The sequence below is a fragment of the Gluconobacter cadivus genome (genome assembly GCF_015244745.1).
GTDB lineage: Bacteria > Pseudomonadota > Alphaproteobacteria > Acetobacterales > Acetobacteraceae > Gluconobacter > Gluconobacter cadivus.
This window is the reverse complement of sequence record NZ_JABCQI010000003.1, coordinates 1-57,671: the sequence shown is the minus strand read 5'-3', so window position 1 is coordinate 57,671 and position 57,671 is coordinate 1. Positions and strand designations below refer to the sequence as shown.

The window sequence follows — 57,671 nt, the reverse complement described above, 5'->3', positions numbered from 1 at the left end:
ACGGGCGTTCCGTCTTGCTTCAGAGCTTCTGCTCGAAGAATTCAAAAAGAGTGGCGCACCACCGCTTCCGGAAAAATAATACTTCCCCCGGAATGACTTTTACCGAAGCGGAGATAATGATGAAATCTCATAGCCTGTGATCCCGCCCGTCATGCCTTTTGGAAGATGGCCGGCAAAACAGCCGATAAAATCGGACTCTGCTTCAAACCACCAATGGTCCGTTCAGGACCGCGGCACCACACCGGCGCGCTTTATGACAAGGCTGAGCGCTGTACCCTTGTGAAAAGCGATATGGCCGGTTTTAAGACTCTCTATTTCATATTGAGGTTGCTCTGACGTTGCATGATGCTCATAGCCATTGACCAAAAAATGCGCCGAATGGACGGCTCTGATCCGTCCACTGACATATCCCGCTTCTGAGTTCCAGGAGACGATATCTCCAATTTCAAACACCTGCGATTGCATAGAAACTCCTCATCCTGTGTGAATTACGAAAGAAGAGCGAGATCCTCCACCCGCCCTTACCAGCTGTAAGTGATCTTTCCGCTGCCACCGCTCGTGGTCATACGGCCGCCATACTGCCCGACATAATCCACCGAGATATCAAGACGATCCGCCAGTTTCGCGGTCAGACCCGTCTGAACCACGGCAGTGTCAATCGAAAGCGGCACCCCGGTCACGTCCATTCCATAGCCCTGAGCCTGCGGAGCAAGACGAAAGCTTTCCTTCGCCGTCATATCCGTCATGCCAAAAGCCCGACGATAGGCCGCGCTCAGATGCGGCGCCACCGTCACACCTGCGACATTCAGACGCGTTGCCACCTTCATGCCAAAGGCCGAATAGCCAATGCTCTGATCCATCCCTTTGACCCGCAGCGCCGCCACACCACCATGCTCTCGCACGTCTTCAGACTGGTAATTGACATAAGCCATCCGTACGAAAGGCTCGAACTCTACCGGCGTGCCCGCCGCCTGAACGGCAAAACGATATCCCGTCTCTCCATAAAGCTGTCCGGTCCCGCCCAGAGAATTGCTGCTGACATGCGAAACATATCCCGGAATGCGGATATCACGACGGGTATTCAGCACATTCCAGGTATAGTCGGCTCCCAGCTTCAGCGTGATCAGCGCATCCTGCGTCAGGCCACCCACACGCCATGCAGTCCCCCCATAGGCGCCCAGTGTGACATTATTGGAATGGCCGCCCGAACTGCGATCGCCCCCATTGGAGAACATGCTCCGACCGTAAGCCAGCAATCCACCCACACGCCATTCCCCGACCCTGGTATCGGCCCCCATGATCCAGCCAACAGAATTGTCATTCAATCCGACAGTTCCCGCGGATGATGCATTATGTCCCATGGCCCCATAAACGGTGCCCCAGGTGCTTAAACCCCGTGCAGGTACGGTGTCACAGATGTTGGTATGTGCGCTCTTCGTGCCGGAAATCTGCTGCTGCAGATCATCATCCGCACAATCCAGCCGGTTCAGCGCAGCATTGCGGATATAAAAACTGTCATTGACCATCGCGGTCCGGACGCTGGCATGAATTTCACCCGACAGGGCATCAAGCGCGCGATAACGCTGCTGGTTCTCAAGCCCCGCGACCAGATTGGTCAGAGCACCTGCCTGGGCAATATTGGCGATTCCGTCCAGCCCGTATCCGGCCATCGTCTGGTTACGGGTCGATGCACCGTAACCGAAACTCAGGACCGTATTCCGCTGCAAGGCAATCTGCACTGAATTCGAAGCAGAATAGGTCGGCTCGACAAGTTGGATCAGAGAATGGGTCTGGACGAGACCGCTCTGGTCATAATGGGCAAATGTTCCACTCACGCCCCCGGACGCCTGAACAAGCGTATAGGACTGGCCGGTTCTGAGGTCTGCCCCCGGCAGTGCCGTCACCACCAGTGTCGCATCCGGTTTGATCGTCAGCACGCCGGAAAGACTGACCTGACTGGAATTCTGGTCAGCCCCCACATTCGCCGCGAAGGTCGAGCCGTCTTCCATGGTAACGTTTCCATTGACGTGCAACGTCCCGAACGAACTGGAAGCCGTCTGCCCTGGCCGGAATAGCCCGAAAATATCCGCGCTCCCGATTACACCCGTTCCTGTCACGGACGTTCCGCTGGCAACCGTAACGGCAGAATTCTCAAGATTGCCCATCACCGACAGGCTTCCCTGTTCAACATTCGTCGAACCCGTCAGTGCTGAACCGTCACCGGTGTAAACCAGCGCCCCCGCCCCCTGTTTGACGACTGCGCCCGCACCAGACATCGCATTGCCCAACGTGCCGTCAGTCGCCTGATCCACGACCAACGTCGTGCCCTGCGCCGTGCTGATCGCCCCCGTCCCGAAGCTGGACACGCTCCCGACCAGCGTTCCGCCCTGAATATCGGTGCCACCGGCATAGGTGTTCACACCGGACAGGGTAAGAGTATTCCCGCCCATTTTCGTAACCGATCCGGATCCGCTAATATTCTGAGAGACGGTCACATCATCATCCTGATATACGGTCAGATTTGAGGACGCATTAACTAGCTGGATCTGAGAGCTGTTATTGATCGAGCCGCTGGTGCCACCATAATAGCCAAGTTCAAGTGTTCCTTCGTTGACAATTGTCGCGCCAGTGTAAGTATTCGTCGCTGTCAGGGCGACTGTTTTATCGCCATCTTTGATCAGATCGCCTGTACCCGTGATGATATTGCTGACCATCTCAGGCCAGGCCGTCTTCTGGCCTGTATAATTGTCCTGACTGATACGCAGCGTCGCATCATTCTGGATCACCCCAACACCCCGCAGGCTCAGCGGAGAAGCGGCAAGGGTTCCCTGCTGGATGATCGTGTTGACGACCGGCCCTGCGCCATGTGCGTACTGATTATCTCCCGTCAGCGTCAGGGTTCCGCTACCCGTCTTGACGAGATTGCCCGCCCCTGTGATGGCGCCAGTCAGACGGGTGTTGAAACGCCCCGTATCAATCGTTGACGCGCTATTACTGCCGAGGCTGATGTTGACCGAACTGCTCAGATCAGCATTGACATCCCGCAACGTGCCGCCAGACAACGTGAACGTGTAGTCCTTCGACGTGCCCGTCGCCTGAATTCCGTTTGTACCCCCGACTTCCAGAACACTCCCGGCCCCCAACCAGACGGTGTTCGCTCCGAGGCCGTTAACAGCATCCGGCTGGCCGATGGTAAGTTTGCCATCAACATGTACAAGAGCGATCCCACCGGACTGCCCCGTTGCATTCAGTGCCGCATTACCACCCCCTGAACCGAGCGTCAGATCATTCGTAACGAGACGGCTTCTATCTGACGCGCCATAGGACGTCAGGTTGATGGTCCCCAAGGTGCCATCTCCCAGACCAGCACTGACAGAAGCAGCAGAAACCTGAGCATCTGAGGAAATATTGAGGGTCGATCCGATATAGGCATCAGGTGCCGCACCGATGACAAGCGACTGGTCCGCATTCAAAGAGGAGCCCGAGCCGGAAACCATTACCAAAGCAGCCCCGGCCGGAGGCGCTCCCGCGGTAATGCTCTGGGCCGAAATCTGCGCTCCATTGCCAATCGTCAAAGCTCCGCTAGCAATAATCGGAGAAGCATAAGACTGACTGGCCGCGGCCCCCTGAAAGCTTCCTCTGATTGTCTGAGTGGCTGCAAAAGCCCCGCCAGGAGCAAAACTCAGGGTCGAAACCGTCGCCAAAAGGAGGCAGCTCAGCCCCCGGCTTTTCTGAATGACAACATGTGGAAGACCCTGCAGGCAAAGCATTAATCGCACCTCGTTAAAAATATCTTTTCAGGCAAAAGATATCTGAGTAATAAAAATTATCGTTATTTTGCGGAAAATATCTCGAACGTAAAGGCGAAAAATTTTACTCCCCTCTACTGCGACCTGATGAAAGTACAGATTTTACACTCTTCACACCCAAATCTACTGGGTTCTTGATGCTATAATGAGACTATAACCAAGACGATAAAGTCCTTTGTCCGTTCAACGCTTTTCTCAGCGGCATATCAGACATTGAGGCCAGCGAGGCGCAGAGCGATGGCAGGAGCGCGTCTGTTCGTGAAGTTTTTTTTGCGCGGTCAAATTCGGCCGGAATACGGTCATCAAGACCGACCATAAAAACTCAAGCAGCTGACCAAACCTGCGAGAGAAACTCAAAACCTTGAGAAACAGATCGCGCTGCTCCCCAAGGTTCTGAACTCATGAAAGTCTTAGAACTGGATCGCGTTTTAGAAACCCGTCGAGAGCGTCACCATCGCACTGAAAGGCACCTGAAGATAATAACTCGGAGCAGAACCAGCTATTGTGCCGCCGAAAACACCCTTCGTCGCATTGGCATTCGTTGTAAAACCATAGACGCCACTGCGGAACTTGGCCCCCGTCAGGTTCTGCATATTGAGCTGGATCTGCGGCGATTTCAGGAAACCCGCGTTATGAAAACGGTATCCCATGCCGACATTGTTCGTGATGTATTGCGGAATGGCGCTATCGTTCGTGAACGTGGCGTACTGCTTGCCCACATACTTGACCTGCCCGGAAAACCAGAAGCTGCCATCGTCATAATCAATGCCAATCCCTGCCATCTCATGCGGCGAGCGAATGGCCGTCTTACCCTTGGTCGGCAGATAGTCCGAGGTCCCGCCGATCGTGGTCGCCGCGATATTGTTGTCGATGGTTGAATGCAGATATTCAAATGTGACGTAGGGACGCAAGTGATGCCAGATCGGACGCGTGCTGAGCTGGACATCGACACCGCGTGTCGTCTGGCCACCGGCATTGACGGTCTGACTGTAAGACGCCCCGCTCATGTAATAGTTGAGGGACTGCTGGCGGTTCGACAGATTATAGTTAAAGAAGGACACCGACCCGACAATGACATCGCCATTATAGCGATACCCTAATTCCTCCTCGATCGTATATTCAGGATTACTGGGGCCACCAACCTGCGTCCTCTTTTTTGCGGTTCCATAATAATCGACAAGAGACGTATTGGACGGCATTTTGAAATTGGTGCTGCCAGATACATAAATCTGGTTCTTGCGATCAAAGTTCCAGGACAGCCCGATCTGCGGCAGCGGCTCAGCGCTATGCAGGTTCCGGTTATACTGCGTGCCGGGGGTATAGTTATAAGTCCGACGCGTGACCATCGCCTCTTTGAAACCCAGATCAATCTTCAGGCGATCGTTGAAATATTTCATCTCATCGCCGATGAACAGCATGTTCACCTGCGTCAGGGTCAGGAAGTTGCGAACCTTGTAACCCTGTCCTGTCGTCGTCTGAAGAATACTGCTCGTCCCCCAGATATTGGATGGCTCTCCAGTGGACTGATTCACGCGGCCATAAGGCGAGAACTGAAGTTCGTTGGAATATTCGTACCACCACCCAATGGAAAGATCATGATGATGGTCGGGCTTGTAGTGCAGGGAGAGCGTATTACCCGTCCGGAACTGTTCCTGATTGGACGGCGTCAGGGCCAGAGCGCTACTGGCACCATTCAGATCCAGTGCCACAGACTGATTACCAAGGCCCGTCGAGGCATTCACCAACCCTGCGCCGGTGCCGTTTCCGATCCCATGCCAGAAATAGACAGAATCCTCGATTGTGATTTTCGGGGAAACCACAATATGGGTCGGAAGTACCGCAACCACGTTGCGGAAAGGATTGACATGCAAGCGATAATAATTGGCACCTGAATTCGCGCCAGTATAATACGCCGCGTAATCGTTGCTATAACCGGAATTCAGATAACTGGGCAGGCTCGGGTTCAGATAGGAATCATTGACCTGATCGTTATACGAGACCGTCAGGCCGGTATGGCTTCCGTTATTGAAATCTTTTACGGCCTTGAAGTCATAATGAAACTTCTCCGCCTGCCCTGCTCCGCGATACTGGTTCGCTTTTGTATGGCTGAAAGCGAACATGGCCCGAATACCGCTGTTTCCGATATAGCCGGAATTCAGGCGTAGAAATTCGCGGAACGTATCGAACGATCCGAAAGAGACATCCAGAAGTCCTCCCGCACGCGTCGTCGGATTTGTCATGACCATACTGGTCAGACCGGCGGACGCATTCACCACGGGGCTGTTAAGATCAACCGAACCCGGCTGGAGCGAAACACTTTCCAGATCTTCGGATTCCAGCACTTCGTTCGCATAGAACTGGCCGCCGCCAATATCGTTCAGGGGCGCGCCATCGAGCATCCAGCCCACTTCGCTCTGGTCAAACCCCCGGACATTGACCTGCCCGGAATACAGTCCCGCCGGATCCTGCTGTGCGACATTCACGCTTGGCAGCATGGCAATCAGCTGCTGAACATTCGCAGAAGGCATCTGCTTGGCAATAAAATCGCGCGTGACCGTCTGAACGGCCTTTGCCGCTGTCTCGACCCGCATCAGACCGCCGCCCGGAGAACGCGTCCGCGTGCTGCGTCCGGCAACGCTGATTTCCTCAACCCGCCCGGACGCCGTCATGTCGTGTGCAGGGCTTTTCGCGGCTGGTGCGGGCGAGGTTGCGGCCTTGGCCGCCCCCGATGTCGGCCTGCTACCGGAAGGCGCGGCACGAGACGGCGTATGAGACTTATAGCCTGAAGACGCCGCATGGGCGGCCACGCTGGCCAATGCTGTACCCGCCAGAAGCGTTACATAACAGGTTCGGATAAAAGGAAGCGACATGGAAACGCGTTTTCCTTCAAAGGACATATCCTGCAACGTTCTGCTGCGGATGAACGGAACTGAAACATTACGAAGCTGACTAAACAGTCAAATTAGTAGCAAGCCTGACGGCAGGACACAATGATTCGAGTCCGCAACAGATAATTTTTACACCAAATTGTCACACAACACGGTTCAGACCCAGATACAGCCCGAACCCGATCAAAACCCCTGCAAACCAGGACACATTTCCCAATGCATGCAGGGCCGGGACCACCTGCCCTGCAGATGCGACAGCGCCCCCAACAGCCAGCGTAATGAGTGCCGGCACATGCCAGCCCGCCAGACCATCATAAACATCGCCATGTCGGTACAGCGCACCAACATCCAAAGCCTGCCGCCGGACAATATAATAATCAGCCAGCATAATGCCCGTCACGGGCCCCAAGGTCCCACCGATAATATCAAGCATCCGGTAGATATTGTCCGCATGATCGAACCAGAGCCAGGGCATGAAGAAAACGCCCAACCCAAGAACAAGCCGACTGGCCCGATTGAAATCGAGATACCGGGGAAAGAGATTGATCAGATCGTAAGACGCGGGAAGAATATTGGCGACTACATTGACAGACAATGTCGCCAGAATGAGCGTCGCCCCGCCAATCACCGTCACAAGCGGCTGATTGAGCGCAAGAAGAAGCTCCGTCGGATTCCAGATCGGCCGCCCGAAAAGCAAAACCGTCGCCGATGTGGTGATGATGGCCATCGGTGTGAAAACAAGCGCCGTCAGAGGCAGCCCGATGGCCTGCCCGACAACCTGATCGCGCTGCGACCGGACAAACCGCGAGAGATCTGGAATATTCACGGCAAACGTCGCCCACATCCCGATCATCCCCGTTACGCCCAGCGCAAACGTCGCCAGAAAGGCCAACCCGTGGAGCCGGGACGGGACGGAAAACAGCGGCCCCAGACCGTGCCCCACCCGTAGTCCCCAGACCGTCGCCACAAGCCCTACGACAATGACCAGCGGCCCCGCGACAAGCTCGAAATTCTTGATACGATGAACCCCATGGCTCGAAATCCAGGCATGGAGCGCCCAGATAATCGCCATCGCTGCCCAGCGCTTTTCCGGCATTCCCAGAACAGGCGTGCTGAAAGACGCCCATGTCGTACTTAACGTGGAGAGGATGGCATCCATCGCCTGTGTCGCGGCATAAGCCTGAACGGAAAACCAGAAAATCGCGCAGAACCCCCGTAAAACAACCGGAATCTGCGCCCCTTTCGGCCCAAAGGCGGAACGGATCAGAACACAGAACGGAATCCCGTATTGTGTTCCGGGCCGCGCATTGAACCACATCGTGACAAACAGGATCGCATAGGCAACGGCCACGACCTCCAGACATTCCCATGCCGAAAGGCCAAGCGCCATAAGACCCGCCGCCGCTTCGTAGGCCACGATGTTATGGACCATCCCCATCCAGACCGTGGCCATGTTCAGCCACGACCAGGTCCGTTTCTCCGGCGCAACCGGGGCGAGTTCCTCATTATAGAGATCTGCTGCAAAACCCGCCGTCATCAACGCTCCTCTCCCAGTCTGAAAAATCCGCCCCCGCGCCTGTCAGAGACGACTATCCGTCTCCAGCACGGCTCGAAGCAGCACATTTGCCCCCGCCGTCACATCGTCAGGCTCAGCGCTTTCCTCTTCGTTATGGCTCAGTCCTCCGGCGCACGGTACAAAGATCATCGCGGTCGGGGCAACCTGCGCCATATAAGTCGCATCATGTCCCGCCCCCGAAACAATCCGCCGCGCCGGATAGCCCAGCGTATCAGCCGCACGCGCAACAGACCCAATACATTCGGGGTCGAACTGAACCGCAGGCGTATCCCACACCCGCTCGATCTCCACCGTCAACCCGGCCTTTTCCGCCAGGTCCGACGCCTGTGCGTAAAATACCTCTTCCATTTTCTGGACGATGCAATCGTCAGGGTCGCGGAAATCGACCGTAAAAAACACTTCTCCTGGAATGACGTTACGACTGTTCGGCCTGTTCTCGATCAGTCCGACCGTTCCAACTGAATCCGGCCCATGCGCCAGCGCAATGGTCTGCACCGCATCAATCATGCGCGCGGCCGTCACCAGAGCATCAGCCCGCAATCGCATGGGCGTGCTCCCGGCATGAGCGTCCTGTCCCCTGAGCGTGACCTCATACCAACGCATGCCCTGCACCCCCGTCACGATCCCGATCGTTTTATGCTCGACCTCAAGGATCGGCCCCTGCTCGATATGCAGTTCAAAATACGCCGCCACAGGATGTGCGCCACAGGATTCCGCCCCGCGATACCCGATGCCCTCAAGCGCGTTCCTGAAGCGCACGCCCTCCCGATCCTTCGTATCGAGCGCCTCCTGCTCCGTAAACACACCTGCAAACACACCGGACGACAGCATGGCGGGCGCAAAGCGCGACCCCTCCTCGTTCGTCCAGTTGATCAGTTCGATCGGATGACGGGTCTCCCGCCCCGTTTCATGCAACGTGCGCAGCACCGCCAGACCACCGAGAACACCAACGATTCCATCAAATTTTCCACCCGTCGGCTGCGTGTCGAGATGGCTTCCCATCGTTATGGGCGGCAGCGTATTCTCCATTCCCGGACGCCGCGCAAACTGGTTCCCCATGGAATCATGAGACACCGTACATCCCAACGCCTCACAGGCCCGGACAAACCAGTCCCGGACCTGACGATCCTCCTCCGTCAAGGCAAGGCGCCTGATCCCACCCTTCGGCGTCCCCCCAAACCGGGCCGTCTCCAGAATATCGTCCCAGAGCTTCGTGCCATTCACGGTAACATTGCCAACCGCGCCAGATGCATCCTGTGTGCTCATTGTCGTTCTCCGTTTTCGGGTTTTTGCGGACCGTGGCGATCAGCCCGCTTTTGCGGGGATCTTGCGCATTGGATTGTTGGGATGCTCGTTCCATGTCTGCACGCCCTCAACCGGCTGCGGCACCATCGTGATGCAATCATCCACCGGGCAGACATGCGCACAAAGGTTACACCCCACACACTCCTCATCAATGACTTCATAATGACGCTCACCATTCAGCAGCGTCTTGGAAATGGCCTGATGGGACGTATCCTCACACGCGATATGGCAAAGGCCACATTTGATGCATGCCTCCTGATCAATCGCCGCAAGCGTCCTGAACTTCAGATTGAGCTGATTCCAGTTGACGAAATTCGGAACTGCACGTCCCGTCACATCCGCGATCGTCTCAAAGCCCTTCTCGTCCATCCAGTTGGACAGACCATCGATCATGTCTTCCACGATCCGGAATCCGTAGTGCATCGCAGCCGTACACACCTGAAGGGACGTCGCCCCCATCACCAGAAATTCGGCCACGTCCCGCCAGTTCGAAATCCCCCCGATCCCTGAAATCGGCAGAACGGACGTATCGGGCGTCCGGGCAATCTCCCCCAGCATCCGCAAAGCGATCGGCTTCACCGCAGGCCCGCAATAGCCGCCATGCGTGCCCCGCCCGTCCACAACGGGCATAGGCGCCATCGCATCCAGATCGACCCCAACCACGGACTGAATGGTGTTGATCAGCGAAACCGCATCCGCTCCCCCACGCAGGGCCGCCCGAGCCGGATTGAGAATATTCGTGATATTGGGCGTCAGTTTCACAATTACCGGCATCCGCGTGTACTGCTTGCACCACCGCGTCACCATTTCCACATATTCCGGCACCTGCCCAACCGCAGAGCCCATGTTCCGTTCGGACATGCCGTGCGGACAGCCGAAGTTCAGCTCAATACCATCTGCCCCCGTTGCCTCGACCAGCGGAAGGATGCGTTTCCAGCTTTCCTCCACACACGGAACCATGATGCTGACGATAATGGCTCGGTCCGGATAGTCCTTCTTGACGGCTTTGATTTCCGCCAGATTGACCGCCAGCGGACGATCGGTGATGAGCTCGATGTTGTTCAGCCCAGCCATACGCTGACCGTTATAACGCGTGGCCCCGTAACGGCTGCTGACATTCACAACCGGCGGGTCCTCGCCCAGCGTCTTCCACACCACGCCGCCCCAGCCGGCTTCCAGCGCCCGGCGGACATTATATTCCTTGTCAGTCGGAGGCGCCGAAGCCAGCCAGAACGGATTGGGAGAACGGATACCAGCGAAATTGATGCTCAGATCGGCCATAGCTCAGTTCCCTGCCTTCATCAGAGCCGCTGTGATGGCTTCAGCCGCATTACGGCCATCGCGAACAGCCGCCACAGTCAGATCCTCGCCAGCCGTGCAGTCTCCACCGGCATAGACACCTTTCATGCTTGTCCGCCCCTCGGCATCCACCCTGATGCGTCCAGCTTCGATCACAATGTCATCCTCTGCCAGAGGGTCCGGCAGGAACAACTGCCCTACGGCCTTGAGAACCATATCCGCCTCAAGCGTATAGTTTCCCTGATCGTAAACCGCCCGCCCATCCTTCGCGAGACCACGAGCGAAAGTGACGGACGCAACGCCGTGCTCGGTTCCATCAATCCTCACAGGAGCCGACCAGTACCGGATCGTAACGTCGTTCGTCTGCGCCCATTCCTGCTCCACCGTCGTCGCAGACATGTTTTCCGCAGCCCGGCGATAAACCAGCGTAACCTCCTCCGCGCCCAGACGTTTTGCCTGCACAGCGGCATCAATGGCGGTGTTCCCACCCCCGATCACAACCACACGCCGCCCGACGGCAACATCCGATTTCGTCGGAGACGTCCGCAGCTCTTCAATAAACTCCACGGCATTATGCACGCCCGGGAAATACTCCCCGGCAATCCCCAGCGCCCTGACCCCCGCATGACCAATCCCGAGGAACACGGCATCATAGTCTGCCCTCAGAGACGTTAGTGTCATATCCCGGCCAAGCAGCATCCCGGTTTCGATCGTGATCCCACCGATGGACAGAACGAATGCCACTTCCTTCTGTGCGAATTCATCCGCCAGCTTGTAAGCGGCAATACCATATTCGTTCAGACCACCGGCTCTGGCGCGCGCATCGAACACCACAACGTCATGCCCCTGCATCGCCAGCCGATGCGCGCAGGCCAGCCCCGCAGGCCCCGCCCCCACAACAGCAATTCGCTTGCCTGTCAGGGGTGCCCGACTGAACGGCTGCTTGCCCGTCCGCATCTGCCAGTCCGTGGCATGACGCTGAAGCGCCCCGATCTGGATGGGCCGGTCTTCCTGCGTATTACGGACACATTTGCCCTCACACAGGATTTCCGTCGGACACACCCGCGCACAGGCTCCACCGAAAATATTCGACTCCAGAATGGTCCGTGCCGATCCCGGAATATTCCCTGTCGAAATCTTTTTGATAAACCCCGGAATATCAATCCCGGTTGGACACGCCTCAATACAGGGCGCATCATAACAGAAGTAACACCGATCGGATTCGATGGTGGCCTGTCCCGCCGTCAAAGGCGGATGCGCGTCCGAGAAATTCCGTGCCAGCATGTCCGGAGGCAGGCGGTTTGCAGCGATATTCGGAGTCTGATCCACGAAGAAAACTCTCCATCATGTGCATTTCGTGACACACCATGACTGAATTCAGACCGATTCCGCAACGTAAACTTGACCACACGGTCAGGAAATTACACTCTCCTCAGGCAATAATCATTCCCCGACCACCAAACAGGGAGACATTTCTTTGCTGAAATCACCCCCGATCCTCAATATCGTTGCAGAACCCCAGAACCAGACGCAGGATGGTCTGCAAACCCGCCTCGAAATCGACATCACGCAACACTGCATGACCCGTCAAAGCCGTCATCTGCGTGCTCATGTCCGCATAGGCCTGCGTCATTGACCAGATGGCAAACATCAGATGGGTCGGATCAATGGCTGGCATCTGGCGCTCCGTGCGCCAGACGTCAAATGTCCGTGCCCGTCTCGCCACATGCTCTCGCAGGGTTGTAGACAGATAATGATGGATATTGCCCGCACCCTGCAAAAGCTCGTAGGCAAAAATCCGCGATGCATCCGGGCGCTCGCGGGAAAACGCCATCTTGGCCCGGATATATCCCTCAAATCCTTCCTGCGCCTGCCGTTCCGGCACCAGCCAGTAATCGGCGTCCTGCAGCCAGAACGTCATGATGTTTTCGAGAACGCTGCGATAAAGCTCCTCTTTCGTCCCGAAATAGTAATGGATATTCGGCTTGGGCACACTGGCTTCGCGGGCAATTTCATTCATGCTCGCCCCGCGAAAACCATGTCGGCCAAACACACGCTCAGCCGCTGCGAGAATGGCCGCTTCAGCCGCCTGCCGCGGCGCGCCCGGTCCGGCCCTGTGAGGAGGAGAAAGAGTCTCTGTCATACCGACATCGTTCTCCCCTTTCCGCCCGCTGACAAGACCAGGCGCGTCCTGATGACAGGAAATTCCGCCCTCACCTGTTCCGCAAAAGGATAAACCCATGCTCCTCATCCGTGGTGGCACCGTCGTAACGGCAGAAATCTCCCACAGGGCGGATGTCCTGTGCGACGATACACGCAGGATCGTCGCCATCGGCCCTGATCTGGAAGCACCCTCAGGCTGCGACATTCTGGATGCGGGTGGCCTGCTGGTCATGCCCGGCGGGATCGACCCGCACACCCATATGGAAATGCCTTTCATGGGCTCCATCGCAAGCGAAGATTTCTATACAGGCACCTCCGCAGGCGTCGCCGGTGGCACGACGACCATCATCGATTTCGTCATCCCTGAACCCGGACATTCCCTGCTCGGCGCCTGGAAAGACTGGCGGCGCAAAGCGGAGAAATCCGTCTCCGATTACTCATTCCACGTCGCGGTGACGCATTGGGACGAGAAAGTCCATGAAGACATGGGCACCCTGACCCGGGACTGCGGCGTCAATTCCTTCAAGCACTTCATGGCCTACAAAAACGCCCTGATGGTAGACGATGACGTCCTGCTGCGCTCCATCAGCCGCGCGCTTGAACTCGGCGCCCTGTGCAACATCCATGCGGAAAACGGTGACGCCGTCGCCTATCTTCAGGCCGATCTCCTCAGTCGCGGCATCACCGGTCCGCAGGCACACCCTCTCTCCCGACCGCCCGCCGTAGAAGGAGAAGCCGCACAGCGTGTCATCGCCATCGCAGGACTGCTCGGCGCCCCGATCTACATCGTGCATGTCTCAACACAAGAAGCCACCGCCGCCATTGCCGCAGCCCGCGCCCGCGGCCAGCGTGTTTATGGTGAAGTTCTGGCCCAGCATCTCGTGATCGACGACAGCGTCTATGAAAACCCAAACTGGCTCGGCGCGGCCCAGCACGTCATGAGCCCGCCCTTCCGCCCCAAACACCATCAGAAAGCCCTCTGGGCCGGGCTGGCTTCCGGCCAGCTTCAGACCACTGCCACCGATCACTGCTGCTTTTGTGCAGGACAGAAGGAACAGGGTCTGAACGATTTTACGAAAATTCCGAATGGCACCCCCGGCATCGAAGACCGGATGAGCGTCCTGTGGCACCACGGCGTGCGGACCGGAAAACTGACCCCGCAGGAATTCGTGGCCATCACCTCCACCAACACGGCGAAGATCTTCAACATCCACCCCCGCAAGGGCAGCGTCTCCGTAGGCGCGGACGCCGATCTCGTCCTGTGGGACCCCCAAGCCAGCCGGACGGTCTCGGCAAAAACCCATCACCAGAATGTCGATTACAACATCTATGAGGGCATGACCCTGACCGGTCTGGCCCGATACACCATCAGCGGCGGCAAAATCGTCTGGGCCGATAACGACCTGCGCGTCACACGCGGCGCAGGCCAGTATGTGGAGCGGCCATGTTTCAGCCCGGACATGCAGGCCGCCCTCCACCGCAAAGAGACGCCCTGATCTCAAACCCGGATCAGGGTTTCCCTGATCCGGAAACGCCAAAGTCTCAGACGCTCAGTCAGGCTTCTTTCCGCCCAGTTCACCCGTCAGAAACTGGGCGCGGCCATAACCGAAAGACCAGTGGGCATCTTCGTTTTCAACAACGGAGATCATCACGTCTGAAGGCGCAATTCCACACTCTGCCTCCAGCCGCTCCACCAGCAGCCGATAAAACAGCGCATTGGCCTCTTCCCCGCGCGGCCGACTGAACACCTGCAACAGCACGACGTTTCCGGTCCTCGGAATATCCAGTCCCGTATCCTCCACAATCATGCGCGACGGCTTGTGCTCCGAAACGATCTGATAGCGGTCTCCCCGCGGCACCTTGAACGCCTCCAGCATGGCCTCATGGGCCGCATCGAGAAGCGTCTTGATTTCACCGTCGGAACGGCCTTCGACAAGATGGAAATGCAGAAGTGGCATGTCATGTCCTCACTGGGTATGGTGTTCAGGAAACGGACTGGATCAGACGGCGAACACCATCAATCATTCCGCGAAGCTGCTCTGGCGTCGAAATAAACGGCGGTCCAAAGGAAATCGTATCGCCCGTACAGCGCAGAAGCAGCCCTTCGCGCAGCCCGCGCTCGAAAATGGCCAAACCCCGCGCACCGGGCGCACCCTCGCCAGGGAACAGATCCACCCCCGCCGTCAGCCCTATATTGCGGATATCCTTGACGGCAGGCAGATCGCGTAACGCGTGCACGGCCTCTTCCAGAACCGGCTCCAGCGCACGAACCCGCGCGAAAAGGGACTCTTCTTCCATGACGTCCAGAACCGCATGGGCCACCGCCGTCGCCATCGGATGGCCGGAATAGGTATAGCCATGCGCAAACTCGATGGCATTTTCCGGGCCGGTCATGAACGTGTTGTAGATTTCATCCGTCACAATCACGCCCCCCATGGGGATAATGCCGTTCGTGACCGCTTTGGCGAACGTGATCATGTCCGGCTTCACGTCGAAACGCTGCGCCGCGAAGTTTTCGCCCATACGGCCAAAACCCGTAATGACCTCATCGAAAATCAGCAGGATGCCGTGTTTCGTGCAGATCTCACGCAGCTTTCGCAGATATCCCACAGGCGGCACGATCACCCCCGTCGATCCCTGCACTGGCTCCACGATCACCGCGGCAATTGTCGACGCATCATGCAGCCCGACCAGACGCTCCAGATCCTCGGCATGATCCGCGCCCCATTCCGGCTGCCCGCGCGAAAACGCCATGTGTTCGGGATTGTAGGTATGCCGCATATGATCCACGCCCGGCATCATGCCCGAAGCGAACATCTTACGATTCGGGACAATTCCGCCCACGGACATGCCGCCAAAACCAACGCCATGATAGCCGCGCTCACGCCCGATCATGCGAAAACGTTGCCCCTCCTGACGCAGCCGATGATACCCCAGCGCAATCTTCAGCGCCGTATCCACCGCCTCGGAACCGGAATTGGCGAAAAAGACATGATCCATCCCATCCGGCGCCAAGCCTGCGATCCGCTCCGCCAGATAGACCGTCTGCGGGTTCGTCAGCTGGAACGGCGGCGCATAATCCAGCGTCTCGGCCTGCGTCTTCAGCGCCTCCACGATCCGGGGATGCGCATGCCCCAGTGGGGAACACCACAGGCCCGAAAGCGTATCAAAAAGCTCCGTGCCATCCGGCGTATAATAATAAGGCCCCTTCGCAGACGTCAGAAGCCGCGCCTGCGGATCGGTCCGGACCCGGCGATTGGCCGTAAAGGGCATCCAGTACGTGCCCTTGCGGAGGGTCTCGATACAGTCAAATTCATTGGTCAGTTTCGACACGATACGCCTCGCAGACTGATGATGGATGCATCCATGAGCGGCCCTGATGCGGCAGCCCCGTCACATCTGAAAAAGGCTATCCTGAATAGGAACGGAACTGAATATATACAGTCAGGGAAATATGAGCCTAATCTGTACTGCCAGAACGACCGGTACAGTCAGCACCATGATCCAGCCCCTGATTCAGACAGACCCCCATTCCCCCACCCCGCTCGTTACCCAGATCGTCCAGCAGGTCAAAGCCCTCGTCCGCAGCCACGACTGGACACCCGGCACTCGTCTGCCCTCCATCCGTCACCTTGCCAGACAGTGCAGTATCAGTCCCCTTACCGTTTCCAATGCCTATAACCGCCTTGTCGCCGATGGTGTTCTGGAGGCCCGACGCGCCAGCGGGTTTTTCGTACTCAGCCAGGAGCATCCACCGACTGATGGGCTCGTCGCGCTTGCGGACATCACTCCATCTATCGACTCCTCATGGATGCTCCAGCGGGCTTATGAAAACAACGCCTCCATCGTGCAGGCGGGATGTGGATGGTTGCCTGACAGCTATCTTTTCCGTGAGGGAATTCGCCATGCCCTGACGGCTCTAGGGCGTCGTCCCGATCCGGAGATGTCGGGCTACGGTAATCCTTATGGACATACCGGTCTTCGGGAGTTGATCCGCTTGCTCCTGATGCGGCAGGGTATCAGATGTGACCTGTCGGCGCTCATCCTCACACATGGTGCCAGTCAGGCTCTGGAGTTGAGCATCAGATGTCTGACCCAACCGGGAGATACCGTTCTGGTGGAAGACCCCGGTTACTGCAACCTCTTCCCAGCTCTTGAAGCCCTTGGCCTCCGGACGATCGGCATCCCGCGCCTTCACGATGGCCCCTGCCTGGCGACACTGGAACGCATTGCCAGAACGGAGCGGCCGAAAGCCTTTATCCTCAACACCCGGCTGCATAACCCGACCGGTACGAGTTGCAGCCCCTCTGTCACGCATCACGTTCTCAGTCTGGCCGAGCGTCATGATTTCATGATTATTGAAGATGACATTTTCGGCGGTCTCGCGGATGAGAATACCCCCACTCTGGCGCATCTGGACCAGTTGCAACGGGTCATCTTCATCAGCAGTTTCTCAAAAACGATTTCGCCGGGACTGCGAGTGGGATTTCTGGCCTGTCCTCCGACAATCTCAGCCCGAATCCTGCGCCTCAAGATGGCCAGCAGTCTGACAAGCAGCTCCATGAACGAAGCCATCGTCCATACCATTCTTGCAGACGGACGATACCGGCTGCATTTGGAGAAATTGCGGGAAAAGCTGACCAACGCTCGAAAAGCAGCCATATCGTCCCTGGAAACTGCCGGCCTCGAAATTTTCTCATACCCCGACGGTGGCATGTTCCTGTGGGCCCGCTTTCGCACAGGGCTGGATCCTGTCCTTGTTGCCCGGAAAGCTGCAGAACAGGCCATCATGCTCGCCCCAGGTTTCCTATTCAGTCCAGATCAGAATCACACTCCATGGCTCCGTTTTAATGCCAGCCAGATGCATGCCCCACAGCTTTTCCACTTCCTGAAACGGCACTGCATCATCCGGTGATTGTCTTGGATAAATACTTTTCTGTGTTTTTTAAATTAATGAGAAGTTCAGCTTCTATGAAATCTGGCACAATAAAATGAAGCACGACGATCCAAAAATTCGTCCATGTCTTTACATTTTCCCGCAGCATTAAGGACAGCCTGCACACTAAGCTCGGAGACACTGTCTCATCTGCAGCGTCGCTGATATCGTTAACCGTGATCTTGCACTCCCTCGCCAAATCCTGTTGAGAGTCGTGGAGACAGAGTACAAGGCATCCCCACAATTGAGTGGCAGATCAGATCTTTATTATCTCATTGAATTCAAGACACAAAAAGAGAAATTCTTCTTTTCGGCAGTAAAAAAGAGAGCACATCTCACGTCAAGACCGTACCGATAACACTACAGGCGCCACATAGAAAACCAACATTATCGTTAAATAGTTATTAAAGTAACCACGATCGCGATAATAAATTGACACCTATCTTCAACGAATTTAAATTATAAAATAATTATGTATTAATCCTTTCCAAGGAAAATCACATTGTCACTGTCTTTCTGTGTTGTCGGAGCAGGTTTTAGCGGAGCCGTCATAGCTCGCCATCTTGCAGAACAGGGGTATAAAGTCACTCTTGTTGACGAACGCTCGCATATCGGTGGCAACTGTCATACAGAACGCGATGCAGAAACTGGCATAATGGTGCATCGGTATGGCCCGCACATTTTCCATACTTCCGATCAGCGCGTTTGGGATTATGTGAGACGATTTGGAACATTTCATCCCTATATCAATCGCGTTAAAGCCATTTCACAAGGGAGCGTCTATTCTCTCCCGGTCAATCTACTCACCATCAACCAATTTTTCAGAACCATTATGGGGCCCAAAGAGGCCAGAGAGTTTATCGCCGGGAAGGCTGACAAGTCTATTGTAGACCCTCAATCCTTTGAAGAACAAGCATTAAGCATGATAGGACCAGAACTCTACCATGCCTTTTTCTATGGATATACACGCAAGCAATGGGGCTTAGACCCCAAGGAATTGCCAGCATCCATCCTTAAAAGACTTCCATTGCGTTTCAACTATGACGATAATTATTTTAATCACACGTATCAAGGAATGCCGGAAGAGGGATACACCTCAATAATACAGAATATTCTTAACGTTGACGGTATTGAAATCAGAACCTCCTGTTCTTTTGAAGAAATTGATGAGAAATTTTCCCACGTTTTTTATACGGGGCCGATTGATCGTTATTTTAAGTTTGAATTAGGTCGTCTTGGGTACAGGACGCTCGATTTTGAACGATTTACTGTCGACGGAGACTATCAAGGGACTGCCGTTATCAATTATTGTGACGAGCAGGTTCCTTTTACGCGAATCTCTGAGCACAAACATTTTGCACCATGGGAGCAAAATAAATTTTCAAAGACGGTGTGCTTTAGAGAATATAGCAGACTTTCTGAAAAAAAAGACGTTCCTTATTATCCGATCCGGCAAGTCAATGAGAAACGCATGTTAAACAGTTATATAGAGCTTGCCCAACAACAAAAAGGCATCTCTTTTCTTGGCCGTTTAGGAACTTATCGTTATCTTGATATGGATGTCACTATCAACGAAGCCCTCATGGCTTGCGATCAAATCGATAGCGCTTTAAAAACTGCACCTTCAAACATCCCTTCTTTCTTTATCGATCCGCGATGAGGAATATTCGAAACTTCTGGTTGCCAAAGCCATGGCCAGAGCTCCTTCAATAAAAGTTTTTACTGAAGTCTCGAAAGTAAAAACTTTGGAATCCACTGCTCTTTGCCCAAAACCCATCAAAAATAGAGGTAAGTAATGATCAGAGTTTTTGTCCAGATGAGCTATGGATATGGCGCCAGAAACTGGAATAACCGATTCCGTCAGGGAAAGATTCTCGGCACCAATGAGCCTTATGCTTATGGATACCACCGAGCCAATTCAGATAAAATTAAAGTAACATACTCTGAAGATATCGTAAAAGAAAACCCGATTCAAAAATCTGTTCGCTATGCTGCACGGTTAATACTTGGCTTCGATTTTATACAGGTCTGGAGAAACCGCAAAGAAATCGCAAACGGAACAGATGTGGTTTGGACCTACAATGAATCGCAGACACTTGGAGTTATGCTCTTAAAAAAATTATTCTCTCTGAATAAGATTAAAGTTATCGGACAAAGCGTATGGCTGATTGATAAGTGGCCTAAAAATAAAATTAGGCAAATGCTTTATCGATGGCTCTTGAGGGATGTTGATGTTCTGACTTTTAATAGCAAAGTAAACTCTGACATTGCAAAAATAATGTTCCCGAATAACAGAATTGAATTTACAAAATTCGGAATACGCTGCGACGAAATGATTCCGTATTCTGAAAAAAATACGGGAAATATTATAGCTGTTGGTAACGATCGTTCACGAGACTGGAATACGCTCGCTGTTTGCGCCTCTCATATGAAAGATGAGAAATTTTTCCTCGCTACACAAAGTGCCTCCGCAATCGCCATTGCGGGCAAGCACCCCAACATGATCATTGCCGGCTTAAAGACCAATGATGATATGGCTTCTTTCTATGATAAAGCTATTCTAGTTATCGTTCCATTGGAACGTAATAACTATGTAAGCGGCCTGACGGTTGTAGAGGAATCTGGAGTTATGGGTGTTCCATGTATTGTAACCGATACTGGGGGGCTTAGAGACTACTTTAATGATGACATGGTCTATTTTGTTCCTCCCAACGATCCAGAAGCGCTACATAATGCTATAAAATTTCTTTTGGACAACCAGGATAAACGTGCGCAGATGGTAAAAAATATACAAGATTATATGAAAAATTCTCTCAACAGTGAAACCTATGCAAAAGAATATGTTGATATCACCATGGACCTGAATAGATCATATCATTGGATATAAGTTTATCTTTAAATAATAAGAATATTACTTTTATATTTGAAATAGCTGGACGGCATGGCTCTTTCGTGAACGTCTGACGCAGTGTGGCATTGGAAGGCTCTTCGGGTACTCAATGCCATACTGCTCAACGCCGGTTACTTGCCTATATCGGGCGGGTCGATATCATCTATACTATGCGTCACTTTCTGTTTTTGGAGAGGATTCACGTCATCGCGTAACAATCCAGAACCAAGGCTCTACATTTTGCAACAGATCCACGACAAAAGCACCATCGATTAATAGTTTTTCAGTCCCTCCATTTTGTGAAATAGGTTCCTGATTTCCATAATTTTCCAGACATCATTCATGAGACTATGACCTTCCGGGTAAAGTCTTGCCGGGATTCAAAATCCCTTTGGGATCAAAGGCCGTCTTGATGGCCAGCATCATGTCCAGAGCTGAAACGTTTTTATGCCGCGCCATGGAAGGCAGTTTGCAAAGACCAATACCGTGCTCCGCCGAAAATGTTCCACCCATGTCAACTGCGAGTGCATCAATAGCAGCGCGTAAAGCTGCTTCGACGATAGGATCGTTTTTTGAAGGCCACACCGTATAATGGATGTTTCCGTCTCCAAAATGCGCGACAGCAATATCACTAAATCCGGGATCAATCGCCCTCATTATTTCTGGAATGCGGTCCATATATTCCGCGATGCGTTCCAGCGGTACGGCAATATCGGTGTCAATTACCGGGTGCCTGTGAAAAGCGAGTTCAGCAGCAGCCTCTCGAAGCGCCCACATCTCCTGACGTTGCAGATCGCTTTGTGCGATAACGGCATCCGCCAGGATCCCCCGCTCCAGGGCGTCAGCCAGCACTGTTTCCAGAAGTTCTTCCAGTGCTTCATTTCGCACGCTTGCAAGCTCCACCAGTAACACCGCAGGATAGGCGGTATCGAAAAACCGGCGCGTATTCGGCATGAGTTTCTCATATCCGGCAACATAGTTGCGAGACATGAATTCGTAAGCCGTCACTGCATTTCCCGATGCATCCTGAAAAGCATTCAGCAATGCAGGCGCTACTCTCAGATCCTCAAGCGCGACGAGTGCGGTCGCGTGATAGGCCGGACGAGGATGAAGCTTCATGATGGCCGCGGTGATGATCCCGAGTTGCCCTTCCGCTCCGATGATAAGATCACGCAGATCAAAGCCGGAATTGTCCTTTTTCAGGGCTGTCATAAGATCGAGAATGCGTCCATCCGGCAGCACGACTTCAAGCCCAAGACAGAGATCGCGCACATTCCCATAACGCAGGACATTGCTTCCTCCCGCATTGGTGGAGAGCACCCCTCCCATCATCGCCGAACCCGCAGCACCGAATGCGAGAGGGAAGGTCAGCCCGTCTTGTTCGACAGCCGAATCCAGTGCTGCGACAATCACACCCGCCTCGACAACGGCCACGCGGGCATCGCGCCTGATTTCGCGAATTCTGTTCATTCGTTCAACGGAAACCAGAATGGACTCCGGCCCGTAAGCGCCTCCATTGAGGCCCGTATTCCCGGCAATCGGAACGACAGGAATACGGTATCGATTGGCAAGACGAAGGACGGCCGCAACTTCCTCGCACGTTCCGGGACGAACGACGGCAAGAGGTCTGCCTTCGAACTGTCCTGTCCAGTCCTTCGCCCAGCGAGCCGTTTCGTTTCCCGTAAAGATCTGCTCTGACCCGACAATCGCCTGCAATCTCGCATGGAGCGCCTGTATGCGGTCATCCATTTCCATCATCATTCCCGTCCTGAACTCATATTTCGATCCATACGCCCTTCAGTCCTCACCACATCCGTCGAATATTTGTTCCGAGAACCAGAGATCATACGGACGGCCGAACTGCATTCTGCCAAGCTCGTGCCACTACATATTCCAGAGATTCTTTATGCCTGATCGTTTCGATCAAAACTTTTTTCAAACACCTCATACTGGCGGTCAAGGGGTATAAGCTGAATAAATACTGAGAGGTCCAATTCTGATTATGCCAGTGGATTTAGAGCGAGATTCTGCTGTTTGTATCCCTTATCGTTTCAGCATCACACCAAATTCCCTGGCTGGAACGGAACTGCCGATATGCTGACGAAAAACGGTTATAAAATCCTTCTTCTGTCGGGTTGTGCGCTGTACTTTCAGCCGTCGCTCGCGGCATCAAACACAAAAAGCGGGAAACCTGCTTTCATACACAATGCTCCGCGAGCCAAAGCCACTCTCCCCCAAACCAAGAAAGCTGCACCTCCTCATAAAGACGAATATATTTCGGTCCATAAACAGGTGGTTGGCGCCAACGGTGTTACGAACACGACACCAGGCGGAGGTCTCATGCCTGTCCAGACGGCCGCGAAATCAGTCAGCGGCGTCTCGCGTGACTATATTGCCAAGCAGTCCCCAACAGCCAACGCCGTCACCCTGCTTGCGATGAGCCCCGGTGTGGTCGTTTCAACAAATGATCCTCTTGGCCTCAGTGACCGGATGAACGTCTCCATTCGTGGTCTGAACCAGACCGAACTTGGCACGACTTACGAAGGTATGCCCGCAGGCGACCGCCTTTATTACACGCCCTTTGCCACTGAATGGTCCGATACGGAAAACATCAGCCATCTCGACGTTTCTCAGGGCTCTCCTGATATTGATGCACCTGTCTACAACTCGGTAGGCGGGCAGATCCGGGCTTCGGCGCGGCAGCCTTCCCGCAAAACTGGCGGATATATCGACCTCAGTGGTGGTAACAAATCTCTCAACCGGCAGTTTATCCGCCTCGACAGCGGCGAAATCGGACATACCGGGATCCGGAACTACACATCCTTTTCCCATACGGAAGTGAACAACTGGCGCGGGTCAGGCAATACGAAGCGCTACCATGTTGATAGCCACTTCCTGAAGGAATGGGGCCATAACAGCATCGCCCCGTTCTTCGCATGGAACTGGATGCGCACGGACGTCTACACCAATCCGACCCTCAGCCAGTGGAAGCAGTACGGTATTTCCTACAATTATGCCGGAAAATACTCTTACGGAACCTCCAATTACTACAAGCTGCGCTTCAACCAGCGGCAGAACGTCATCGCCGCCATACCGACGGAGTTCGAACTCCTGCCGGACCTGACATTCAAGATCACGCCGTACATCATGTATACGCGTGGCTTTATCAACAGCGGCGCGAACGTTAACGGGAATTCGATGTTCGTCGGAGACCAGTCGGTCGGCACGGTACAACTCCCCTATAGCGTCAACAATGTCGCCACGGTAGAAAACGTCGATGCCTATACTCAAACCGCGGGAGGCCAGAACGCGACCCTGACCTGGAAGCACAAATTCAACACGCTTCAGGTCGGTTACTGGTACGATTACTTTGATCACAACGAAAACACCTCGTACACGCCGGTCGAACCGAACGGCAACGTGATGAACGAGTATGGCGGCAATCCGATCAAATCGTCTTCTGGAACGGTCATCGGGACCTATAACGGTCATCTCATCCAGCAGACAAACGCCATTTTCATCAACGATACGATGAAATTTTTCAACGATCGCCTCGTGCTGAATGCCGGGTTCAAGGAAGTCATGGTCTCCCGCCATGCGACCAGTGCGCTGCCTGGGCCGACTTATGCCGTCAACAAAAACGATGCCGAACCGCTGCCGCAGCTTTCGGTCAGCTATCGCATTACGCCGCATGACCAAGTGTATTTCAGCGCCTCGACGGCTTTCAAGGAACCGGCCGCGCTGAGCGCCTATGTCGACATCTACAGCGCCACAACGGGGAAAAAGACCAGCAGCCATTCGAGCAATCTCAAACCGGAATACTCAATCTCCGAAGAGATTGGATACCGCCATTACGGCGCAGTCAATTTCTCGGCGGCAGCGTTCAATTACAATCTGACCAATCGCCAGATTTCCAGCATTACATACGTCAACAACAGCCCGCAGTCCTTCTCGGTCAATGGTGGCGGCCAGACGATCCGTGGCGTACAGGCGGAACTGAGCCTTCCGGCATGGCATCATTTTTCTCCGTATATTTCGGGGCAGTACCTCCATTCCGAAATGGGCAACAATATTCAGGTTGGAAACGACTACCTGCCAACCAAGGGGAAAGCTTCGGTTCTTGCCCCAAAATTCACCGGCTCGATCGGTCTGAGCTATGACGACACCCGTTTCTTCGGGAACTTCACATTCAACTATGTGGATTCACAATACAGCACCTTCATGAATGACCAGAGCATTCCGGCATTCAAAACGGCCAATCTTTCGGCTGGCTATCGTTTCCAGAAAATCGGCCCGGCCCAGCATCCGCAGATCCAGCTTAACCTGATGAATATCGGTGACGAGCATTATCTGTCCGGCGTGAACGGCATTGCCACAAATGCTCATGCGACAAAGGGTATTTTCGGGACGGCGATTGCGGCAGGTACGCCGACCTATTACGTCGGGGGCGATTTTGCGGTCGCATTCTCCCTGAGTTCCGACTTCTAACGACAATGCACATTTCAGAGGCTCCCCTGCCCGTCCGGCATGGTATGGTGCAGGCAGGGCGGCACTGGAATAATCCCTGGCTTGTTTTTGGACTGGTGCTGCTCCCGGCAACATTTCTGATGGCCATCGATAAACAGGCGATGGTCGTCATGGCGCCGCGCATCCAAAGTAGCCTTGGTTGCAGTCTGGGGCAGATCAGCAACATCATTTCCGCTTACTCCTTCACCTATGCCCTGTGTCAGCTTCCGGCCGGGTGGGTATGCGGCAGGCTGGGAGCGGCCCGGACTTATGCACTGGCGTGCCTGTTCTGGTCCTTCGCTCTGCTCGCCACTGCATTTGCAAGCACGATCTGGGAGTTGGTGCTGTGCCGCGCCCTTCTCGGCATGGGTCAGGCGCCGGACTGGACCGCCGCCCTGATGACCGTGCAGCAACGTTTTCGCACCACTCATCGCTCTTCTGTCATTGCGATTCTTCTGGCAGCGCTTTCTTTGGGGGCAGTCGTCGGCGCACCTCTTTCGGTTTTTCTCATGACGTCGTTGTCATGGCAGCTATGTTTTGCGATCTACGGAATAACCGGGGTCCTGCTCTTCGGCATCCTTCTGGCCTATGCCCTGAAAGCAGAAGACCCTTCCATACAACAACAGCAGGCAGTTCCGGTGGAGCCGTTCGCTCTGTCCCGCCTGTATACAATCGGAGGGGCCTATTTCTGCCTGATGGGGGTCGAAGGATTCTTTCTGGCGCTGTTTCCCCTCTATCTGCGGAATATGTTCCATCTGAACATGAGCCATGTCGGGTGGTATGTTTCCGCCTCATACCTCGTCATCCTGCTCTCAAAGCTTCTGGGGGGCTTTGCCTCGGACCAGCTGCTCCGCGCGGGCCTTTCGCAATGGAGCGCCCGTGTCCCGCTCGGAATTGCTGGTCTTGGCGGGGGAACCGCCTTTCTTGCTGTAGCCCTGATGACATCACGCAGCGCCGCTATGCTTCCGCTCGCACTTGTGGCCGCAGCCTTTCTGGGGCTGGGTCAGATTTCGATCTGGGCCTGCGTGCAGGAATTTGGAGGATCATCCACGGCGCGGCTGTCGTCGTGGACGCAGTTCTTGGGAAACCTGTCCGTTGCCGTGGTGCCGCTCGCCATGTCCTGGAGCGTTACGATCCTGGGAAACTGGAGGATGGCTGACGGATTTCTGATCTTTCTGGGACTGGCAGGAATTGGGGCTCTGGCCTGTGTCCGAGCGCCCATCAGGGCCTGAGGGTGAGGTCTCCGATCAGGAGAGCAACGGCGGCGCGGGTGGGTTCGATCACGGGACGCTGGCAGATATCTTCCAGATGCGGCTGAAAATGCGCCATGCCTGCGCAGCCCATGAGGATCGTGTCCGCGCCCTGATCGACGAGACGTTTTGCCGCATCGACCATCCTGTCGAGTAGTGCATGATCCGTGGCTCCGGCGGCTGTGGTGCCGATACCGAGACTGCCGGCATAGCGCTCGCTTACGCCCATCCCGCGCACCAGACGACGCTGACGAAAGACCGATTTTTCGGACAGGGCGATAATGCCGAAGCGGTCTGCGCGGGTCAGGGCATGCAGGATCGCGCTTTCCCCGATCCCCCGGACCGCAGCGCCCGGCGTGTTTTCACGCGCACCCGCAACGCCCGGGTCGCTGAAACAGGCAACAGCGTAAGCCTCGGCCGGATTGGCGCGGATGGCGCGCTGCACCAGTGGCGCGACCTCGTCCGCATCGCTCTGCAATGCAACACCCGGCGGAGCGTCGGGAAGATCCATCACATCGATCCGAAAAGGCGTCCGACTGCGCATCGGGGCAAGCGCCGCATCAATCGCACGCGTCACCTGAGACGAGGAATTGGGATTGATGACGAGAATACGGTCAGGGAGCATGATCGGTACACGCCTTGGGAACGGGTTGTGTGGGAAGGGCCGCACTTTCGGGCAGGTGCCATTTATGGATCAGGGCAAGATAGGTGCCGTCCTGCTGCAGGGCTGAAAACGCTTTTGAGACGCGGCAGGTGAAGTCGGCGTCTCCTTTGGGCAGCCCGATCCCCAGCGGGGACAGATGGAACGGCTCGCCTAGCGCCTGAAGCGTGTGGCCGCTGATTTCAACCGTCCAGGGAAGTGTCAGGCTGTCCTGCAGGGCCGCGACCACGCGGCCTTCGCGGAGTTGAAGCCGCGCATCCGCCGAATTTTCGGTCGCGAACAGGAGGACAGGCGGACGTTTTTTGGCCACGCAGTTGCGGTCGCTCCAGGCCAGAAGCTCGGCCGGGACGGAGGTCACGCGGCTGGCGGCCACCCGGCGGCCGCAGAGTTCGGGAAGGCTGGAGGGGGCGTGAGCATCGCCGGAGAGCGTTACGAACTGGAAACCCGATTGCAGGTAATCAACGAAAGACACGCTCTCCCGCCTTAAGGGCGTATCCACCATGCCATTGAAAAACATCCTGATCCGGCCCGTTAGAAGGGACGGAATGAGCTGTGCGAAGCCCGTCTCGACCATCCGGGGTGTCATGCCCATCCGCTGGCTCAGGGCCGTTGCGAGATCGACATCGAAGCCTTCGAGGTCGCCCGTTGTGGTGTCGCGCATATCGAGCGGTGGATAGCTGGGATACAGCCCCAGCGGGAGATCAGGGGTCTCGGCTCTTGCGGAACCGAGACCCAGCAGCGCGGTGACCGCGAAGGCGCGCCGCAGAAAGCGCGCCACAGCCGGGGGCATCGCGCAGCACATCATCGACGGGTCGGGAAGGTCGGCGGCACGAGCGTGTTCACCGAACGGCCCAGCCGGTCACGCTGGGCAACGGAATCCACGATCCGGGCCTGCTCCTCGACCAGACGGGAGGTCGCACCTTCATAATCCATGGTGAGCACCCTCCCCTTCTCCACGACCTTGCGGCCTGCCACATAGACGGAGTGGATGGCGCGGTCATCGGCGGAGAAAATGAGCGAGCGTACCGGGTCGATCGAGGGGCGCATCATCGGATGCGACAGATCGACCAACACCAGATCGGCCGGACCACCGGTTTTCAGGCGGCCGATATCATCCCGTCCGAGCAGCGAGGCGCCGACGCAGGTCGCGGCATCGAACACGTCTCGTGTGGAGACGGCTTCGGGGCTCTGTTCCTGTATGCGACCCAGATAGGCCGTCAGACGCAGATCGTCGAGCATGGTGTGCGGATAAGTATCAGTGCCCAGTCCGATGCGGATTCCGGCGCGTTTGTAGCGTCCGAAATCCTTCAGGACGTAACCGCGACGGGCGAAAACCGTGGCGCAATGCGCAACGGCGGCCTCCCGGCTGACGAGGATGTCGAGGTCGCGTTTCGTGTGCCAGGGCGTGGAGGGATGGTCATCCAGAAAGATCGCATGTCCGACAATGCTGCGGCGGGAGAGCACGCCCAGACTGTCGAGCCACTGAACGGGCGTCATACCGTGGCGGCGGGTGATTTCCTGAAACTCGACGATCGACTGCGCCGCATGGGTTTGCCACGGCAGATCGCGCTTTTCTGCGGCAACGAACGAGGCTTTCAGAATTTCGGGCGAGCAGGTGTCGATCTGGGCCGGGACGATCATGCCGGACAGACGACCCGATGCGTGGGCCTCGGCTGCGTCCACGGTTTCCAGCGCTTCGTCCATCGAGCGCTGGCCTCTATCCTCGCTCCAGCTGTAATCGACGGTATAGCCGTTCGTGGTTTTCCATGCCGCCGAACGGAACATCGGCCCCAGACAGACGCGCAATCCACTTTCCGTCGCCGCATCGAGCCAGCCGGCCCATGGGGTGGAGAGATCCACGACCGTAGTCACGCCCGAAAGCAGCATTTCGCTATAGGCCACGCGTGCGCAGTCCGGCTTGCTGGCGGCATCGGCGCGGAAGACCGGCATGTATTCGTACAGGGACGAATAGAACAGGCCGGGAGAACCGAGTTCGTCGAACATGCCCCGGCTCATGGGTTCCGTCGCGGGGTGGGAATGGACGTCCACCAGACCGGGCATAGCCATGAGATCGCGCCCGTCCACATCGACTGGAAGGGTCGCGTACACATCCGGCATTTCCGATGCCGGGCCGGCGAAAACGATCCTGCCGTTCTCGATCACGAGGTCGGTGTCGGGCGCATAGACATGCCCCGCACTACGCTCGTCCCACAGAACGGCCTGTCGCAGGCCGGAAATGCGGATCGGACGGGCGGTCATGGTGCGGTCGACCCGGCCGCTTCACACGCCTCGAAGTGACGGGCGATCTGCTCTCCGGTCGCGATCCAGACGTCACGACATTCGATCGTGTAGAGCAGGAAATTGCGCAGCAAACGTAGGCGCATCGGACGGCCGCTGACCAGCGGGTGCAAGACGGTGCCGACCATGGCGCCCCAGGCGCGGGTTTCGTCCAGCTCGTCCTTCCACATGGACAGGACATGTTCTTTCGGGAAGATCGAGCGCGCACCAAAGCGGGTGCTGAGACCGTGCATCCAGTCATCGAAACAGGAGGACGGCGGGAGTTCGACGACGCCCGGCGAAAGATCCGGCAGGACCTGACGGTAGGGGCGCACATCGTCGCGCCACGAACTGGAATAAAGCATGCCTTCGCGCTTGAGCGCCGTGCGGAGTTCATCGCAACTTTCGCCATAGGGTGCCCTGTAGCCCACAGGGCGGACACCCTGCTTGGCCAGTGCCTCGAAACCGCGTGCCAGTTCGTCCTCGATATGTGCCGATCCGGGATCGGGCAGCAGGTGATGATAGCCGTGATGGCCGACTTCATGGCCGTCGCGCAGGACGCTTTCCACCATCGACGGATAGGCATCCGCTGCCCAGCCGGTCGTGAAGAACGTGGCCTTGAGGTCCAGTTCGCGCAGCAGTTCGAGGACCTTGGGCAGTCCGACGCGGGCTTCATAACCGCCATAGGACATCGAAACGAGTTTGTCCGCGTGGGACGGGTCCTTGCTGGTGATGGCGCTTTCGGCGTCGATGTCGAAAGACAGCATCATCGCGGCCCGTATCCCGTGCGGCCATGGGAATTCCGGCGCTGGACCTGCGAGGTTCGAGGGGCGGATCGGAACATCATCGTAGCTGCGAATCATGGGAGTATCTCCGCTTGGAAAGTATCAGGCTGTTGATTTCTGGCCGAGAACCGCCGCGAGGAACGCGCGTGTGCGGTCTTCGCGTGGGGTTCCGAAAAAGTCGGCGGTCGGGGCGTCTTCCAGAATGACGCCACCATCCATGAACAGGATGCGATCGGCGACCTCCCGGGCGAAGGAGAGTTCATGGGTGACGACCAACATCGTCACGCCGCTGGCCGCGACGCTTTTCATGACGGCCAGCACATCGCCTACGGATTCCGGGTCGAGCGCGCTGGTCGGCTCGTCGAACAGCATGACGGCAGGCTTCAGCGCCAGCGCGCGGGCGATCGCGACGCGCTGCTGCTGGCCGCCGGACAACTGCGCGGGATAATGATCCGCACGATGCTCCAGCCCGACGCTGCGCAGAAGCTCCAGCGCTTCGGACCGGACTTCCGCAGCCGGGCGCTTCTGCACGCGCACTGGCCCTTCCATGACGTTTTCAAGCGCCGTCATATGCGGGAACAGATTGAAGCGCTGGAAAACCATACCGGCCAGACGCCGCTGACGGGCAATGTCATGCGCGCTTCGAGGGACCAGTCGTCCGTTGCGTTCCCGGAGACCGAGCAACTCCCCGCTCATGACGATCAGTCCGTCTTCCGCTGTCTCAAGCTGGGCGATGCAGCGCAGCATTGTGGTCTTGCCCGACCCGGAACCGCCAAGGACACAGACGACTTGTCCCGGAGGAATATCGAGCGACACACCGCGCAGAACGGGGTTCGCGCCGAAGGATTTGTGCAGGTTCCTGATCCAGATCGCAGGTTCGGTCATGAGGATTTTCCTCGTGCAAAGCGGCGTTCAAGCAGATGCTGCAACGGCGAGAGAACAGTCACGGCCGTGAGGTACCAGAAACCTGCGACGATCAGCAGTTCGATCACCCGCGTGTTGGCGTAATAGATCGTCTCCGCATTGTGCAGGACTTCGGGATACTGGATGAGGCTGGCGAGTGAGGTCAGCTTGATCATGTTGATGAATTCGTTGCCAAGCGGCGGGATGACTGTCCGGAAAGCCTGCGGGAAGATGATGCGGCGCATGGCCATCAGGCGCGTCATACCGATGGCGGAGGCGGCTTCATACTGTCCGCGATCCACGCTCTGGAAACCGGCGCGGAAGATTTCGGCAATATAGGCGGCCTGATTGAGCCCCAGCCCGAACAGGGCCGAGAGGAACGGCGTCATGAGATCGACCGTCCGGTACGAGCCGACGCCCGGCAGGGTGACATGCGGGAAGATCAGCGCGAGGTTGAACCAGATCAGCAGTTGCAGGATGACCGGCACGCCCCGGAACAGCCAGACATATAGTCCCGAGACGATGCGGGGCAGCCACGCTGTGGACAGCCGCCCCAACGCGAGGACAATCCCCACCACCATCCCCAGCGCCATGGCGCATATCGCCATCAGCAGCGTGGCGCCAACACCGCGCAGGATGGACGGCACGAACAGGAACTGACCGACATAGCGCCATTCGATCTGCCCGACGGCGAACGCATGAATGATCCAGGCGCAGAGGGCGAGCAGCACGACGCCCGAGGCGATCTGCGTCCATGCGATACGCCCTCCGCGCGGCAGGGCAAGAAGCCGGGAAGCCTCTGTCGTTCTGGTCATGGTATGGATCCGTCTGAGTCTGTAGCGGGGAGAGCGGCATCTTCAAGGGACCAGCGCTGGAGAAGGCGCGCATAGGTTCCGTCTGCTCTGAGATCGGCAAAAGCGTGAGAGACCTGCGCCTTAAGTTCAGCGTGTCCTTTGGGAAAGGCCATCGACAGCAGCATGTTCGACAGGGGCTTTCCGAGCCTGCGAAAGGCGTGACGGGTGATGTCGATGAAATATCCGACCGTCTCGCCCCCCTGCACCATAGCGGCGACGCGCCCCTGAAGGAGCTGTATCCGGGCGTCGGCCCCGCTTTCGGACGGGTAGAACACCATCGCGGAACGTCCCTGCGCCTCGCAGTGGTCGTGACTCCACTGCCGGATCATGGACGGAAAGGACGTGGCGCGGCTGGCGGCGACCTTTCGTCCGCACAGCATCTCGGGGCTCTGGACTTCGCCCTCTGAAAGGACGAGGACCTGTGCGCCGGATTTGAGATAGTCCAGAAAATCCAGAAAGGCGCGGCGTTCAGGGCGGTCGGAAAATCCGCTGAGGATCATGTCGGTTCGACCGCTCTGGACCGAGGGGATCATTTGCGGGAAGGCCGTCTCGACCCATTCGGCCTTCACGCCCATGCGGGCCGCTAGAGCATTTCCGAAATCGATATCAAAACCGGTCAGGCGGTCCGTGACCGGATCGCGGAATTCAAGCGGTGGATAAATCGGATTAACCGCAATCCGGAGCACTCCGGAAGACGCCTGTGCGCCCTCCACATGCCCCCAGAGGAGACAGGCCGTCAGAGACAGGAGTGTCCGGAATGTCGACGTCATCAGCCGATTTCGTCCTCCGGGTAGACGACGCCCGTCTGGCTTGTGATGCGGGTATACCATTGCGGCCGCCGGTGTGCCTCGAAGTTGAACATCTTGGTCTTGCCCTGCTGGCAGAGATCAAGATCACAGTCCGCGACAATCACTTCGTCGGCAAGGGTCGTGGTCTGGGCCACGATCTGGCCGTTGGGATCAACGATGCAGCTTCCACCGATCAGGCAGGACCCGTCCTCGTCGCCCGCCTTTGCCACAGCCACGGCCCAGCAGGCATTCATATACGCATTCGCCTGCGCGACGAGCTGCGCATGGAATGTCCGCAGATCCGCACTTTCGGTATCGCCACCGTTTGGATCGTAAGCGGCGGAGTTATAGCCGACACAAAGCAGTTCCATCCCTTGCAGGGCCAACGTGCGCCAGGCTTCCGGCCAGCGGCGGTCATTACAGATCAGCATGCCGATAAGGGCATCGGACCATTCCGCTCCAGCCCGATAAACCGGAAAACCGAGGTCACCATATTCGAAATAGCGTTTTTCAAGCTGCTGGAATTTCGCGCCAGCCCGAGGTTCGACCGAACCCGGCAGGTGGACCTTGCGATACTTACCAAGAACCGTGCCATCACAGGCAACAATAATACTGGTATTGAAACGTTCCCCTTCCGGAGTCAGTTCCGCATAACCAACATAGAAGCCAATACCAAGCTCTTTCGCCCGATCGAACAGAGGCTGGACCTCAGGATTAGGCATGGAACGTTCATATTCCTTCAGAAGCTCCGCTCCTTCGAGCAGCCACCGCGGGAAGAATGTCGTAAACGCGAGTTCGGGATAGACAACGAGTGTGGCGCCTTTTGAGACAGCCTCTTCCAGCAGGGCGATCATGCGCTGGACCGTTTGGTCTCGCGTATCGGCTTTCTGTGTCGGCCCCATTTGGGCTGCGGCAATCCGAATGATCCGTCCCATAGTCATTTTCCCTCGTCCGGGTCTCATTTATGGCACGATGGCGAACTTCTTCGCACATTTGCCGGTCACAAATTCATTGCCATTTTGTTTCGGTTCGCTCAATAATCCGGCTAATCAGATATCCCTCCCTCATATTCAAAAAACTTATAGATGAACCTGCGCCAGATCGAGATTCTCCGGGCAATCATTCGCCATAATACGACCGTTGCAGCTGCGCGCGTTCTCGGGTTGTCGCAGCCTGCGATCAGCAATGCGATCCGGACGATGGAGGATCAGGTCGGGTTTGCCCTGTTCCAGAGGGTCAACAACCGGATTTACCCCACACCTGAAGCCACGATCATCGTGGATGACGCGGAGGCAATCTTCGATCTGCATGAACGGCTCGAAGGCCGGATTCAGGATCTTCGGGACAGCCGCGCGGGGCAGCTCCGGCTCGTGGCCACGCCGCCGATCGGCTACGGCATGCTCGCAACGGCGATCCAGCGCACGCAGTCCCTTCGGCCGAAAATCCGGACGTATTTCGATGTCCGGCGCTATGAAGGCGTCGTCAACAGTGTGGAAAGCCACAAGGCGGAACTGGGATTTGCGCTTGGCTTCAGTGGCAAGCCGGGACTGGCGTCGGAAGTGCTGTATCGCGGAGAAATGGTTTGTGTCATGCCGCCGGGCCACCCACTCACCGAAAAGCGGCAGATCCGGCCGTGGGATCTACGGGACTATCACTTCATCGCGCTTGAATCCGGCACCAAGCTCGGGGAAGCCACGCGCGCGGCCTTCGATCAGGAAGACGAGGGTTTCACCTTCTCTGCCGAAGTCCGCTACGCCAACACAGCCTGTACGCTTGCGGAAGCCAATGCGGGGGTCGCAATCGTGGACCCGCTGACGGCCTCATCAGGGCGCTTCAAGCTCGTCAGCCGCCCCTTTGCACCGGCCATTCCTGTCGCCGCGTATGCGATATGGTCCGAGAACCGTTCGCTTTCGCGGCTTGGACGCTTTTTTCTGGAGCGCGTCCGCGAGGTTGTGACCGATCTTCCCAAAGAGCCCTGAGCGTCAGAAAAAGGACACGACCGCACCGCGGGGCGATCCGATGATTTCGTCCTCGCGCATGACCGCCTGACCGCGAATGACCGTCATGACAGGCCAGCCGGTGCAAGACGTCCCTGCAAACGGGGTCCAGCCACAGGGCGACGTAATCCAGCTCTCCTCAATCGTCCGGCGATGCGCGAGATCGACAATCGTGAAGTCCGCGTCATAGCCCGGAGCAATATGCCCCTTCCCGACCGCCCCATACACGCGCGCGGGACCAGCAGACATCAGCGACACCATCCGCTCAAGTGGCAGACGGCCGGCATTTACGTGATCCAGCATGATGGGGACAAGCGTCTGCACACCCGTCAGACCCGCAGAAGTCAGCGGCCAGGGACGTTCCTTGGCTTCACGGGAATGGGGGGCGTGATCGGAGCCGATGCAGTCCACATCACCTGCATTAACGGCTGCCCAGGACGCATCGTAGTGGCGCTGCTCACGAATGGGCGGGTTCATGATCGCGTAACCCCCAAGGCGATCGTAAACATCAGGCCCAACCTGCGTAAGGTGATTGACCAGAACCTCGACCGTTCCGATATCCTTGAAATCGCGCATATAGGCGAGTTCTTCCGCGGTGGAGACATGCAGGATATGCGTCTTGCGCCCCGTTTTCCGCGCCAGCGACATCAGGCGGCGGGTGCCAAGAAACGCACATTCGACATCCCGCCATTCCATGTGCATGCGATAGGGCTGGCCGACGGAAAAGAGTTTTTTGCGTTCCTGAAGACGCGTTTCGTCCTCCGAGTGATAGCAGACGCGGCGGGTTCCGTTCCGCATCAGGGCTTCGAGGCTGGCATCGTCTTCCACAAGAAGATCGCCCGTCGACGACCCGGCGAAAACCTTGATGGCACAGACATTATCCTGAACTTCAAGCGTATCCAGTGTCTCGATATTCTTCTTTGTCGCGCCAACATAAAGCCCGATGTCGCACCAGCTTTTGCCCGGGATCATGGCGCGTTTGCGATCCAGAACTTCTTTGGAAATGACCGACTCAGCCGTATTGGGCATGTCGAAAACCGCCGTGACGCCGCCAAGAATGGCACCTTTCGTGCCATCATGGATGGTTTCGACACTGGCATCTCCCGGCTCGCGCAGATGGACATGGGGGTCAATGACACCCGGCAATACGTGCAGGCCGGTACAATCGATGACTTCGGTTGCCTCTGCGCGGCCGAGATTTCCGATGGCAACGATCCTGCCGTTTCGACAGCCGATATCGGCACGTTCCTGCGAGGAAGTAACGACAGTCCCGTTTTTCAGAATGAGATCAAAATGCTCCATGAGGGTCGCCTGCCTGTTCTACGAGTGATATCGGGTCGAAAAATACTCCATGGCATGCGCTGGTGCGTCCAGTGTCTGCTCTATCGGCAGTTGCCGGACAGTATCACGCCGGTGAATAGCAGGTCCGGATATCCGATATGCCAGTGCAGGAAACTTCTTTTATACAGGATCTCAACAGACCGGCTTGCAAGGGAGGGATCGTGTCGACTGTCGACAACCGTATCGGGTTCGTACGGGGGGAATTCGTTCCTCTTCGGGATGCCGTCATTCCTGTCATGGATCGCGGGTTTCTTTTCGGTGATGGCGTCTATGAAGTGACGGCTGTCATCGAGGGGCGTCTTGTGGATAACGACCACCATCTCCAGCGTCTCGAGCGTTCTTTGGCAGAGATCGGAATTGCCAATCCGTTCAGCATTGAAGCATGGACCGGGATTGAAACCGAACTGATGCGGCGCAATGAACTGCGCAACGGGCTGATCTATATTCAGGTCAGTCGCGGCGTGGCGGAGCGAGCTTTCCAATATGCCGAGGGCCTTGAACCGACCGTTGTGATGTTTCCACAATTCTCACGGGTTCAGTCCAATCCGGTCATCGAAACCGGTGGGCGGATCATTACCGTGCCCGATCTGCGCTGGGCGCGGCGGGACATCAAATCCACATCGCTTCTGGCGCAGGTCATGGCCAAACACGCCGTGAAGCAGGCTAGGGTCAACGAAGCCTGGATGCTGGATGGCGACGAGATCACCGAAGGCGCTTCCTCGACCGCATTCATCGTCAGTGCGAGCAACGAACTGATTACGCGCAATCTTTCCCAGGATATCCTGCCGGGCATTACGCGCCGGACAATCATTGAAATTGCCAAACGTCATGGTCTGACAATCGCGGAGCGGCCGTTTTCAAAGACTGACGTTCTGGGCGCGACGGAAGTCTTTTACACAAGTGCCTCGACGATCGCCGTTCCCGTTATCGAAATGGATGGCGTGAGCGTTGGCGGTGGGATTCCCGGACCAGTCTTTCGCAGTCTCTATGACGCCTATTTGCAGGACGTCATGACGTTACCAGCAATCATTTTCTAAAAAGCCCTTTTCCCCGAATATAAGGATTATCAGCAATGTCGATCACACGTCTGGATCCTCACGAGCGCCTCAGCGGCGCCGTCATCTGCAATGGCATGATCCATTTCGCGGGTCAGGTGACGACGGACGAAACCCTGGACACGGAAGGGCAGACTGCCAACGTCCTCCATCAGATTGATAGTCTTCTGGCACAGGCCGGCAGCCGGAAAAGCGACATCGTCTCCGTACAGATCTTCCTGACGGATATTTCCGAGATTGGCGCGATGAACAGGGCATGGGACGCATGGCTCGATCAGGGTGCCAAGCCTGCCCGTGCCACGGTAGAGGCACGTCTGGCGGACCCGGCCTGGAAAGTTGAAATGACACTGGTCGCACGCCTCGGATCCTGAAAGAGAATTCTGATTTCCTGACACCGTTCCGGAGCTTCCATGCGCATTCTTTCAGCCGATGAAACACGACAGGCTCTCCCCTTTCAACCGCTGATCACAGCGCTCAGGACAGCCATCACAGAATACCGGGACGGGACAATCATCTGCCCGGAACGCCTCGTCGTTCCAACAGCCGATCAACGCGGAAGCGTGCTGTCGATGGTGGCCTGTGGCCCTGATCTAATCGCCCACAAGCTGTTGACCATTTTCCCGGAGAATACAGATCTGCCAACCCTTCAGGGGCAGGTAACGTGCTTGGATGCCAAGGACGGACATTTTCTGTTCGCCCTGGATGGCATTAGTGCGACTGAACGACGTACAGCCGCAATTTCAATGCTCGGCCTGTCCTGTTTTCGTCCAAAACGCCTCGAAGACATTTTACTTATCGGAACCGGGGCACAGGCACGGGTTCATCTTGAAGCGCTGAATGAATTTTACCCGGGCCTTTCAGTCTCAATACGGGGAAGAAACGCGCAGCGCATCATGTCGTTGATAGAAGGCCCATATCCCGCCCTTCGAATTCAGGCCGAACGCGACACTGAAAATCAGTATGATGCTGTTATTTCCGTCACCAGCAGCCAGAAAATCCTGTTCGATGGGCAGGCTTCGCCGGAGACACTTGTTATCGGTGTGGGCGCGTATCGACCGGACATGATCGAGATTGGCCCTAATGTTGTCCTGAACAGTCTCTGCGTCGTCGATGATCCTGTTGGAGCGCCCCATGAAGCAGGGGATATTATTCAGGCTGAAAAAAAATGGTCAGACGTTGTTCCTCTTGCCGAGAGTCTGCGGGGAAAGGCGCCGCTAAACCAGCCAATCTTCTTCAAAAGCGTCGGTTGTGCCGCATGGGATCTCGCAGCCTGTCGGCTTGCCTTGCAGTTCCTGCCGAAGTTCGCATAACGGATTTTTTGCCTGTCATACTCTAACGGTTTTCGACGTCCTCCTTTTTGATCCACCAACACGAAGCAGTATCTGATGGATCAAAAAGCTCTTCATCATCGGCCGTGGGCAAATAAAAACAAACGACAGAGGGGTGCCGATAGATTGACCACCCTTCCACCGCCTGATCAAAACGTATTCACTACTCCTCATTAAGAGAAGTTTGGAACCATACGAAAGCTCATCTAAATAGAATTTTTGTCAATAACGCCTAGTGTGCAGCAACAGCGCCATCATCACTGCGCCAAGTATTTTTATTATCCATGAAAATCCATCGACCACTCCCACCACCGGCCGCTTGGTCAACATTAAGGCAATCATTGCACCAAACACGATCACTTACCTCATGTGAGGAATTTTTAATATCGTCTAAGGACTGATTAGTGCCCGTCCGTATTAGCGATACACCTTCAATATACGGAACCTGAAGAACGGTACCAAAATACGTATTAACACCCTTAATATTTCCCCCGCCCGAAACCTGGGTTCCAACGTTCCAATTTCCTGAATCGTCGGGAGCCAGGGTTGCGCCAATGCCATTATTTCCAGAAGAACTGGCCCCCATCAACGGACTATTGTTGGCGAGACGGAATGCCCCTGCGCTCCAGACATCTCCATTACCACGCACACACAAGCCGGGCGCATTGGAGTCTCCACTAGCTGTATTATTACCAATCAGGCAAACGCCTCCAAGATTGGCACTATTGAAGTTAAATGAAAGCATACCCATATTTGTGCCAGTATTTGCACTGCTATCCCATTGCTTTCCATCGATTACCAGACCCAAATTAACTTGGTAATCTGACCATATTGGAGACGTAGCAGCATCATTCTGTGTTACCCAAGAACGGGTTACGAGCACATTTGTGCCGATCGATGTGGGTGTTCTCGTTTCGAAAGAAGTATGGGAATTATTTTTTCCAAGAGACGGCGCTTCAGACCCTGGAATGTAGAAATTATATCCTTTGTACTCGTTGGCCCACCCGGAAACTGTATTTTTGATGCCGTTAGGCAGATTATTTCCGTTAATTTCCAACCCTACGCTATCGTAAGTAGGATGATAACACACTCCAGAACTCGGCGCAGCGGAGCCTTCACAGTCAAAAGCTATAACGATACCACGCATCGTCGCTTCATTAGACTTATCGCCGTTGTAGTGAAGATCCAGTTCGTCGCCGTTGAGATAGTCTATAAGACTATCAGGATTAGCAACAGGATCAAAAGTCATGTAAAGATTTCTGCCGCCAGTCTGTGTCGGGGATCCGATCATAGCAACCGCTTGGCCAAAATTATTCCGTACAGTGTCATAATTCGATGTTGGAATATCATTAGTTTTCCAAGGATGGCCGGTATTATTACCATTCATGATTCCCCAGCCATTGACTGTAATCGATTTTCCATCAGGAGAAACTGACGAAACAGTCGAAACAAAATAATTATGATTATTTATAGAACTACCGACAGAAGGATTTTGTAAACCGCTATCTGTAGTTGTGTTGTTTTGTTGTGAAACATCATTTGAAATGGAATTGGTGGTTATGTACATATTGGGGTGAATTCGGGCAATCTGCTGAGTATCTAGCGGCGATCCCGATGGTAAAAAGATATGCGTCGCGTCATAGGTTACACCCTTTACCACGATTACAGGCTCGTCATTTCCCGTTTGATCATAATGAACGACCGTATCGAAAGATGGATCATTCGCAATGTTTGATGCACTTGTGAGGTTTGTAGATAAACCTGCGCGAGTATCAAATACGCTTTTATTAGTAGTAACCGTACACGTCAGGCAACCAAGGTCCATAAACCCATCAGGACGCCCACGCAGAACAATAGATGAGCCCGTACCAAGATTGTCTGTTGCAACAGACGATGTACTCGCTCCAGCTCGTTGAGATCCCAGCCAAAGTGCGTGAGGAGGAACGTAAGGATCAGAATTTTGTCCCGGCAAAGCGTAAGAAGATTGTTTGCCACCAATTGAAAGAATTGGGGTATTTACTCCCGTGCTTGTAAGGTTTGCGACCGTACTATTCACCATAGGTGAGTATATTGGAGAATTTATATTACCAGAACTATCAACCCCATCAGACCCACAAGCTATTGGATGAGAATTTTCATCTAGACCACAAATTTGCTGAGTAATTAATACTTCTTTCCATTTTCCATTATTGTCTTTGTAATTCTCCACAACGGGCACATTGGATGAATCCAATTTTGCTTCCATGGTTATGGGACGTATTTTCCCATTGGAATCTTTATAATTTTCAATAATATTATCACTTGTAGCAGCATTGGCTTTTGTTACCCCCAAAGGGACACTCGATAAAAATATAATTATGAAAGCGTGCTTAAATATGCGATTGCTCACAATAAATATCCAATTTTGTTTTTTGATTTTATAGCTTGCGCTCGGCTGGTTTGTACTTATACATAAACACCAGCATATCAAACATAGCATATATGGCGAATTTTCTCAATAGCTAAGCGTTTCTTTTCCCACAATTGGAAATGAGTCATGCCGTCGAAATGTCGATATTTCTAGGGTCTGTTAGATCTTGAAATTCTTCCCATATTGTAGGGATGGAAGAAGGATACGGAACAGGCACTTTTACGGACGAGACATGGGCGATCTGGGAACCTCTGATTGAGGCGGTTCGCCCACGAGGCAAGACGCCGCCCCATGATCTGCGGCGCACGATAGCAGCGATTTTCTGGCGCCATGAGAATGGCGCGAAATGGCGGAGTATCCCCGCTGAACTGGGTCCGTGGTGGCGGGCAGCACAGCTTTTCATCCGCTGGGCGAAACTCGGCGTATGGGAACGCCTGCTCGAACGGGTTCAGGAACAACACGGAGTGGCGTTCGGAATGACTTTTCTGGATGGCACGAACATCAGGGCTCACCACAAAGCGGCGGGAGTCCAAAAAAAGGGGCCTCTTTCGAAGAGCGAGACCATCGTGAAGCACTTGGCCGCTCTCGCGGCGGTTATGGTACGAAAGTCTGCGTGATCGCTGATGGACATGGAAAAGCCTTTGGTTTTGCGCTGGCCCCCGGACAGGCTCATGAACTGCCCCTGGTACCAGCCATGCTCGACAGTCTTCCCGCCACCCCCCTGTGGGTCGTGGCGGACAAGGGCTACGCGTCGAACGCCTTTCATGAACGGATATGGGACATGGGAGCCAGGCCCGCCATTCCTGCGAAACGACGCGATGGGGCGGTCGCCTGCCCAAAATGGGTCTATCGGTGCCGGCATCTCGTTGAGAATCTCTGAGCTCGCCTCAAGGAGTGGCGCGCTGTCGCAACCAGATACGAAAAAACAGCAATATCGTTCCTCGCCGTCATCCACATCGCTGCCGCAGCAGACTGGATTAAGCCATAACAGGCCCTAGCGTTCGCTATATTGAGTATTTTGCGCCCAAACCAGTATCGAGAATGGTGTAAAATCATTGAGATGACGGTTAAAATGGCGCACCCGTACCCGCAAACATTTCGTTGATTTATTTACGGAAACCACTTCAGAATCAATAAAGCGGTTGGAGATAAGCAATCACTCTTGGCAACTGATTGGTGGATGGAGAGTCTGCGCGCACTCTTTCCCGAGAATCATGGCCACTCTCAGCTTGATGACGACTAAGTGTTGGGCGAGACTATTTTTTGAACCGTAATGGTCAGCGCGGGTGTAACTAGACAATACACAACTACAGGAAGCAACGTCGAGAATTCATAAAATACAACAAGAGATAAATATCAACGACGCAACCGGTCGGAATTATGTTCGGGGGTATAAAGAACTGACGACGGCAGCAACCTGCTACGACAGATGTTCAGCCCTCTATTCCCCAGTCCACTCTCATGCTTTGGTTATGAAGCGCAAACCTACGACATGCGTCTTAAAGTCGATATAAATGGCGGGGCAATTTCTTTTTCTGTTCCAAATTTAAACCCTGATGAAAGAAAAAATTTCCTACAAACAAGCTTTATGAAATAAATCGCCCACCTTACATACGTACCAATCTGGATTTTCATTAAATTTAGTATAGATTTTTTATAAAAACCATTTTTCATTAGGTCAATTGAATGTTTCAAAAGATATGATTGATATTTTGCATTTATAGCAAATTGAATTTTTCTATCAATTTCTATATTTTTCAATATAAAGAATTCTATTATTTTTTTTGGTATTTTCATCAACTGTAGTGCGGGCAGATTTATCTTTGAGAGAGATCCATCTCTAACTGTATAAAAATAAAGCGCATCTGGAATAACCATGAATTTTGCTCCAGCTACAACCATACATGAATAAAACAGAGAGTCTTCGCCAATGCTCAATTCTTTATCGTAAAAAATATTCTTTTTTAAAATAAATTCCTTACGGAAAACGGGCTTCATATAACATAAAGGCATAGTTTTCTGTAAACCTGGCCAATCCATAGACATATAACGAAATATATTTATATATTTATTGTATTTCATCCATTCTGGAGAAAATGCATTCTCTCGCGAATTTTCGGTTAAAACAACAAGCTGATCCGCAAGCATATCAAGATTATTTTTTTCCATATGCTCTATCATTATTGATAGTCTGTCCTCTCTCCAAAAATCATCTGAATCGAGTATTGCTATATATTTTGCTTTAGATTTTCTGATTCCGAAATTTCTTGACTCTGAAACCCCGAGATTTTTATCGTTCTCAAAATATGTGATACGCTCATCAAGCTCACAAAGCTTTAATGATTTTTCTCTAGTTTTATCACGGGATGCATCGTTAACAATAATTATCTCAAAATTACTCATCGTCTGCTTCAGAACAGAATGAACAGCTTGCTCGATAAAATCTTCAGCATTATATGCTGGGATAATGACTGAAACAACACAATCGATTTTGCCCATAAAACACCTAAATATGCTAAATCCATGCACTAGGATACTATAATATACAATTTAAATAGAAAATCCACTTTTGATGAAAATGTGAACGGTATCATAACACTCGGCTTCAGATACTCTGGAAGAGAAAGATATAGAATTCTACCTGTCGGGACGGAGATTTTGCGGGAAGCCTGTCAGGTACAATAGGCCGATATACAAACACCACACTCGCATTGAGAGTCATATGAGAAACTCAAGAGACGTCGTGCCTTAGCGCATTGTCCGATGTTGTCTTAACCAGAGGGCATCAACTTTTTGTATCGAAAGTAATATTTTCCGAACATGTTGTATGTCACTCTGGACCAGACGATTATGGATACATAATTCTCCAGACACGGTTATTCTTTACTGGAATTACGATTTTTGTACAGAATAACAATTAGGCTCACAAAAACCAAAACGGCCATGATGCTTACACCGCCTATGGCAGCAATCTGGGCATATCGAACAAGGAAAGACTTGGCTCCCCCCTCCTTAAGAAGCGTGACGTCCGCTGCATTGACGTGGATCGCGTCATTTCCAAAGCGCTGAAGAACATAATTCGCTACGGATGCCACCTGCGCGTCGTTGAGCTGTTTTTCAAACGCAGGCATCGTGACGGTACCGTTATTCGTCGCACGGTTCACGCCCTTGAGGATTGCCATCACCAGATTTTGGGCCGTTGGGCCACCCACTGCAGTATTTGAGGTCAATGACGGGTAGAACTGGTCATGTGTCCCTTGGCCGTTAAGTTGATGACATGAAGCACAGGCTCCCGTGTAAAGCTCCGCGCCATTGATGCTGGAAGCGTTCGTCAGGGCATCGGGACTACGGTTTATAGGAGCATCAAGAACAGCCAGATCGACAGGTTTCCCAGTTGTAACGCTGAAGCCGGGACGGCTCTGGTTCGGGTTTCTTACAGGCTTGACGGTCCGAAGATACCGGACAATCGCATCAAGATCCGCATCGGTAAGATGCCGTAGGCTGTGTTCAACCGCTTCGGCCATTCCCCCGGCCGCTTGGCTTTTACCGTGAGCAGCGCCGTCTCGAAGATAAGACTTGAGTTCGTCGTCGCTCCAGCCGCCAAGGCCACTTATGGCGTCGGATGTGAGGTTGGGCGCATGCCAGCCACCAAGATCAGCGCCAGCGAGAAAACGGCTCTGATCTTCCGACATGCCGATGTTTCGCGGTGTATGGCAGGTTGAACAATGGGCCAGTACCTTAACCAAATACTCTCCCCGCTGTGTGCCGCCTGCTGCTGTTGTAGCGGCTGACATAGGTTTACCGGTTGAGTACAGAAGATTCCACCCGGCCATCAACCAACGTTGATTGAAGGGAAATGGCAAAGCAGTGTGCCTTTCCGGAGGTAAATCAACAGGCTTGGTGCCCTTCGTGAAATAGAGATACAGGGCATGAATATCAGCATCGCTGATCCCCGAATATGCCGTATAGGGCATGGCCGGATAAAGATGACCTTCAGGCGCGATACCTTCGCGCACAGCCCTGGAGAACTGGGTTTCCGTCCAGTTTCCGATCCCGTACTGCCGGGACGGCGAAATATTGGTCGCGATGATGTCCCCGAGCGGAGAGGAGATGACATAACCACCGCCATAGGATTTGCCGCCAGGATTGGTATGACAGGCCATACAATCCGCAGCGCGGGCGATATACGCCCCCTGCCTGACGAGATCTTCCGTACTGGCCTGCGCCATAGCCAGACGGGGAATCGCTGTAAGGATGACAAGACCGAGACCAGGTGCAAGATAGCGAGGCATGGCTCAGACTTCCTTTGCGATAATGTCTGCTGACCTGATGGCCAGAGCGACACCAGCCAGTGTGGGGTTCACAACGCCGCAGGCCGGAATCACGCCGGTGGTTGCCATAAACAGATTGCTGTGGTCCCAACTCCGGCATTCGCCGTTTACGACAGATGTTTTCGCATCGTCCCCCATCAGGACAGTACCCATGATGTGGTCCCGGTTCTGCCAGCCGGTATTGTCGTTGATAACAGTACCTCCCATGCCCGCAACGAATTTCGCGTAGTCTGCCTTGGCGACAGCAGCGCCTTTCTCAATATAGTCGTCTGTGTCGTAGTGAATGGTCATGGTGGGAATACCGAGGGCATCCCTGCGGGTCGTGGATGGCTGAATCCGGTTGGATGGGCTCGGCAGGAGTTCGAAGACCGTTGAAATATCGACCCATCGTGCAGCCCAGTCCTTGATTTTTTCATCCAGTTCGGGCCCAACGATGCCCTGGGACAACAAGTGCTGCGTAATAGCCCGATTAGGCACTGTGTTTGTCAACGCATGCTTGATGGCTGAGTGTTCACGTCGGAAATCACCATCACGCCAGTTGAAAATTCCCCCTTGCTGCACCTGGCCACGTCCTGGCCATAGGGGTTCATCTGCCAGAAACTGTAGCCCCATCCCTGTGTGGTCCATAAGGTTGCGGCCTACCTGATCGGAAGCGTTGGCAACGTCGGACATGAGTAGGAGCTTGGGTGTTTCAAGTCCATTACTGGCAATGATGAAGTAGCGCGCTGTCAGACGGACATCCTTGTGTTCGGACGTTCTGTAGTGAGCCGCCACGATCTTACCGTCAGGCCCCTTCTCAAGTTTGAAGACCGTTGCATTTTCAATAATTTTTCCCCCGAGCGCCTGAACATGTCTGGCATGCACATCTCCAGAGTACATGGCGCCAATGGGGCAGACAGGCATGCAGTTGTTGTTTCCTGAACATCCAGGGCGCCCGTCCCATGGCTGGTTGGTCCGGGCGTTGGGTTCATGGATGAAATTGAAACCCTCAGGCGCCAGACGAGCCTTGAGCCGCTGAAAATAATAGGTTTCGGCTTCCGGCGAAACGGGATAAGGCGTTGATCGTGCCGGAAACTGGTGGTTACTGCCCTGACCGGACTGATCCTGAGTATCGCTGCCTGCAACACCAAGGTTGAACTCGGCACGTCCATAGTAAGGTTCGAGGTCTTCATAGGAGATCGGCCAGTCGCGCCCCACACCGTAAAGGGTTTTGAGTTTCATATCGTTGGGCAGGAACCGCCATGTTGCTCCGGCCCAATGCCAGGTGGTTCCTCCAACCAAACGCAACATTCCTGGAAGAAATTTAAAGTTTCCAGTGTTCTCGATATAGCCCGGGGAAAAAGAGGTCGGAGCCCAGGGCTGATTGGGATACGGGTCGTTATGATTGCCCTTACGGGGAGAGGAGCGGAAATTTTCGACGATTTTCCAGCGCGGTATTGATTGCCCGGATTCCAGAACAATAACCGATTTGCCATGCTTCAGAAGTTCATAGGCAGCATTGCTTCCAAGCGCCCCTGAACCAACGACAATAACATCTGCATCATACTGAATGGTCATTTTTACATTTACCTGAAACAGAAGTTAGCCGGCATTCTGGGCAGACGGAGGGTTCACCCAATAATTTGTGCGTCCTCTGGCATAGCTTGGAATAACGGTCGTATCTTTTGTAGGCGCATACATCAACGCACCGACATAGGTAATGAATGTTGCATCATCTACGGGATGACCGACGGCCGGAGTTGCGTCCATTGCCGGCGTACCGGTGTAACCAAGATAACAGGCGGAAATAATGCTCAGCGCCACGGAGGCGAGGTCTTTATTCTGTTGGGCATAACTGGCGAAATTCGACATATCCGTGAGGTCGGCGGCTTTCAGGGACTCTCTCAAATCGTTCGCTCTAACAGGGAAGTTACTGTCTTTTTGGGTAAAGGCTTTCAGTATCCGCCTGGAAAATTCAGGATTGAAATTGTCCTTTCCCGTCAGAACCACGCAAAGCTGATGGAAATCAGTAGACGTCAGAAGCCCTGCGGCACGCGCGATACCCGGAAGACTTCCTATGACGGGAAGTGCAAGGGAGGCTGCCAAAAGCTGGCGACGAGAGAGGCCGTTTTGTGTGGAACGCACGATGTTTCCCTCCTCAGGTAACAACCCGCCATATGACAGAAAATAATGGTTCGACAGGATCAAGCATCAGTGAATGTGCTTTGAAGGCCATGCTCCTGCCTGCCTGACAAATCCTGAATATCGTCACAATGCACTGGCAGCAGCATGCGCTACAGCAATATCTTTCTCGCCATCAGGGGTACTGATTGCGATAGAACCAACAATCGTCTTGCCGACATAAAGCGGAAGACCACCAGGGTTGGAGGATAAATCGGGAACTGCCAGATTATGCACTTCACCTTTCAGAAGGCTCTGGTAAGCAGTATTTGTGTCCGTTTTGAAAAAAGCTGCTGATTTTGCTTTTGCCAAAGCGGATGCAAGGCAGTTCGGGGTCGCATCGACCTGACGCTGGACATAGAGGGGCATGCCGTCAGGATCGGCAATCACGATGCAACCTTCAATATGCTGTCGTGCAAGAGCGTCTCGCGCAGCTGAAGCCATTTTCAATATGTCTTTATCCTCAAGAGCCGGACGCTGTTCGACCGCAGATGCGGGAACGAAAAAAGAAGACGTCTCCAAAATAGAAATGAATAAAACCGGTATTATTTTTGTCATAACGTCTCTCTTATCTGGTTTTATGGGAGTGATGATCTAACCTGCATTCCACTTACTCCCGAAAGTACCTCCGATGCGGACGTCGTGCGGAACGGAAATCGGCTCTTTCCACACAGCTTTGTCTCAATACAGGCACGTTACCTGATTGCACGATCTAAAACCGGTCAGGACAGGTTCAATTTATTTTGAGGACAACAACACCACTGTCTGCTGGACGTGTTTTCTTCCGTAGCGTCTTGACCTCTGCTGCAGTGACAGAAGCACCACGATTCCCCCACGACGAACGGACAAAGGTCAGCACATCCGCAATGTCCCTGTCGGAAAGCTGTTCACGATACGACGGCATTCGGTAGGAATCCGGCACTCCGGCCGCGACGACACGACCAGACCCGTTGAGCGTAACGTTGATGGAGGAGGAACTGTCCGGCACCAGAGACGAAGCAGCTCCTGCCAGCGGCGGAACCCACTCCCACTGCCCGCGTCCATCCGCCCCATGACAGAAGCTGCATTTCGCCATGTAGGTCTGCGCACCGGGGATGCCCTGTCGTCCAGCGGGTTGGAGTGCCTTGGCCTGTGTCGGCTCATACTGCCACGGCGTTCCGTCACGTTGCGCGTTGCCAGGCAGAGACTTGAGATAGTGTGCCACAGCCCGTAGATCATCATCCGAGAAAAACTGCGTCGAGTTGTTGAAAGCCTCTGTCATGGAGCCGAACACGACGGCATGGTCGTTTCGGCCGGTCTTGAGAAAACGGAAGACATCGTCCTCGCTCCACCGGCCCAGACCCGTGTTTGCATCGTTGCGCAGGCTGGGCGCAAACCAGCCATCGATCAGAGCGCCGGAGACAAAGGCCGCACTATGCCTGTCTGTCCCCTTTTCGTTGAAGGCCAGACCTCGCGGCGTATGACAGGCCCCGCAGTGCCCTGCCCCTTCGACAAGATAGGCGCCCCGGTTCCATTGGGCATCTTTAGACGTGTCCGGGCGATAAACGTCTGACGGGGCAAAAACCACATTCCAGAAAGCCAGAGGCCAGCGCATGTTCAGCGGCCAGGGGATCGTGCTTTTCCGGTTTTCCAGATGAACGGCCGGGACGCCCTTCATGAAATAGGCATAAAGCGCTTTGACATCATCGTCAGAAAGCTTGGCATAGGACGGATAGGGCATGGCCGGATAAAGACGGTGCCCATCCTTTGCCACACCGGAACGAAGCGCCCTGTCGAAATCCGCCAGCGTATAGGCACCGATCCCCGTCTCTCGATCAGGCGTGATGTTCGTGGCGAAGATTGCGCCCATCGGCGTCACCATCTTCAGGCCCCCGGTATAGGCTGCCCCACCCGGCACACTGTGACAGGCCACACAATCCGTCAGACGGGAGACATACTCCCCTCGCGCCATGAGTTGCGCCGACGGCTCCCCCTGAGAACCGGTATTCTCAAAGGACGACGCAGGGAGACGGGTCACGAACCATGCCGTTCCCCCAGCCAAAACAGTCGATGCAGGGATCACGACTGCGAAAATTTTCTTCAGGCGGTTAGTCATCTTCAGTTCCGCACTCTTTCTGCTGCACGCGAGACGTGCCAGACGACGATCAACGTCTCAGCTTGCAAAGTCATGACGTGACAGCGGCATGCTTCGGATACGCCGCCCGGTCAGGGTCGAAACCGCGTTAACCACCGCGGGCGGAATGGCAGGCAGCGGTGGCTCCCCGACGCCACCCATCTTCTCGCCACTCTCGATAATCTTCACATGCACGCGAGGCATCTGATTCAAAGCGAGAATTGGGTAGCCATCATAGTTCCGCGCGCGCGGCATACCGTTCTCGTAAACAGTCTCTTCAAGAAGCACCTGAGACAGTCCAAGAGCTATGGCTCCATTGACCTGCGCTTCCACAATCGCGGGGTTCACGACCTTTCCAGGATCGATTGCCTCCCAGACCTCGTGCACCCTGACACGCCCGTTTTCGAGCGATACTTCCGCAATCGCCGCAGCTTCAGACCCGAAAGGGGACGCCATGCCAATCCCGCGCGCGCGGCGTGAACCATCCGCTGCCGTAAACGGGCCACGCTTCCAGCCGCCGGACAGGTCTGCAACCGACTTGAGCAAAGTCGTCAGACGCCTGTTGTCCCGCAGCAGGTGTAACCGAAGCTCGTAGGGGTCCTGATGCCCCTTGTCCGCAAGCTCGTCCAGAAATGTTTCATAGAGAAAATCATTCATGGAGTTCCCGACGGAACGCCAGTAACCGAGCATCACAGGGCTTTTGACGAAATGCTGAGCAATCCGTCGGTCAGGGATGTCGTACGACTTTCCGGTCAGCCCTTCGAGAGCACTGTCATCCAGCCTGTCGCCGCGCTTGTTGTTGAGGCCTTCTGTTGGACCTTCAGTCGCACTGACGGCCTCAAGAGCTACGGGAATGCCGTTCCTATCCAGTCCACCGCGAAACCGTACTGCCGCCATCGGTCGCAGCGTATCGCGCAGAAATTCTTCCTCACGGCTCCAGATCAGCTTAACAGGACGGCCGGTTTCCTTTGCCAGCGTAATCGCCTGTGGATAGGGACTGGCTGTCTCGTAAAGGAAATGACGACCAAAAAATCCGCCCAGCATCTGGGAATGAATGATAATTTTTTCGACGGGCAGGCCCGTGCGTTTGGCAATGTCCGCACGGAACATGTCCGGCGCCTGATTGGGCACCCAGACCTCCAGCGCGCCATCAGGATTGAAACGGGCTAACGCGGACGGCGGTTCGAGCTGTGCATGATTCACATACTGGCTTGCATAGGTCGCTTCCACGACCGTATGGGCATTTTTCAGCCCCCGGACCACATCGCCTCTGGTTTCCGCATCCTCACCGGGGCCATGTGCATCAGCCAGTTCCTTCCGGAAGGCTTCCGTCGAAAAGTCAGCGGGCATGACCCGCATTGTCGTATCCGGTCCAGGCTCCTGCCAGTCGATCAGAGCAGCCTCGGCCGCTCGCTTTGCGTCCCACCAGCGTTCGGCCACCACCGCAAATGCGCCCGGAAGCCGATGCGTGGAATGCACCCCCTTCATCGCCCGGACTTGGTCTTCGTTACGCACGCCCTGGATGGTCATGCCAAGCCGTGGAGCGTGCTGCACGGCCGCATGAAGCATGCCCTCCACGCTGACATCAACCGTATAGACCACCTTGCCCGTTGACTTGTCATGAACATCTACACGCGGAACGGGCGCACCGATCCAGCGGAATTCTTCTGGTTCCTTCAGTTTGACATTGGCCGGATTCGGTACCGGCAGACTCATTGCCTCATGAGCCAGATCCCCGTAGGCAACTGAGCGCCCGGACGCCGCATGAACCACCCGGCCAGGCTGCGTCGTCAGTTCCTCTACAGGTACGTTAAACTGCCGCGCGGCTGCCTGTAGCAGCATCTCGCGAGCCAATGCCCCGAGCCGGCGCATCGCGGAATAACCGTTCCGAATGGACATGCTGCCACCGGTGATGCGCATGCCGTTGTCCATGACAACATACGCGTCACCCGGAGGAGCATTCTCGACGACAAAGGTGGCGGGATCGGCATCCAGTTCCTCACCGACGATCTGGGCCATGGCCGTGAATGTACCCTGCCCCCCTTCAACAAAGGGGCTCTGAAGCCGCACCATACTGTCAGGCCGTATTTCCAGAAACGCCGGAACCTTGGTACCACGCAGTTTCGTTGCCTCGGCACGCGCACTCCGCTGGGGCACGCCCAGCCCGAGAACAAAGGCTCCTGCCGCGATACCCGCCGAAGACAGCATAAAGCGGCGCCGGGAGAGATTGACCGGAACGTCACTCATTGCCATCGCATCGAATGAAGCGTTCCTCACTTCTTCGCTCCTTCCTGCCCTACGTCTCCTGCCAGGTCATGGATCGCGGCACTGATGGCATTATAGGTTCCACAGCGACAGAGATTGACCATGACCGCCCTGATATCGTCGTCCGTAGGATGCGGGGTCTGTTTGAGCAGCGATGTCGCCGCCATGACCTGTCCGGATTGGCAATAACCGCATTGAGGCACCTGATGCCTGATCCATGCGGCAACAACCCGCTGGCCGATCTCGTCCTGCTCGATCGCTTCAATGGTCGTGATTGCCGCAGAACCCAACTCACCGACCGGAGTGACGCAGGATCGGGCGGCATTCCCGTTAATGAGAACCGTGCAGGCACCGCATTGCGCGAGGCCGCACCCGTATTTGGTACCCGTCATTTTCAGGTCGTCACGCAGTACCCAGAGCAAAGGGGTATCCGGCTCGACATCGATGTGGTGCTGCACACCATTGATCGTCAGTTCCATCAGCCCCTCATTATCAGGCACAGTTAATCAGATTTCTGTTTTCAGGACGCAATGAAGCCGACACTCGCTTTGTCTTCCCCTGGCAGGCATCAGCCGGAATTCTTGAGTCAATAAAAAAAACCCTATGGACGGTTCTCAGGATAGATCCTTCCCACTCAGAGAATAATCCCGAAAAAACATCTTATGGTCATGAAAATCATTCATGGATCGGCGTCATACACCGTCGAAACATCCCGGCCTTCAAACCTGCACGTCAGAATACGTCAGGAGTCCGACAAGGCCCCGTTGTTATATTCGTTGTCAGAAACATGTTCGAGCCAGTCGACGGGAGAACCGTTCTGCTTTTCCTGAATGGCAATATGGCTCATCGCCGTAGTCGCTGCCGCGCCATGCCAGTGCTTCTCGCCCGGCGCAAACCAGATCGTATCGCCGGGATGGACTTCCTCGACAGGACCGCCTTCGCGCTGCACCCAACCACATCCAGTCGTAACGATCAGGGTCTGCCCGAGCGGGTGGGTGTGCCATGCGGTTCGAGCACCAGGCTCGAACGTTACAAGTGCTGTCGTCACCTGTGCAGGCTCGGGTGGATTGAACAGGGGATCGATGCGAACCGTCCCGGTAAACCAGTCGGCGGGGCCCTTCACAGAGGGTTGCGATCCAATGCGCTTGATATCCATGGTCACTGTTCCTGTATGTCGTTCGAAAATGTTGGGCTTGGTCAGTTTCCCGGCCTGAATGCCCGCAAAATTATGGTTGGCGGCACAGCCTCATCGTCAACAAAGCCAGCAGGGATGCGAGCACAAGCACACACGCACTGACTGCAAAGGTCGCCTGATATCCAATCCCGTCGAACAGGACCCCTCCACAGGTTGCTCCCAGCGTTATGGCCAGCTGGACGACAGCGACCATCAAGCCGCCTCCTGCTTCCGCATCCTGCGGGAGCGTCCGGGCAAGCCAGGTCCACCATCCCACAGGGGCGGATGTCGCAAACAGGCCCCATATCGCCAGTATTACGGCAGAGACAACAATCCATTGTCCCAAAACAAGAAGCCCGAGCGCCAGAAGCGCCATGAGAAGAGGAGTAACAATCAGAACAGGGTAGACACTCTTCTTCAGCACGCTTCCGATCAGCACGGTGCCAATAAAGCCGGAAATTCCCATCAGCAAAAGGATTAGGGACAGCGTGGACACATCGACATGAGCCACATCTTCAAGGAACGGCCGGACATAGGTGAAGAGCGTGAACTGCCCCATGAAGAAGAGGCTGACGGCAATCATCCCCATTCTTACAACCGGGCGCGTCAATAGAGCGAATACACTTGCAGATTGGTGATGGCGTTCACTGGGCATCGACGGAAGGCTGAGAAGCTGCCAGACGAAAACCACGACAGCCACAGGCACGACGCAGAAAAAAGCGCCACGCCAGCCAATCAGACCACCGAGAAAGCTGCCCGCAGGTGCCGCAATAACTGTAGCAAGAGCGTTTCCGCCATTCAGGATGGCAAGCGCGCGAGGAACATGCTGATCTGAGACAAGGCGCATCGCCGTTGCGGCGGACATTGACCAGAAGCCCCCTATCACCACGCCGATCATCGCCCGTCCGAGCATGAAGATGACGTAATTCGGCGCCAGAGAAACAACTATTCCTGAAACAATCATCATCCCAATCAGGGTCAACAAAAGTGTTTTGCGATTGATCCCCTTTGCCAATGCGGAAATGAAAAGGCTGGTCAGGACAGCAAATGCGCCGGAGACCGAAATGGCCTGACCCGCCTGCCCTTCGCTGATATGTAGATAAGCTGCAATCGGTGTCAGAAGACTGACAGGCATAAACTCCGATGCGACCAGCGCGAAAGCGCCAAGAGACATGGCGAGCACAGCCCCCCAGGATCCTGAGGGGGCGTCAGAAGCTTGGCTCGTTTCAGAAAATGTTTGAGAGAGAGTATCCATTAGACCTCAAGACCAAGACGATCCACCAGCACGGTTATTTTGAAAAATAACGCGCAAAATCCGCAAACCACCGCCGCCTGAAACATGATTCTCGTGCGTCCACGAACGTTGCTCATGGTGACCGGCAGAGTTGATAAGGGAATTTAGGCAATAGAGAACATTCAGACTAGACACTATAAAACGAGCATAGTCATGAATAATATTCATGAATGACCGTTGCGTATCGGCCGATCAAAAGCGCATAGGGGTCAGCCCCGTCCCTACTAAAGGACTGTTTTATTGGTTTTTCTTGAATGCATGTAAAAGGCCGTGCCCTTTTCAGGACACGGCCCATCTGAATTGTGATCCGCGCTGTCAGCGCTATGTTATATCTGCTGCTTTGTGGGACGGAAAAGAATTTCGTTGATATCCACATCTTCCGGCTGGCTGATCGCAAAAGCGACACACCGGGCAAATGAGTCTGCACTGATCGCAATACCAGGAACAAAATTCCTGAGCTGCTCCGCAGTCACCTCATCATGAACGCCATTGAGCAACTCAGACTGAACCGCTCCCGGCGAAATGACCGTCGTACGCAGGTTGTAGGGTTTCACTTCAGCCCGCAGTCCTTCAGAAAGCGCACGAACCGCGAATTTCGTGGCCGAGTAAACTGCACTGTTTTCCAGAACGCGATGGCCTGCAACTGAAGATACATTAATGATATGGCCGCTTTTCTGCGCTTTCATGTGTGGAAGCGCGCCTGCAATACCATAGAGAACGCCTTTGATGTTGACATCAATCATCAGATCCCACTCGTCAACGCGCAGTTTTTCGAGCGGGGATAAAGGCATAACACCTGCATTATTGAGCAGCACGTCGATCCGACCGTAAGTCTTGACAGCCGTATCAATCAGGTTCTGAACCGAAGCTCGATCCGTCACATCCGTTTCGATCGCCAAAGCTTTGCCGCCTTTGGCCACAATATCGTCTGCAAGGACTTTGATCCGGCTTTCGCGCCGTGCTCCCAGAACGACAGTCGCCCCCAATGCCGCAAGATGCCGGGCGGCTTCTGCTCCGAGACCACTGCTGGCCCCCGTAATGACAACGATCTTGTTTGCAACATTATTGTTCATGAATAGTCTCCGGATTTTTAACGGTCGATTTTCTGAAATTTCAGGACGAAGTTATCCCCCTCCCCGATGGCGGCATATTTGGCGTGATCCTTGTCCCCTAACGCGAAGGTCGGCGGTAATGTCCACACGCCCTTCGGCCAGTTGGCGGTATCACGCGGATTGGCGTTGATCTCCGACGATCCCACCAGCCTGAAACCCGCTTTTTCAATTAACGCGATCGCATAAGACTGACGGACATATCCATCTTCCGCACGCGGATCCTGCGGCGCATTTGTATGGCCGCGATGGTCTTCGACACCAAATATACCACCCGGCTTCAAAGCCCGATAAATAGCTGCAAGCATTTGCGGCGCATTACCGGCTTCCATCCAGTTGTGCAGATTGCGAAAAGTCAGGACAAAATCGACACTGTCTGGCGGGACAAAATCGAGATGGCCGCTGTCAAACTGCGTTGCCCTGAATGTTTCCTTGAGTTCAGGGTGAGCGGCCACCATCTTGCTGAAGGCGGAACTTTTTCCATCTTCCGGACCAAGAGCCAGCGTATAGACGCCTTGACCATGCAGATATGGCCCCAGGATCTGCGTCCAGTACCCTCCGCCCGGCCATATTTCGACAACGCTGGCATTCGGACGCAAACCGAAAAACTGTAATTCCTCCAGAGGATGCCGAATGGGATCACGCGCCACAAACCGGGCATCGCGTGTGGGAGAATGGATTGCCTGTTCAAGCGTCGGTGCTGCCACTGCCTGACCTGCCGCGGTCATGGCAATAGCACATACGAGAGGATAAATCGCTTTCATGATATTTTCCCGTTCATATTTGACACACATGTGGCCGCACATTCCTAATGTAAGGGCTCTTTACCGGCACGATTAGCCCTTCATATCTGCATACGATCTTCGATTTTACTCATGAAACCGAAGGGGTGCCTGCCTCATAACGCATTTCCTCGACAAAGAGCGAAAATGGCATGGAATTTTGATGATGGTGGGGAAAGCAGAGATGATATCCGGTCCAGTGTGGACACCAATCCTGAAGCACTTTTACCAGACGCCCATCGGCAATATATTTCTCCGCAACCATTTCCGGCATATGCGCCAGACCCAGCCCGTCCAGACAGGCATCCCGCACAGGAAAGATGCTGTTAAATATCAGAGGACCATCAACGCGGACCCTGACGTCCCGACCGCCCTTTTCAAACTCCCATGCATAGATCCCGCCATGTGTTGGCAGACGCATCGTGATGCATCGATGTTTCAGAAGATCATGTGGAACCTTCGGTTTGGGATTTTTCTTGAAATAGGATTTCGTTCCGACAACAACAAAACGAATATCCGGCGTGAGAGGCACCGAAGTCATCTCCTTGGTCACCTGCTCGCCCAGTCTAATTCCGGCGTCGAAGCGCTCGGCGACAATATCCACAAGCTTCAGATCTGCATGGATCTCGATTTTTATGTCAGGATATTTTTTAAGAAACTGCTCCATTTTTGGTCTGAGGAGATAGGCAATGACATCGTCAGTCGCGGTGACACGGATCATACCGCTTGGCGCGTCACGCAATTCGGCCAAAGAGGCAATCTGGCTTTCAATCTGATCGAAATGCGGGCCAATGTTGCGGATAAGATAATCACCCGCGTTCGTAGGCGTCACACTTCGCGTGGTCCGTGTCAGCAGTCGCAAACCAAGGCGCTCTTCCAATAGCCGGATCGTGTGGCTCAACGCGGACTGCGAAACACCCAGCTTAGCAGCAGCGCGCGTAAAGCTTTTTTCGCGCGCTACGGCCAGAAACGCGATCAGATCATTAAAATTCTCGCGAGACATATATGAGCCTTTTTCATGAGCATGATCATATTGTTTAGGGATAACTTCAGTTTCCGTCGAGGTGTAGCAACTGCATCCCCATATCGGGCTTCTCCCCGAGAGTCTCTCGCCCACGCCGCTCCCTCGACTGAATTGATAGATTCAATCTGGCTTCATAGAGGCCTCGTAAGCCAGTTGTCGGCAGCGTCGTCATGTGTGCCCCAAAGAGCGTTTCGGCCCGCACCAATAATACCGATACGCAACGGATAAAACTCTTGATGCAAAACCGTCTCTGACGATTAGTGAATAGAATTCATAATCATATTCTAGGTGTTTAGTCCCGGGATTTGATGGGTTGGATTGATGATGAATCTTTCTAGCTCTGAAGTCCAGATTTTGCAGACGTATTCGTAAGGGGTAAGGCCACTGAGGGTCTTGAG

45 protein-coding genes and 2 pseudogenes (1 of these 47 running past the window's edge) are annotated in these 57,671 nt (G+C 54.6%); 12 read left to right on the top strand and 35 right to left on the bottom strand.

Annotation, left to right across the window (positions count from 1 at the left end; translation table 11 throughout):
• On the top strand, positions 1–79 hold the end of the coding sequence (locus HKD28_RS05900; RefSeq protein WP_235993332.1) for a DUF3313 family protein. Its footprint begins 608 nt before the window's first position; the window shows 79 of its 687 coding nt (coding positions 609–687); its start codon lies off the left edge, out of view; its stop codon occupies positions 77–79.
• Between the two features lie 143 nt (positions 80–222).
• On the opposite strand, the gene HKD28_RS05895 is transcribed toward HKD28_RS05900, so the two are convergent.
• The 8 genes from HKD28_RS05895 to HKD28_RS05860 form a co-directional block, all read right to left on the bottom strand.
• The gene (locus HKD28_RS05895) at positions 223–465 is read right to left on the bottom strand and encodes a hypervirulence associated TUDOR domain-containing protein (protein WP_194262634.1); all 243 of its coding nucleotides are present in this window, start codon (positions 463–465) and stop codon (positions 223–225) included.
• A gap of 56 nt (positions 466–521) precedes the next feature.
• Positions 522–3,575 (bottom strand): autotransporter outer membrane beta-barrel domain-containing protein, encoded by a 3,054-nt coding sequence (locus HKD28_RS05890; protein ID WP_194267525.1) that lies wholly within the window; start codon positions 3,573–3,575, stop codon positions 522–524.
• 662 nt (positions 3,576–4,237) lie between these two features.
• Complete coding sequence (locus tag HKD28_RS05885; RefSeq protein WP_194267524.1) at positions 4,238–6,679, bottom strand: TonB-dependent receptor; 2,442 nt, start codon at positions 6,677–6,679, stop codon at positions 4,238–4,240.
• 160 nt (positions 6,680–6,839) lie between these two features.
• Positions 6,840–8,234 carry an NCS1 family nucleobase:cation symporter-1 gene (locus HKD28_RS05880; RefSeq protein ID WP_194267523.1) on the bottom strand — a complete coding sequence of 465 codons (1,395 nt, stop codon included), beginning with the start codon at positions 8,232–8,234 and terminating at the stop codon, positions 6,840–6,842.
• 42 nt (positions 8,235–8,276) lie between these two features.
• Entirely contained in the window at positions 8,277–9,539 is a 1,263-nt protein-coding gene (locus tag HKD28_RS05875) for a Zn-dependent hydrolase (RefSeq protein WP_194267522.1), read from the bottom strand.
• 39 nt (positions 9,540–9,578) lie between these two features.
• A complete protein-coding gene (preA, locus tag HKD28_RS05870) occupies positions 9,579–10,859 on the bottom strand; it encodes an NAD-dependent dihydropyrimidine dehydrogenase subunit PreA (RefSeq protein ID WP_194267521.1) in 1,281 nt (426 codons plus the stop codon).
• Positions 10,860–10,862: 3 nt separating this feature from the next.
• The gene (locus HKD28_RS05865) at positions 10,863–12,161 is read right to left on the bottom strand and encodes an NAD(P)-dependent oxidoreductase (RefSeq protein ID WP_194267677.1); all 1,299 of its coding nucleotides are present in this window, start codon (positions 12,159–12,161) and stop codon (positions 10,863–10,865) included.
• 202 nt (positions 12,162–12,363) lie between these two features.
• A complete protein-coding gene (locus HKD28_RS05860; protein ID WP_194267520.1) occupies positions 12,364–13,020 on the bottom strand; it encodes a TetR/AcrR family transcriptional regulator in 657 nt (218 codons plus the stop codon).
• Positions 13,021–13,117: 97 nt separating this feature from the next.
• Between HKD28_RS05860 and hydA the strand changes: the two genes are divergently transcribed.
• Entirely contained in the window at positions 13,118–14,536 is a 1,419-nt protein-coding gene (gene hydA, locus HKD28_RS05855) for a dihydropyrimidinase (protein WP_194267519.1), read from the top strand.
• Positions 14,537–14,590: 54 nt separating this feature from the next.
• Here hydA and HKD28_RS05850 read toward each other — a convergent pair whose 3' ends face one another.
• Together HKD28_RS05850 and HKD28_RS05845 are read right to left on the bottom strand one after the other, a co-directional pair.
• A complete protein-coding gene (locus HKD28_RS05850; protein ID WP_194267518.1) occupies positions 14,591–14,998 on the bottom strand; it encodes a tautomerase family protein in 408 nt (135 codons plus the stop codon).
• Positions 14,999–15,023: 25 nt separating this feature from the next.
• On the bottom strand, positions 15,024–16,313 hold the full coding sequence (locus HKD28_RS05845; RefSeq protein WP_207728895.1) for an aspartate aminotransferase family protein: 1,290 nt from the start codon (positions 16,311–16,313) through the stop codon (positions 15,024–15,026).
• A gap of 226 nt (positions 16,314–16,539) precedes the next feature.
• Here HKD28_RS05845 and HKD28_RS05840 point away from each other — a divergent pair, with 226 nt between their 5' ends.
• From HKD28_RS05840 to HKD28_RS05830, 3 genes are all read left to right on the top strand, one after another.
• Positions 16,540–17,955: an aminotransferase-like domain-containing protein gene (locus tag HKD28_RS05840; protein WP_194267516.1), complete on the top strand. Its 1,416-nt coding sequence runs from the start codon at positions 16,540–16,542 to the stop codon at positions 17,953–17,955.
• A gap of 529 nt (positions 17,956–18,484) precedes the next feature.
• The gene (gene glf, locus HKD28_RS05835; RefSeq protein ID WP_194267676.1) at positions 18,485–19,636 is read left to right on the top strand and encodes a UDP-galactopyranose mutase; all 1,152 of its coding nucleotides are present in this window, start codon (positions 18,485–18,487) and stop codon (positions 19,634–19,636) included.
• 156 nt (positions 19,637–19,792) lie between these two features.
• Positions 19,793–20,863, top strand: coding sequence for a glycosyltransferase (locus HKD28_RS05830; protein ID WP_194267515.1), 1,071 nt, complete (start codon positions 19,793–19,795; stop codon positions 20,861–20,863).
• A 351-nt stretch (positions 20,864–21,214) separates the two neighbouring features.
• Here the strand turns inward: HKD28_RS05830 and HKD28_RS05825 are convergent, their stop codons facing one another.
• A complete protein-coding gene (locus HKD28_RS05825; protein WP_194267514.1) occupies positions 21,215–22,615 on the bottom strand; it encodes an FAD-binding oxidoreductase in 1,401 nt (466 codons plus the stop codon).
• A gap of 591 nt (positions 22,616–23,206) precedes the next feature.
• On the opposite strand from HKD28_RS05825, the gene HKD28_RS05820 reads away from it, so the two are divergent.
• A complete protein-coding gene (locus tag HKD28_RS05820; RefSeq protein WP_194267513.1) occupies positions 23,207–25,354 on the top strand; it encodes a TonB-dependent receptor in 2,148 nt (715 codons plus the stop codon).
• 5 nt (positions 25,355–25,359) lie between these two features.
• Positions 25,360–26,604, top strand: coding sequence for an MFS transporter (locus HKD28_RS05815; protein ID WP_194267512.1), 1,245 nt, complete (start codon positions 25,360–25,362; stop codon positions 26,602–26,604).
• Here the strand turns inward: HKD28_RS05815 and HKD28_RS05810 are convergent.
• Genes HKD28_RS05810 through HKD28_RS05775 form a run of 8 tightly spaced genes read right to left on the bottom strand, consistent with a single transcriptional unit; the run spans position 26,594 to position 33,825 of the window.
• Positions 26,594–27,247 carry an aspartate/glutamate racemase family protein gene (locus HKD28_RS05810; RefSeq protein ID WP_194267511.1) on the bottom strand — a complete coding sequence of 218 codons (654 nt, stop codon included), beginning with the start codon at positions 27,245–27,247 and terminating at the stop codon, positions 26,594–26,596. The genes HKD28_RS05815 and HKD28_RS05810 overlap by 11 nt on opposite strands.
• A complete protein-coding gene (locus HKD28_RS05805) occupies positions 27,237–28,073 on the bottom strand; it encodes an ABC transporter substrate-binding protein (protein WP_194267510.1) in 837 nt (278 codons plus the stop codon). The genes HKD28_RS05810 and HKD28_RS05805 overlap by 11 nt, the downstream gene beginning before the upstream one ends.
• A gap of 11 nt (positions 28,074–28,084) precedes the next feature.
• Complete coding sequence (locus HKD28_RS05800) at positions 28,085–29,542, bottom strand: amidohydrolase family protein (RefSeq protein ID WP_194267509.1); 1,458 nt, start codon at positions 29,540–29,542, stop codon at positions 28,085–28,087.
• Complete coding sequence (locus HKD28_RS05795; RefSeq protein WP_194267508.1) at positions 29,539–30,423, bottom strand: polysaccharide deacetylase family protein; 885 nt, start codon at positions 30,421–30,423, stop codon at positions 29,539–29,541. Before HKD28_RS05795 ends, HKD28_RS05800 begins: the two co-directional genes overlap by 4 nt.
• Positions 30,424–30,447: 24 nt before the next feature.
• Positions 30,448–31,230: an amino acid ABC transporter ATP-binding protein gene (locus HKD28_RS05790; protein ID WP_194267507.1), complete on the bottom strand. Its 783-nt coding sequence runs from the start codon at positions 31,228–31,230 to the stop codon at positions 30,448–30,450.
• Positions 31,227–32,063, bottom strand: a complete 837-nt coding sequence (locus tag HKD28_RS05785; protein ID WP_194267506.1) for an amino acid ABC transporter permease — start codon at positions 32,061–32,063, stop codon at positions 31,227–31,229. Before HKD28_RS05785 ends, HKD28_RS05790 begins: the two co-directional genes overlap by 4 nt.
• On the bottom strand, positions 32,060–32,872 hold the full coding sequence (locus HKD28_RS05780) for an ABC transporter substrate-binding protein (RefSeq protein WP_194267505.1): 813 nt from the start codon (positions 32,870–32,872) through the stop codon (positions 32,060–32,062). Before HKD28_RS05780 ends, HKD28_RS05785 begins: the two co-directional genes overlap by 4 nt.
• Complete coding sequence (locus HKD28_RS05775; RefSeq protein WP_194267504.1) at positions 32,872–33,825, bottom strand: N-carbamoyl-D-amino-acid hydrolase; 954 nt, start codon at positions 33,823–33,825, stop codon at positions 32,872–32,874. Before HKD28_RS05775 ends, HKD28_RS05780 begins: the two co-directional genes overlap by 1 nt.
• Positions 33,826–33,975: 150 nt before the next feature.
• On the opposite strand from HKD28_RS05775, the gene HKD28_RS05770 reads away from it, so the two are divergent.
• On the top strand, positions 33,976–34,869 hold the full coding sequence (locus HKD28_RS05770) for a LysR family transcriptional regulator (protein ID WP_194262609.1): 894 nt from the start codon (positions 33,976–33,978) through the stop codon (positions 34,867–34,869).
• A 3-nt stretch (positions 34,870–34,872) separates the two neighbouring features.
• Here the strand turns inward: HKD28_RS05770 and HKD28_RS05765 are convergent, their stop codons facing one another.
• Positions 34,873–36,189, bottom strand: a complete 1,317-nt coding sequence (locus HKD28_RS05765; RefSeq protein ID WP_194267503.1) for a dihydroorotase — start codon at positions 36,187–36,189, stop codon at positions 34,873–34,875.
• A 200-nt stretch (positions 36,190–36,389) separates the two neighbouring features.
• Between HKD28_RS05765 and HKD28_RS05760 the strand changes: the two genes are divergently transcribed.
• From HKD28_RS05760 to HKD28_RS05750, 3 genes are read left to right on the top strand one after another with little or no spacing between them, the layout of a single operon-like run.
• Positions 36,390–37,265 (top strand): D-amino-acid transaminase, encoded by an 876-nt coding sequence (locus HKD28_RS05760; RefSeq protein WP_207728890.1) that lies wholly within the window; start codon positions 36,390–36,392, stop codon positions 37,263–37,265.
• Between the two features lie 35 nt (positions 37,266–37,300).
• Positions 37,301–37,654 (top strand): RidA family protein, encoded by a 354-nt coding sequence (locus HKD28_RS05755; RefSeq protein WP_194267501.1) that lies wholly within the window; start codon positions 37,301–37,303, stop codon positions 37,652–37,654.
• 39 nt (positions 37,655–37,693) lie between these two features.
• Entirely contained in the window at positions 37,694–38,593 is a 900-nt protein-coding gene (locus HKD28_RS05750; RefSeq protein WP_194267500.1) for a delta(1)-pyrroline-2-carboxylate reductase family protein, read from the top strand.
• 250 nt (positions 38,594–38,843) lie between these two features.
• Here the strand turns inward: HKD28_RS05750 and HKD28_RS05745 are convergent, their stop codons facing one another.
• Positions 38,844–41,000: a hypothetical protein gene (locus tag HKD28_RS05745; RefSeq protein ID WP_194267499.1), complete on the bottom strand. Its 2,157-nt coding sequence runs from the start codon at positions 40,998–41,000 to the stop codon at positions 38,844–38,846.
• 212 nt (positions 41,001–41,212) lie between these two features.
• Here HKD28_RS05745 and HKD28_RS05740 point away from each other — a divergent pair.
• Positions 41,213–42,009 (top strand): annotated as a pseudogene (locus HKD28_RS05740) (IS5 family transposase).
• Positions 42,010–42,506: 497 nt separating this feature from the next.
• Here HKD28_RS05740 and HKD28_RS05735 read toward each other — a convergent pair.
• From HKD28_RS05735 to HKD28_RS05670, 14 genes and pseudogenes are all read right to left on the bottom strand, one after another.
• Positions 42,507–43,520, bottom strand: coding sequence for a glycosyltransferase family 2 protein (locus tag HKD28_RS05735; RefSeq protein ID WP_194267498.1), 1,014 nt, complete (start codon positions 43,518–43,520; stop codon positions 42,507–42,509).
• A 377-nt stretch (positions 43,521–43,897) separates the two neighbouring features.
• Positions 43,898–45,250, bottom strand: a complete 1,353-nt coding sequence (locus HKD28_RS05730) for a c-type cytochrome (protein WP_207728889.1) — start codon at positions 45,248–45,250, stop codon at positions 43,898–43,900.
• Positions 45,251–45,316: 66 nt separating this feature from the next.
• On the bottom strand, positions 45,317–46,909 hold the full coding sequence (locus tag HKD28_RS05725) for a GMC family oxidoreductase (protein ID WP_194267496.1): 1,593 nt from the start codon (positions 46,907–46,909) through the stop codon (positions 45,317–45,319).
• A gap of 24 nt (positions 46,910–46,933) precedes the next feature.
• Positions 46,934–47,476: a sugar dehydrogenase complex small subunit gene (locus HKD28_RS05720; RefSeq protein WP_207728888.1), complete on the bottom strand. Its 543-nt coding sequence runs from the start codon at positions 47,474–47,476 to the stop codon at positions 46,934–46,936.
• Positions 47,477–47,599: 123 nt separating this feature from the next.
• Entirely contained in the window at positions 47,600–48,070 is a 471-nt protein-coding gene (locus tag HKD28_RS05715) for a heme-binding protein (protein WP_194267494.1), read from the bottom strand.
• 175 nt (positions 48,071–48,245) lie between these two features.
• Positions 48,246–49,607 carry a c-type cytochrome gene (locus tag HKD28_RS05710; RefSeq protein WP_194267493.1) on the bottom strand — a complete coding sequence of 454 codons (1,362 nt, stop codon included), beginning with the start codon at positions 49,605–49,607 and terminating at the stop codon, positions 48,246–48,248.
• Between the two features lie 57 nt (positions 49,608–49,664).
• Positions 49,665–51,902, bottom strand: coding sequence for a xanthine dehydrogenase family protein molybdopterin-binding subunit (locus HKD28_RS05705; protein ID WP_328749320.1), 2,238 nt, complete (start codon positions 51,900–51,902; stop codon positions 49,665–49,667).
• Positions 51,899–52,372, bottom strand: coding sequence for a (2Fe-2S)-binding protein (locus HKD28_RS05700; RefSeq protein WP_194267674.1), 474 nt, complete (start codon positions 52,370–52,372; stop codon positions 51,899–51,901). Before HKD28_RS05700 ends, HKD28_RS05705 begins: the two co-directional genes overlap by 4 nt.
• A gap of 260 nt (positions 52,373–52,632) precedes the next feature.
• Positions 52,633–53,046: a (R)-mandelonitrile lyase gene (locus tag HKD28_RS05695; RefSeq protein ID WP_194262597.1), complete on the bottom strand. Its 414-nt coding sequence runs from the start codon at positions 53,044–53,046 to the stop codon at positions 52,633–52,635.
• Between the two features lie 70 nt (positions 53,047–53,116).
• Positions 53,117–54,238, bottom strand: a complete 1,122-nt coding sequence (locus HKD28_RS05690) for an MFS transporter (protein ID WP_194267673.1) — start codon at positions 54,236–54,238, stop codon at positions 53,117–53,119.
• Positions 54,239–54,684: 446 nt separating this feature from the next.
• Positions 54,685–55,431 carry an SDR family oxidoreductase gene (locus HKD28_RS05685; protein ID WP_194262596.1) on the bottom strand — a complete coding sequence of 249 codons (747 nt, stop codon included), beginning with the start codon at positions 55,429–55,431 and terminating at the stop codon, positions 54,685–54,687.
• 17 nt (positions 55,432–55,448) lie between these two features.
• Positions 55,449–56,231: a class I SAM-dependent methyltransferase gene (locus tag HKD28_RS05680; RefSeq protein WP_194267492.1), complete on the bottom strand. Its 783-nt coding sequence runs from the start codon at positions 56,229–56,231 to the stop codon at positions 55,449–55,451.
• 109 nt (positions 56,232–56,340) lie between these two features.
• Positions 56,341–57,366, bottom strand: coding sequence for a LysR family transcriptional regulator (locus HKD28_RS05675; protein ID WP_328749315.1), 1,026 nt, complete (start codon positions 57,364–57,366; stop codon positions 56,341–56,343).
• 191 nt (positions 57,367–57,557) lie between these two features.
• Positions 57,558–57,671: pseudogene (locus tag HKD28_RS05670) on the bottom strand (IS481 family transposase); the annotation flags it as partial.

What these genes read in the sequence shown, in the direction of transcription:
- HKD28_RS05840 (WP_194267516.1), top strand. Translation starts at nt 16,540, where the DNA reads ATGATCCAGCCCCTGATTCAGACAGACCCCCATTCCCCCACCCCGCTC.
- HKD28_RS05880 (WP_194267523.1), bottom strand. Translation starts at nt 8,234, where the DNA reads ATGACGGCGGGTTTTGCAGCAGATCTCTATAATGAGGAACTCGCCCCG.
- HKD28_RS05875 (WP_194267522.1), bottom strand. Translation starts at nt 9,539, where the DNA reads ATGAGCACACAGGATGCATCTGGCGCGGTTGGCAATGTTACCGTGAAT.
- HKD28_RS05815 (WP_194267512.1), top strand. Translation starts at nt 25,360, where the DNA reads ATGCACATTTCAGAGGCTCCCCTGCCCGTCCGGCATGGTATGGTGCAG.
- HKD28_RS05810 (WP_194267511.1), bottom strand. Translation starts at nt 27,247, where the DNA reads ATGCTCCCTGACCGTATTCTCGTCATCAATCCCAATTCCTCGTCTCAG.
- HKD28_RS05830 (WP_194267515.1), top strand. Translation starts at nt 19,793, where the DNA reads ATGAGCTATGGATATGGCGCCAGAAACTGGAATAACCGATTCCGTCAG.
- HKD28_RS05685 (WP_194262596.1), bottom strand. Translation starts at nt 55,431, where the DNA reads ATGAACAATAATGTTGCAAACAAGATCGTTGTCATTACGGGGGCCAGC.
- HKD28_RS05765 (WP_194267503.1), bottom strand. Translation starts at nt 36,189, where the DNA reads ATGGAGCATTTTGATCTCATTCTGAAAAACGGGACTGTCGTTACTTCC.
- HKD28_RS05770 (WP_194262609.1), top strand. Translation starts at nt 33,976, where the DNA reads ATGAACCTGCGCCAGATCGAGATTCTCCGGGCAATCATTCGCCATAAT.
- preA (WP_194267521.1), bottom strand. Translation starts at nt 10,859, where the DNA reads ATGGCCGATCTGAGCATCAATTTCGCTGGTATCCGTTCTCCCAATCCG.
- HKD28_RS05730 (WP_207728889.1), bottom strand. Translation starts at nt 45,250, where the DNA reads ATGGCGCAGGCCAGTACGGAAGATCTCGTCAGGCAGGGGGCGTATATC.
- HKD28_RS05710 (WP_194267493.1), bottom strand. Translation starts at nt 49,607, where the DNA reads ATGACTAACCGCCTGAAGAAAATTTTCGCAGTCGTGATCCCTGCATCG.
- hydA (WP_194267519.1), top strand. Translation starts at nt 13,118, where the DNA reads ATGCTCCTCATCCGTGGTGGCACCGTCGTAACGGCAGAAATCTCCCAC.
- HKD28_RS05755 (WP_194267501.1), top strand. Translation starts at nt 37,301, where the DNA reads ATGTCGATCACACGTCTGGATCCTCACGAGCGCCTCAGCGGCGCCGTC.
- HKD28_RS05750 (WP_194267500.1), top strand. Translation starts at nt 37,694, where the DNA reads ATGCGCATTCTTTCAGCCGATGAAACACGACAGGCTCTCCCCTTTCAA.
- HKD28_RS05725 (WP_194267496.1), bottom strand. Translation starts at nt 46,909, where the DNA reads ATGACCATTCAGTATGATGCAGATGTTATTGTCGTTGGTTCAGGGGCG.
- HKD28_RS05865 (WP_194267677.1), bottom strand. Translation starts at nt 12,161, where the DNA reads ATGCTGGCACGGAATTTCTCGGACGCGCATCCGCCTTTGACGGCGGGA.
- HKD28_RS05805 (WP_194267510.1), bottom strand. Translation starts at nt 28,073, where the DNA reads ATGCCCCCGGCTGTGGCGCGCTTTCTGCGGCGCGCCTTCGCGGTCACC.
- HKD28_RS05790 (WP_194267507.1), bottom strand. Translation starts at nt 31,230, where the DNA reads ATGACCGAACCTGCGATCTGGATCAGGAACCTGCACAAATCCTTCGGC.
- HKD28_RS05850 (WP_194267518.1), bottom strand. Translation starts at nt 14,998, where the DNA reads ATGCCACTTCTGCATTTCCATCTTGTCGAAGGCCGTTCCGACGGTGAA.
- HKD28_RS05795 (WP_194267508.1), bottom strand. Translation starts at nt 30,423, where the DNA reads ATGATTCGCAGCTACGATGATGTTCCGATCCGCCCCTCGAACCTCGCA.
- HKD28_RS05735 (WP_194267498.1), bottom strand. Translation starts at nt 43,520, where the DNA reads ATGGGCAAAATCGATTGTGTTGTTTCAGTCATTATCCCAGCATATAAT.
- HKD28_RS05845 (WP_207728895.1), bottom strand. Translation starts at nt 16,313, where the DNA reads ATGCCCTTTACGGCCAATCGCCGGGTCCGGACCGATCCGCAGGCGCGG.
- HKD28_RS05860 (WP_194267520.1), bottom strand. Translation starts at nt 13,020, where the DNA reads ATGACAGAGACTCTTTCTCCTCCTCACAGGGCCGGACCGGGCGCGCCG.
- HKD28_RS05895 (WP_194262634.1), bottom strand. Translation starts at nt 465, where the DNA reads ATGCAATCGCAGGTGTTTGAAATTGGAGATATCGTCTCCTGGAACTCA.
- HKD28_RS05695 (WP_194262597.1), bottom strand. Translation starts at nt 53,046, where the DNA reads ATGGATATCAAGCGCATTGGATCGCAACCCTCTGTGAAGGGCCCCGCC.
- HKD28_RS05885 (WP_194267524.1), bottom strand. Translation starts at nt 6,679, where the DNA reads ATGTCGCTTCCTTTTATCCGAACCTGTTATGTAACGCTTCTGGCGGGT.
- HKD28_RS05680 (WP_194267492.1), bottom strand. Translation starts at nt 56,231, where the DNA reads ATGAAAGCGATTTATCCTCTCGTATGTGCTATTGCCATGACCGCGGCA.
- HKD28_RS05825 (WP_194267514.1), bottom strand. Translation starts at nt 22,615, where the DNA reads ATGGATGACCGCATACAGGCGCTCCATGCGAGATTGCAGGCGATTGTC.
- HKD28_RS05800 (WP_194267509.1), bottom strand. Translation starts at nt 29,542, where the DNA reads ATGACCGCCCGTCCGATCCGCATTTCCGGCCTGCGACAGGCCGTTCTG.
- HKD28_RS05820 (WP_194267513.1), top strand. Translation starts at nt 23,207, where the DNA reads ATGCCTGTCCAGACGGCCGCGAAATCAGTCAGCGGCGTCTCGCGTGAC.
- HKD28_RS05785 (WP_194267506.1), bottom strand. Translation starts at nt 32,063, where the DNA reads ATGACCAGAACGACAGAGGCTTCCCGGCTTCTTGCCCTGCCGCGCGGA.
- HKD28_RS05715 (WP_194267494.1), bottom strand. Translation starts at nt 48,070, where the DNA reads ATGACAAAAATAATACCGGTTTTATTCATTTCTATTTTGGAGACGTCT.
- HKD28_RS05780 (WP_194267505.1), bottom strand. Translation starts at nt 32,872, where the DNA reads ATGACGTCGACATTCCGGACACTCCTGTCTCTGACGGCCTGTCTCCTC.
- HKD28_RS05775 (WP_194267504.1), bottom strand. Translation starts at nt 33,825, where the DNA reads ATGGGACGGATCATTCGGATTGCCGCAGCCCAAATGGGGCCGACACAG.
- HKD28_RS05690 (WP_194267673.1), bottom strand. Translation starts at nt 54,238, where the DNA reads ATGTCTCTTGGCGCTTTCGCGCTGGTCGCATCGGAGTTTATGCCTGTC.